Source organism: Vibrio chagasii (assembly GCA_041879415.1).
Lineage (GTDB): Bacteria > Pseudomonadota > Gammaproteobacteria > Enterobacterales > Vibrionaceae > Vibrio.
The window spans coordinates 57,672-115,342 of sequence record CP090852.1 but is presented as its reverse complement, the minus strand read 5'-3'; the positions used below and the strand labels follow the sequence as shown (position 1 = coordinate 115,342).

Genomic DNA, 57,671 nt, shown 5'->3' with positions numbered 1-57,671 from the left:
AATCTCGATTACCGATGGTCAGGTTTTCCTACAGACTCAACTATTCAACGCAGGCTTACGTCCAGCCGTTGACCCAGGTATTTCAGTATCTCGTGTGGGTGGTGCAGCGCAGTGCAAGATCATCAAGAAGCTATCTGGTGGTATCCGTACTTCACTGGCTCAATACCGTGAATTGGCGGCATTCGCTCAGTTCTCTTCTGACCTAGATGAGATGACGCGAAAGCAACTTGACCATGGTGAACGCGTGACTGAGCTGATGAAACAAAAGCAGTACTCCCCTATGTCGGTTGCAGAGCAAGCTACCGTGATTTACGCAGCTGAAAAAGGCTACCTAGTCGATGTTGAGCTAAACAACCTAGCCCGCTTCGAAGAAGAGCTGATCGCGTACGCCAAAGCTCAAAACCCAGCACTGATCGACAAGATTAACGCGACAGGTGATTACAACGACGAAATCGATAGCGCTCTTAAAGAGATTCTAGAAGGTTTTGTTGGGATGAAAGCTTGGTAAGTGCTCCGGTTTGTTAGCTGGAAACAAAAACAAATAGGAGCAGATTATGGCAAGTACTAAAGAAATTCGCACCAAGATAGCCAGTGTTAGTAACACTCAGAAAATCACAAGTGCAATGGAAATGGTCGCGGCAAGTAAGATGCGCAAGGTTCAAGACAACATGACGCAGACGCGACCATATGCCGAAAACATGCGTAAGGTTATCTCCCATGTTGCATCAGGGTCGCTGGAATACCAGCACCCTTACCTTCAACAGCGTGAACCTAAACGCGTGGCTTACATCATTATTTCGTCTGACCGCGGATTATGTGGTGGCTTGAACTCTAACTTGTTCAAGAAAGTGCTGGAAGAAATGGAGCAATGGCGTGCTAAAGGTGTTGAGGTAGAAACCACCTTAATTGGTTCAAAAGCTATCTCATTTTTCCAACGTGGCGGCAATGTTATCGCACAAACGTCAGGCCTAGGTGACGCACCTAAGTTAGAAGACATCTTAGGTACGGTTAACGCGATGCTTGGTCACTATGACGAAGGCAAAATCGACAGCTTGTATCTGGTCTACAACCAGTTCGTTAACACCATGGTTCAAGCTCCAACGACTTTACAGCTTCTCCCCCACCCTTCCGACTCGGAGGCAGACGGTGAAGCCAAGAAAGAACGTCGTTGGGACTACATCTATGAGCAAGCGCCAAGAGACATACTCTCTGAATTGCTACACCGATACATCGAATCTCAAGTGTATCAAGGCATCGTTGAGAGCATTGCCTGTGAGCAAGCTGCCCGAATGGTCGCCATGAAAGCCGCTACCGACAACGCAGGCCAGCTCATCGATGATTTGCAGTTGGTGTACAACAAGGCACGACAAGCTGCCATTACCCAAGAGCTGAGTGAAATCGTCTCAGGTGCTCAAGCTGTCTAAGGGCAGACAAGAGCGGGTCAGAATAGAATTTGAGGAATTACACATGAGTGTAGGAAAAATAGTAAAAGTGATCGGCGCGGTGGTCGACGTCGAGTTTAGCGGCAATAACAGCCCACGTGTTTATGATGCATTGAAAGTCACTAGCGACGAAGCAAGCTCGCTAGTATTAGAAGTTCAACAGCAACTTGGCGGCAACATTGTTCGCTGTATTGCGATGGGTACATCCGACGGCTTGCGTCGTGGCCTAACCGTTGAAAACACAGGCTCTCCAATCACGGTTCCGGTAGGTGAAGAAACACTAGGCCGTATCATGAATGTGCTTGGCCAACCTATCGATGAATGTGGCGAAATCGGCCAAAAAGAGAACTACGAGATCCACCGCGAAGCCCCTTCTTATGAAGAACAGGCGAACAGCACTGAATTGCTTGAGACAGGTGTTAAGGTTATCGACCTTATCTGTCCATTCGCTAAAGGCGGTAAAATTGGTCTGTTTGGTGGTGCCGGTGTAGGTAAAACCGTCAACATGATGGAGCTTATCAACAACATCGCCAAAGCTCACTCAGGTTTGTCTGTATTTACCGGTGTAGGTGAACGTACTCGTGAAGGTAATGACTTCTACTACGAGATGAAAGAAGCCGGCGTACTAGACAAAGTTGCCATGGTTTACGGCCAAATGAACGAGCCACCGGGTAACCGTCTACGTGTTGCGCTTACTGGCCTAACGATGGCTGAACGCTTCCGTGATGAAGGCCGCGACGTACTGTTATTCATCGATAACATCTACCGTTACACACTTGCAGGGACAGAAGTATCTGCGCTCTTAGGTCGTATGCCTTCAGCTGTTGGTTACCAGCCAACATTGGCGGAAGAGATGGGTGTACTTCAAGAGCGTATCACGTCAACAAAACAGGGCTCTATCACCTCTATCCAGGCGGTATACGTACCTGCGGATGACTTAACTGACCCATCGCCAGCAACGACCTTTGCTCACTTAGATGCGACTGTTGTACTGTCTCGTAACATCGCGGCACTGGGTCTATACCCTGCGATTGACCCGCTAGATTCAACGTCACGTCAATTGGACCCACTAATCGTAGGACAAGAACACTACGACATTGCACAAACGGTTCAAACCACGTTGCAACGTTACAAAGAGCTTAAAGACATCATCGCGATTCTTGGTATGGATGAGCTTTCTACACAAGATAAGCAGGTCGTATCTCGCGCTCGTAAGATTGAACGTTTCTTAACTCAGCCTTACCACGTAGCGGAAGTCTTCACTGGTCAGAAAGGTGTGTTTGTACCACTCAGCGAAACGCTAAGAGGCTTCAAAGGCCTATTAAATGGTGAATACGACGACATTCCAGAGCAAGCATTCTTGTACTGTGGCTCTATCGACGAAGTGCTTGAAAAAGCGAAATCACTCTAACAGGTAGGTGCATCATGGCTATTGGAATTACAGACAATACATTTCAACTTAATATCGTAAGTGCGGAAGGTACGCTGTTTTCAGGGCCGGCATATGCCCTAGCCGTTTCTGGAGCAGATGGTGAACTCGGGATACGTCCCGGTCACTCCCCGCTTCTCAGCAAAATAAAACCGGGCGTGACAGTATTTGTCACGGACCCAAAAGCAGAAGATGAAGTGCTTTATGTGTCTGGCGGGATGATTGAAGTTCAGCCCGATGTAGTGACGGTGTTGGCCGATACCGCTTTGCACGCCAAAGATATTGACCGTGCTCGTGCAGAGGAAGCGAAACACGCCGCTCTAGAGAACATCAATAAGGGCAACGTGGACGTTAACTTTGCGCAAGCTCAGCTTGAACTTGCCAAAGCGATTGCTCAACTACGAGCTGCTGATCTTACTTCGTCTCGAACCCGCCACTAAACATAGGCAATTGCTTATTTCTGTGTAGATAGTCTCCCCACTTAAAAACGATTTAAGTGGGGAGACTACATTTAAAGCTTAGAACTCCCCTTCCCCCATTTACCCACTATTCACTCACTTTACCCACCAGCACCTTCAACATTATTTATCTGCAAAACGCGCTTGGTGTGGGTCCAGTTCATGACCAAGAGGCTGTGTAAGTGAATGATATAACTCTGGCTTACGACCACGAATCCAGCGTCTCCCGGTACACATCTCTAGCTCTTGCGCTTTCAAATCCGCAATCACCATGTCGTTATCAACACAGTCTGTCTCAGTAATAATTTCACCATAAGGGCTTAGGATCATCGCATTGCCAGTTCTGACTTCATCCATATCCACACCCACACCATTGCTGAACACTATAAACATGCCGTTGTCGTGCGCTCTTGCCGGTAGCCAACGCATCAACCACTCGCGACCATTCTTGCCCTGCATTTCAGCTCGAATCGCTTCCAGGTTTACATCTCGGTTAAACCATAGTTCCGGGTTAATTCGCTTCATGGCATTTGGGCTACGTGATTGGCAACCGCCCGTCTGATGGGGTGCAATCAATATATCGGCTCCTTTCAATGCGGTAATTCGAACGTTCTCAACCAAGTTGTTATCCCAACAAATCAAGATACCCACTTTGCATCCGTGAGGCGTATCAAACACAGTGTATTGATCGCCGCTGCTCATATATGGGCTTACGAAAGTGTGCAATTTGCGATGTTTTTGTACCTCACCATTAGGCATCGCAAATACATAAGTGTTGTATAACTCGCCATCCTCGCCCTGCTCTATCAAGCCCGCACCAACGCTCATTCCAAATCGTGTTGCCAACGAAACGAGCTGTTGAGTGGATTCGCCGCTCGGTACTGGCTCAGCAAGAGCTTCAATTTCATCTCGTCCTAACGTAGATACATGCCAGTAGCCAGTAATACACATCTCTGGGAAGCTGATGATCTCCACGCCACTGCCCGCTGCTTGTTGAACGTATTGCTCAATCACCGACAGGTTGTAAGCTTTGTCGCCGGCATGATGGTTAAACTGCACCGATGCTACTTTGATGTCTCTTTTCACGAGTCGTCCTCTAATTTTCGCTTTATCCGATTTGCTATGGACCCAGTATAAAAAATCACTTCAATTCCATATAATGAAAGATATTCTCAATTCAATGAGCACTTGGAATGGAATTTGATTTACTGAAGGCATTTTGTCAGCTTGCTAAGTCGGGAAATTATCGTTTGGCTTCAGAGCAGCTCTACATTACTCAGTCGGCACTCACCAAAAAGATTCAACGGCTTGAGTCCAATATTGGGGCGAGCCTGTTCTCTCGCGGCAGAAATGGCGCCGAGTTAACGCACGCAGGCAAGACGTTACTAGCAGATGCCCAACGCTTGGTCGATTCAATGCAAGCCTTTGAGCAGCTTTCTGGCTCGGTGGTCAATGGGACAGAGGGGCATTTGAACATTGGCTTTGGTGTTTCTACTTATCATGAAGCACCCAAGCTGATTGCAGCGTACAAACAACAGCAGCCAAATGTTCACATCACCTTAAATGACACACCTTCTAAGCAACAGACGGATGAGTTATTGAGTCACGAACTCGATATCAGCTTCAATCGAATCCCCAGTTCATCCGCTCTAAACAGCCTAACGCTTTTCGATGACTACCTTGTGATTGCCATTCACAAAGATCTTCTCAAGCAAGCGCCAAACAAAGGTCAGCTTCTGTCTGAATTGCCTAAATGGCCTTATCTAAAGCTAGCTCAACACCGTGGCCCCGGATTAGACAGACAAATTCAACAATATTGCCTAGCGAACCACCTCGATCTATCAAAGACACAAGAAGCTGATGATATTCTTACCTTGCTTGCACTAGTCTCGGCCAATATCGGCTTCACCATAGTGCCGAACAGCGCACAGCATATAAGCAACACCGAAGTTGAATTCATTGCATTGCAAGGCGAACACGCCACTTGGCCAGTCGGATTAATATGGAATGAACAGAGTGAGAATCCACTCAGGGATAGGTTTGTAGAGTTTGTGGCGAAGCAGGTAGGAAGCGGCTTGTAAATCAACGATGGCTTTTAGTGCTTAGGTAAATGCAGTGCCAGTGTATTGGCAAACATGGTGACAAGTGCAATATAAAGCAAACTGCACTTTATATTGCATGTTCGACAGAAAAGTAACTTCTTCAGCTCACTATAAAGAGTCACAGCTGACTGGCTTCAAACCAGCTACGAATATGTTGTGCAACGATCTTTGGTTGCTCCATCGTCGATAAGTGTCCACAATTAGGAATGACATGAAGCGATATCTGCTTGATGTGTTTTGCCATTAGCAGGTGATTATCGATTGGACATAACAGGTCATCTTTGCCAGTGATGATCAACGTAGGAACCTGAATATCGGCCAATAGTGGTCTCGCGTCAGGACGAGTCGTCAATGCTTGAGCGTGAGCCTCAAACCGTTCAACGCCAATATTGTTCGCCATTTTCGTGATTCTTTGGGTCAGCTCTTGATTTGCTAACTGGTTCGGATGAATAAGCACTGGCATTAGAATATCAGGCGTTATTAACTCAAACTCCCCTGCTTTTGCTTTATCAACCAAGGCGTTTCTCTTCTCAGACACTTCTGGCTTTTCATCTGCAGAGTTGGTGTCCATTAAGATCAAGCCTTTCACGCGTTGTGGCGCTTGTCGAAAGACTTCAAACGCAAGAATACCGCCCATAGATAAACCGCCAAGCACGAAACTTTCCGGGGCGTTCTCTAGCACTTTGCTCGCTAAGGCTTGCATGGATGTGTCGGTTCCCAAGTCACAAGTAAAAGGAGCCACCCAATCGGGCAGCTCTTTATTGACGTCTTGAAACAACGCTTCATCACATAACAAACCAGGTAACCATAACAGTGGTACTTCTGGTTTCATCATTAGTTACCCTGCAGTGTTTGTGGTTGGTCAGAACCTAATACCACATAGGTGAAGCTCGTGCCTCGCAGGTTCTCAAGGCTGTACGATGCGCCTGCTGGTACACTAAACACGTCGCCAGTCGTCAACACCAATTGAGCTTGTTCGCCATCTTTCACCAGGTTAAGCAAAGTATCGCCTTCAAAGTTAATCAACACCTGCTTCTCATCACGTTGGTGAACAGGAATACTCGCCCCTTCCGTTAACTCGTACGCCATGATACTTACGTCATCCACGCTCTTAACTTGGAAGTCATAGCTCGCAGATGGGTGGCCTGTTAATGCAAACTGTTTAACGCCGGGCTTGTCAAAATCACCTGAGATTTCTCGGTAATCCTTTTTCAAAGCAACGAAAGGCATCATCTGCTCAGCTGTGTAGGTATCGAATTTGCTCAGCTCTTCGTCCGTTAGTAATGGCATTAATTCAGACTCACTAGGCACTGCATCACCATCAATGGTATCAACCAGCGTGCCGTCTGCTTTTAGGTATAAACCGTAGCCTTGGCTGTCTGTAATCACGCTTGGGTGCCAAACTACGCCACCGCCAGAGTTGTCACCACCTAACACAGAGTACATAAAGCCGTAATCACGCCCTACCACCTCAAAGCCTCGGAAAAGGTTCGTCGGAATCGAAATAACATCGCCGTGCGACAATACCGCTTCGTGTTCGCCTTCATTACCCCAGTAGAATCTAAACTGACCTTTGAAGACCACGAATAGCTCGGCTGTGTGATGAGAGTGCAGAGAGTTCTTGATGCCTGGAGGCTGACCCGCAGCACCAATGTTAAAGCCTGCTGTTTCACGAATATGAACATGCTGACGGCTGCTTTCAGCCACACCAGCACCAATGATACAGAAGTTGTCTTTTAGGTCGCTTCCCGGAGTACGTGCATCAATGAAAGCACTCGTGCCTGGGATAAGCTCCATGTAACGAACGAGATTGTTATTTATTGTATTTTGTAGGGTCATTCTAAATTCCTTCTTACCTAACCTAGCGGTCTTCCGCCATCGACAGCGATGGTGTTACCGGTTGAAAATGTCAGTAGCTCTGCAGCTGCATAAACAGCGTTGGCAACCTCTTCGTCACTCGCTAGTCGTTTAAGCGGTGTCGATTGCTCTTGGGCATTGCGCCATTCATCATCTAACCCTTTGACAAATTCGGTATCCACTAAGCCAGGAGCAACAGCGAGTACTCGGATATCTGGAGATAAAGCGCGGCCTAATGAACGTGTCATGTTTTCAACCGCTGATTTACTCGCACAATACGCCACGTTACTACCCATTGCCGTTTGTGCTGCAATCGAAGTGATGTTCACTACGCAACCCTTAGCGCTGCGAAGTAAAGGTTCAAACGCGCGAACCATCGCAAATGGAGCTCGAACATTGACACGGAAGATCTTGTCTATCAGCTCATCATTCAAAGACGCTAAATCATTGTGCGCGACAAACTTTGTCATACCTGCGCAGTTCACTAGCAAGTCTAATGAATCCGACGACTCTTTAACTTGGTCCGCTAATGCGCCAATCGCAGAGCTGTCTTCAACATTCAGTTGATACATGGCATGACCTGAACCTTGTAAGCTGTCCAAGATCTGTTGAGCTGCAACCTCATTGCTGTTGTAGGTAAACACAACGCGATAGCCAGATTGCGCTAATTTGTGACATATGGCGGCACCGATGCCGCCACTGCCGCCTGTAACTAAGGCGAGTTTTGTCATGTTATGCCTCTACCGATTTTTCTTTGTAGCGACGCACACGAATGTCTGCTTGCTCTTTGTGACCAGCGAAACCTTCTAGTGCACATAGACGTGAACAGTACTCACCTACTTTTAGTGAAGCCGCTTCAGTTACGCGCTGGTAAGTACATGTTTTAATGAATTTACCAACCCACAGACCACCGGTGTAACGTGCTGCTTTGTTTGTTGGGAGTGTATGGTTAGTACCGATACACTTATCGCCGTAAGAAACGTTTGTCTCACGACCTAAGAACAACGCGCCGTAGTTAGTCATGTTATCTAGGAAGTACTTAGGATCTTTTGTCATTACTTGTACGTGTTCAGAAGCAATGTCATCTGCTACTTCAACCATCTCTTCGTAGCTATCACAAACAATAACCTGACCGTAGTTTTCCCAAGCCTTACCAGCGACTTCAGCAGTAGGAAGAATCGTTAGCTGACGCTCAATCTCTTTGACTGTCTCTTCTGCAAAAGTTTCGCTATTGGTTAGCAGTACTGCTGGAGAGTTGTATCCGTGCTCAGCTTGACCAAGTAAGTCCGCTGCTGCTAATTCAGGGTCACATCCCTCTTCGTCTGCAATCACAAGCGTCTCTGTTGGGCCAGCGAACAAGTCAATACCAACACGACCAAACAGCTGACGTTTTGCCTCTGCAACAAATGCGTTACCAGGGCCAACGATCATATCTACTGGAGCAATCGTTTCTGTACCAAGTGCCATCGCACCTACCGCTTGTACGCCACCAAAACAGTAAATTTCATCCGCACCAGCCATCGCCATTGCTGCAACAATCGCCACATTTGGTTGACCGTTAAAAGGAGGAGCACAAGCAATCACACGCTTCACACCAGCCACTTTCGCAGTAAGAACACTCATGTGCGCTGATGCAACCAATGGGTACTTACCACCTGGGATGTAACAACCAACACTGTTTACTGGCACGTTTTTGTGGCCCAGTACGACACCCGGCATGGTCTCTACTTCTACATCATGCATTGAGTCACGTTGGATCTGAGCGAAGTTACGAACCTGTGTTTGTGCAAATTCAATGTCGTGCTTAGTAGATTCGTCCAATGCGTCTACACATGCCTGAATTTGCTCATCTGTTAAGCGAAACTGCTCCGGAGACCAGTTATCAAATTTTTCTGAAAGCTCACGTACTGCACTGTCACCTTTCTTTTCGATGTCAGAAAGAATGTTCTCAACCGTTTGACGTACTTGCGCGTTGTTTGATGCTGATGCTTCTTCAGTGATGCCGTGTTTTAGAATGCGAGCCATGCTTAGTTCTCCTTGTGGCGTATGCCTAGTGTTTGCTTATGTGTAGTTTTAACAGAGTTTATTTTTGTTTTTGTATACTTTTGGATACGAATGCAAAATAAACATAAACATTTTTTTAACACTTGGCAAATTCATTTCTCAACTTAGGAAATCAAATCCAAACCATTGTTTTAAATAACAAAACCACTTCACAACGGTTAGTTAGGATGCCTATCGGATTAAAATACAGTCAATTTATGTTGCATTGATCACATTGTTTTTACTCTTTTTTTACAACAACACATGTTAAGTTTTGCATACCTTTGCAAAAGCAAATGAAAAGTAATGGAGAATAGAAAGTAATGGATAACTTCAAGAACACACTAAGCAACACCGAACTACTTGGTACCTTTGTCAAAACCCCTCACCCACACATCATCGAAGTGCTTGCGTTGGCAGATCTTCCTTTCGTTGTGCTAGATGCGGAACACGCCCCTTTTGATAGAACGACACTGGATAGCTGCATTCTTGCTGCGCGCGCTAATCAGCTCCCTTGCGTGGTTCGAGTTCAAGATAGCCAGCCATCGACCATTTTGAATGCGTTAGATTGCGGAGCGACAGGAATCCAGATCCCACACGTATGCAGTGCAGAGCAAGCAGAAAAGTTAGTGAAGATGTCCCATTACGGTGAAGGTGGCCGAGGCTATGCAGGCTCAAGCCGCGCAGCAAAATACGCAACCAAACCGATGGCCAACCACCTGAAAGATAGCCAGAACAACACGGTTGTCATCGCACAAATTGAAGACCCAGAGGGTGTGGTAAACGCTGAATCGATAGCAAAAGTGGAAGGCATTGATGCACTGTTTATTGGACAAGTCGATTTGGCCGTGTCTTACGGTGCTGAAAGTGTGAATGATGAATGCGTGCGAGAAGCGAGTATCAAAATAATCAAAGCAGCTCAGCAAGTTAACAAACCTGTTGGTATGTTTGTCGCAAATGCTCAAGCGGCTCGTCACTGGAAAGAGCTCGGGGTTAACTTCTTTTGCGTCGGTTCTGAACACAAAATGATCATTGATGGCTTTCGAAATGAGCAAGCCGTCATGAATTCATAAATTTTCTTTGTGATTTCAAATGTTACACGTATTGTAATTATCAAACCTTGCTCATTAGGACCTGTTGACCTAATCAAGGTGGCGCTTGGATTTATCGCGATATAAGGAGATTCACCATAAAAGCGAAAGTTACCTCTATTGATGTTGCCAAAATGCTTGGCGTTTCTCAGTCTACCGTTTCTCGGGCATTCAGTCCGACAGCGAGCATTAGTGAGAAGAAGCGTAAAATGGTTATGGATGCAGCGACCAAGCTTGGCTACACGCCAAATGCGATCGCTCGTAGCCTTATTTCCAATCGTTCAGGGTTAGTGGCAATCGCACTTGATAGCGAATCAAACCCGATGTACGACTTGCAATCTCGTGCTCTCGCGATGGAAATCCAAAAGCGCGGTGGCCAGGTTGTCCTTTGCCCTATCGATAAAGACGACTTGGATCTTGCCATTTCACGCGCGATTGAATATCAGGTTGATGGCTTGATCATTGCCACCAGCCGTCTTACTTCCCGAGCATTCGCACAATGTGAAAAGTTTGGCGTTCACTTAAGCCTTATCAACCGTTATACAGAAAGCATTAATGCGAACAGCGCTGGCCTAGATAACCAACGAGCTGGCACGCAAGCGGCGGATTATTTGCTGGATAAGGGCTACCAACAACTGGCTTATGTCAGTGGTGATGCAGGCTCAATGACTAGTGACAAACGTTGGCTTGGCTTCTCTGAAACCGCAAAAACTCGTGAAGCCGCTTCACCTATCTTCATCAATGCAAAATACAGTTTTGAAGCGGGGTTAGAAGCCGCTAAAGAGTTAATGGAGCATACATCCAAGCCAGATGCTGTGTTCTGTGCCAATGATATCCTAGCTATGGGGGTTATGGACGGTCTTAGAAAGCTCGGATGCCATATTCCTCAAGACTTTGCAGTCATGGGAGTGGATGATATCCCAATGGCCTCTTGGCCAAGCTATGACCTCACCACGATTGCTCAGCCTACCGATAAAATCGTGCAAAGAGCTGTCGAAGACTTAATGCAGCGCATCAACGATAACGTGGACGCTAAAGGCGAATACCTGCTTGAATCTGGCACCATTATTGAGCGAGGGAGTACAGCCAAAGGCTCTTAGCCAGCTTTCTCCCCTTTAACAAGCTCACTGCAAACCAACCTACTCAACACCGATAAATTTAGACTAAAAGCCCTAATCTCAAGTTAGGGCTTTTTTCTGTGATCTCGTCTAAAAATTCGCCTATTCATATTAACTGCACTATCAAATCGCCCCATTTGTTATTGACTTGTTAGCTCCCTGTTTATATTTTGGATTCGTATGCAAAATTAGGATATGAAGTGCGGATAAATAACCCACTGAACAACATGGCTCAAATGAATGCACATAAAAGCCATGTGATGAAAAAGGAAGAACGATGAAACGCGCAATCTTTACCTCGATTACCGCCCTCGGCTTAACGCTGTCTAGCATGAATACCTTTGCAAGCAATGTGATCCGCCTTGCTCACGACAGCCAAGAAACATCACCAGTCCATAAAGCAATGCTTCACTTCGAAAAAGAGTTGGAATCTCGCTCTAACGGAGAACTTGAAGTTGAAATCTACCCTGCCCGTCAACTGGGCGATGTAAGAGAAACCACAGAGCTTGTTCAGCAAGGTAACTTACAGATGACGTTTGGTGCATCGGTACTGCTTTCACCTTACGTACCTGAGTTCAACGTACTTGATGTTTTCTACCTATTTGAAGACGAAGCGCAAGCACACAAAGCGTTGGACAGCGACAAGATCGGCAAACCACTTCTCAATTCAATGGAATCAAAAGGCTTTCATGGCTTAGGCTTTATGGAAGTTGGCTTCCGCAGCATCACCAATAACAAGCAACCGATTAACAGCATTGAAGACTTGAACAGCTTAAAGATTCGTTCAGCGTCTAACCCTACGCAAATCAGTGCTTGGAAATCGGTGGGTACAGCACCGACACCGCTTTCTTGGGGTGAGATCTTCACTTCGTTACAACAAGGCTTAATCAATTCACAAGAAAGCGCGGTTTACTCTATTTACGCTGAGCGTTTTTATGAAGCACAAGAGTACCTATCGCTAACCAACCATATTTACACTAACTACGTGCTATTCATGAATAAAGAGTTCTGGGATTCTCTACCGAGTGATCAACAGGCGCTTATCAATGAAGTAAGCCAAGAAACCATCGCGGTACAGCGTGATCTTGCAGCGAAACAGAACCAAGAAGTCATCAAAGAGCTTGAAGCGAAAGGCATGACAGTAAACGTAGTGCCAACCGACGTTCGTGCTCAAATGAAAGAAAAGATGAATGCAGCGGTTTACCAAGAACTTCGTAGCAAAACTGGTGAAGCGTTATTCGACAGTGTGATCACAGAAATAGAGCAACTCTAATTTACTGATCACGATTGCTAGCCCTTCATGGGTGCCCGTTATTGACTCAGGCTTTGAGGCTTCGTTTTAAAGCAGCTTTATTGCTTTACAGACAAACCGCTTTAAAGCCTGAGATGCAGTTCATTCATTGGCATTCAATGCCCTTTTCAACACTCTTTGGAGTTACGTATGAAATGGTTTCGCCTGTTCGACCGATACTTCGAACCAACACTGATCGTACTTTCTATCTCGTTGATGACCGCACTACTCTGTTTACAGATAGCATTGCGCCTATTCGACGCTTCAATTGCTTGGGCAGAAGAACTTGCCCGCTACCTTTTCGTTTGGGCGATGTACTTAAGCATCAGCTACTGTATTCGTGATGATCGACATATTCGCATTCGCCTATTCATCGACAAACTACCGGGTAATCTAACCCACTACAGTTTAATTCTTTCAGACCTTATCTATCTTGCCTTCAGCTGTACCGTTGCCTGGTTTGGTTTCAAAGTGATTGGTCGAAGCCTGAAACTGGGCCAAATCGCTCCAGCAATGGAAATCCCGATTGCATGCCTATATGCCTCTGTACTTGTTTGTGCCGTGTTCAGTGCCATTCGCCTTGTCGTTAGCATCAATAAGCGCATTTCAATTATTGCTTACTCGCCAAAGTCGGTTCGACTAACGCAACACCGTTACCGTCACTTGAAAGCAAAACACCGCACTTCTAACCGCTTGTTGGAGCTAAGCTTATGACCTCTGCTTTGTTATTTGGTAGTTTCGGATTACTGCTTCTTATTGGCGTTCCCGTAGGTATCGCACTCGCAGGTGCCAGCATGCTGGCAATCTTGAGCCTACCCTTCTTAAATATCGAATTTTTAGTTCAGGGCTTGGTTACAGGCCTAGACTCTTTCCCACTATTGGCCGTAGTACTCTTCACATTGGCCGGTAACCTAATGAGCCAAGGCGGTATATCAAAACGTCTTTTGCATGTTGCTGAAGTCTTCTTTGGTCACTTCACCGGTGGCTTGGGGATTGTAGCTATCGTTGCATGTATGTTCTTTGCTTCTATCTCTGGTACAGGTTCAGCAACCGTTGCGGCTATTGGCTTAACCATGATTCCATCTATGGTTAAAAAAGGCTACGACCGAAGCTTTGCTGGTGCGTTGATTGCCTCTTCCGGCGGTATCGGTGTAATTATTCCACCGTCTGTTGTAATGATCGTGTATGCCATTACTGCAGAAGTGTCCGTAACGAAAATGTTCATGGCCGGCATTATCCCTGGTGTTGTCGTCGGACTCGTCCTTATCGGTTACTGTTTGATCGTATCTAAAATCCGCGGCTACAAAGGTAACGACAAGAAAGCAACATGGCCTGAGAGAATGGCAGCGCTTAAAGAAGCGATTTGGGCAATGCTATTACCGGTAATCATTCTTGGCGGCATCTACTCTGGTGTCTTCACGCCAACTGAATCTGCGGCGATTGGTGTGTTATACGGCTTGTTTTTCGGCATGTTTGTTTACAAAGAGCTGGATTACAAAAAGGTCGTGAAGATCATTTTGGAGTCTTCGTTATTGGTAGGTGCAGTACTTGTGATTGTGGGCGCTTCAGTTACCTTTGGTCGAATCCTAACGCTTGAGCGTCTACCAACTGAAATCGCGCAGTTCATTCTCTCTATCACAGAAAACAAGCTGCTCATCTTGCTATGTATCACCGCATTGCTACTGATCGTCGGTACATTCATGGAGACATTAGCGGCGATTGTTATCTTAACTCCAATCCTGCTGCCTATCGTGACCGCATTGGGAATGGACCCAATTCATTTCGGTATCGTGATGATCGTGAACCTAGCCATCGGGTTTGTCACTCCCCCACTCGGCGCCAACTTATTTATGGCCAGCCAAGTAGGTAACGTGCCGATTGAATCCTTGTCTCGGGCGATTTTAGGCTGGATTGGTGCCATGCTCGTCGCTTTGATGATCATTACCTTTGTGCCAGCGATATCACTGTTCCTTCCAGAACTATTGTCTTAAGCGTATCCATCAAAAAAGCCACTCAATATTCATCTTTGAGTGGCTTTTTCAATCAAACCATTCCCAAACTTATCGTTGCATGCGAATCCATTTTTAATTAAACAAATCTAAACAAAAAATTAACAACCTGAGTAAAATCCCATCATATAAGAATAATTACTCTAAACTTCCTCTCGTCATCACTTCGATATAATAAATCGTCACAGAGCAATCTCTGGTATAACGCCCACCTCGCCGCAACCAAAACAATACCAATAAATACATACACCTACATAGGTTAACCCTACATTTCAACCTAATTGCTTTGTTCATATATACCCGATAAATATGGAATCACCACTCAATTATCTTACTGAGAACCGTATTTTGAGAGTTGTTAAAAAACAGATCCAACCCACAATAAAGAAACATATGCAAAACACCTCATCGACACAGTGATAACAAAAGGCAATATTGGATACGTAACCAAAAATAATCCAATAACTAATTTTATGACGCATCAGGAGGTGATTAATGGCTATGGTTGGCTTTGATTCTAAATGGCAAGATTTTCCGGATTACATATTAGGCATCACTAAAGAAATTTGGGAAGATCGAGGTCTGAGTACCCTACATAACTATTACTCACCTGACATTATCGTCCGTACACCACTCTCCATCACCAAGGGAAACGAAAAGGTCATCAGCGCGACCATGGGCACACTAGCCGAGTTCCCGAACCGTACCTTATTGGGTGAAGACGTTATTTGGTCAGGGACTCCTGAGCAAGGCATGCTCTCATCACATCGAATCATTTCAACAGCTACTCACACTAATGATGGTGTATTTGGTAAAGCCACAAACAAAACACTTAAGTTTCGAATTATCGCTGACTGCCATGCCATCAATAACCAAATCAATGACGAGTGGATGATCCGAGACATCGCTGCGATTGCAAACCAACTGGGTATGACGTCAGAAGAGTACGCTCGTCAGCAAATCGAAATAGAGGGTGGCGTTGAGCAATGCCCCTTCCCTTTCACTCCTCAAGCCGACATTCAAGGCCCTTACCTTGGTGTAGGGAATGACAATGAATACGGTCAGCGCTATGAAGACATACTGCGACGTGTAATGAGTGCTGAGTTCTCGGTAATACCAAAAGAATATGACCGAGCTTGTATTGGCGAATACACGGGCGGTCAAACTGCACTCTCTCATAACGAGATCGACCAGTTTTGGATGTCACTGCGCTCGTCATTTCCGAACGCGGAATTCAAAATTCACCACCGTATTGGCCGCAATGACGAAATGATGTCACCGCGTGCGGCTATTCGTTGGTCGCTACAAGGCAAACACGAAGGCTACGGTATGTTTGGAAAGCCTACAGGAAAAGACGTTTACATCATGGGTATCAGCCATGCAGAGTTTGGGCCTTGGGGCCTACGCAGAGAATTCACGCTACTTGATGAAAGTGCAGTCTGGAAACAGATTTTAATCCAAATCGGTTAACTATATAAGGACATAACATGTTGAACAGCTTGATTGAAAATTTCTACAACACGTATTTTAACGCTCACTCTTCAGAGCGTACTCAAGTAGCTCAAGAGATGCTAAATGCAGACGTTAAATGGTGCGTCGCTCACCCGATTAATGACGTCTCTGGTGTCGATGCGACCGAGCAAGCATTCTTATTGCCGCTAGTAACCTCGTTGCCTGATGTTGAACGACGTCCATCAATCGTTATGGAAGGTGAATACCAGGGTCGCACTTGGGTAAACTCTACTGGCTACTTTGTTGGCACATTTGCAAAACCGTTGTTTGGTATCCCAGCAACAGGAAAAACGCTCTACTTGCGCTACACCGAAATGGTTTGTATCCAAGAGGGTCAAATTGTCGAATCCTATCTAATCCCTGATTTTATTGATGCAATGAACCAAGCTGGTGTTAACCCGTTACGAGCAAGCCTAGGTCATGCTGGACTAGTCCCTGCCCCAGCAACTCAAGACGGCATACAGACAGGTAACATCGCTGCGGAAGAGAGCGAGAAAAGCCAAAAACTAGTGCTAGACATGCTGGCTTGCTTAGGTCGATTTGATGGTAAGCGCCTTGATTCAATGGATCTAGAAAACTACTGGCATGACGACTTTATGTGGTACGGACCGGCTAGTATTGGTACGACTCGTGGTATCCAAGGCTTCCGCGACCATCATCAAGGACCATTTGTCTTTGCCTTCCCTGACCGAAGTGTCGATATCGAGCTCAATATTTTGTCCCAAAATGACTACGTATCCACGGGTGGTTGGCCACACATGCACGGTACACATACTGGCAGCAGTGGTTGGTTAGGGTTAGCACCAACTGGCAAACACATCGAGCTTCGCGTGATGGATATCTGGCGACGCGAAGGCGAATTACTCAAAGAGAACTGGGTTGCTATCGATATCGCACACATCTTAAAGCAGCTCGGTTATGACTTATTCGCACAAATGGATGAACAACTAAAAGGACGAGCGCATGTATGAGTTTGGAGCTTTAAACTGGACAATTCTTGGTACCTATATCGTCCTGACTTTAGTGATGGGTGCACTAGTTGGTAGACGCGTGACTTCCGCCAACCAATTTGCATTAGGCGATAGAAATATTCCATGGTGGGCCATCGGTATTTCTGTTGTATGTACCTATGTTAGTGCGATGTCTTTCTTGGGTGGGCCTGCTTGGTCTTACAAAGAAGGCTTGTCGGTGATTGCTATCCACCTAAACTACCCTCTGGTGATTTTCTTTATCGTTGCTGTGTTTATGCCGTTTTTCTACAACAACGGCCTCACTTCGATTTATGAATATCAAGAACGACGCTTTGGTAAAGCTTCTCGTATCACTCTGTCTCTGATTTTCTTAATTAAACAGGCGATAAGCTCAGCTGCGGTCTTATATGCGACCTCGTTAATCCTCGAGTTCATCACAGGCATCGACGTGACTTACTGCATCATCATCGTCACTGTTATCGCGCTGATCTATACCGTCATGGGGGGAATTGCCGCCGTTATTTGGACAGATGTCATTCAAGCGGTCATTTTGTTCCTTGGCGCGTTCATCATCATCGAAGCCGTTTGGAATGGCATGCCACAACCAATGACTGAAGTGATGCAAAACCTTAAGTCAGACGGCATGACCGATGCGTTGCAGACCAATTTAGATTTAAGCCAAGTGACCACGGTATGGGCAGGCGTTATCGCAATGACAATGTTCCATACCACTGTGTATGGCGGTAACCAGATGATGGTTCAACGCTGTATGGCGGCTAAAAACATGGGTGATGCGAAAAAAGCGATGCTGATGATGGGCTACGTTGCCTTCTTCATCTACTTCGTATTCATTCTACTAGGTGTATTATTTAACGCTTACTACGATGGTAAAGAGTTTGAGAATGGCAATACCATTATCCTTCACTATGCCAGCGAATACGGTATGCCAGGGCTTATGGGAATCATCGCGGCAGCTATTCTTGCAGCAAGTATGTCGAGCCTAGACTCCGCTTTTAACTCTATGGCTACCGTCTCTGTTACTGACTTCTATAAACGCTTTTACAAGAAAAACGAGTCAGAGGAACATTACCTCAAAGCATCGCGTTTCTTCACGGTTATGTGGGCGCTATGTATCATCATTCCAGCCTTCATGTTTGCAACCAGCACAGGCTCAGTTTTAGAAATATTGAGTAAAGCGGGTTCTTATTTTGTAGGTGCAAACTTCTGTATGTTCGTGCTTGGTTTCTACTCCAAACACATTACAGAAAAAGGACTATTAATTGGTGTCGCAGCAAGCTTCTTAGCAATCTGGTATGTAGCAGTAGCGACTGATATCGCTTGGCCTTGGTACTGTGTTATCGGTGTTTTCGTTAATGCGATTGTCGCGTACGCTGCAAGTTTGTTGCTAACAGGCAAACAAAAAGAAATGCACCTTTATACAGTCAAAGGACAGCAAGCTGAGTATGCGCGCTTGAACAAGCCGATCAAAGAAGATGGTTGGTATGTTGTTCCGGGTAAAATCGATGCACCTTGTTGGGGACTACTCGTTATGTTTGTATTCTCACTCGTTCTACTTTGGGGAATTAACGAGTTCATTGAGAACGCACCAATGTTGATTAACTTTATCCGAGTCTGCTCTGTTATTGTTGCTGCAAGCGTCATCGGTTACATAATTTACTCAATCAAACGCTCTAAGCCATCAAATGAAGTAGAACAAGTCAGCTAAGGTTCTCCTCAAACTCAACCTAGCGACAACAAAAAAGGCTCACTATCACAGTGAGCCTTTTAGTATCTGGCGAACGCTAAAAACACATTTAGCGCTGCTAACAAGCTATAAAAGAGTGTCAGACCAGCCGTTTAGAGCTGTTAATTAGAAGAACTCAATCGAATTACGGCCGCTTTTCTCATCGCGTTGAGGCTTTGGCGCGTCCGCTTTCTTTTTCGCTTTGTTTTCTTTCTTTTTCTCTTTCTTTGGTTCTGCTTTAGCACTCAACATTTCAGCAGTGCTTTTCTTAGATTCTTTCTTCTTAGAATCCTTTTTAGACTGGCCTTTCTTCGACTTGTTGTCTTTCTTAGCTGCTTCTTTTTTCTTTGGCTTGTCTTCTACTTCTTGTACTGGCTGGTCACAGCACACTACATAGTATTCTTGGTTGAATTCAAAGAAGTCACCATCGTACATTTTACGACGCTTACGTGTTTCCAACTCACCGTTTACCGCAACGTAGCCTTCAGAGATGACGTGCTTAGCTTCGCCACCGCCACTCACTAGGTTCGCGATCTTGAACACTTTGTAGAGCTCAATTGGCTGAGATGAAACATCGACGCCAATCGCCTCGATTTCAATCTCTTCGCCTTCTTCGCCGTGCTCGTAACCTTCGTAGTCAGCGTCTTCGTAATGTTCTTGGTCCATGGTGACCTCTACCTAAATATGTACTTCTGAAATATTGGGCGCAGTGTAATCGTAAAACAAGTAAATGACCATGTTGAATTCAACCTGATCGCCCTTGTTATAAAGAATAGTGCCTCTATTGGCGACTTACACGCCACCCACGTTCGAGAGACTCACCAACTGCTTGGTGTATTCTTGTTGAGGAGCGCTAAACAGCGTCTCGGTGTCGCCCTTCTCTATCACCTCACCCGCTTTCATCACTATGGTGTAATGACACAAGGATTTGACGACATTCAGATCGTGGCTAATGAACAGATAAGTCAGATCGTACTTTTCTTGCAGTGACTTGAGTAAGTCTAAAACCTGAGCTTGCACCGTTCTGTCTAATGAAGAGGTCGGCTCATCGAGTAGGATAAACTCTGGCTTCAGAATCAGTGCTCGTGCAATCGCAATGCGCTGCCTTTGACCACCCGAAAATTCATTTGGGTAACGATGGCGAGTTTCAGGGTCAAGATCGACCTCTTTCATCACATCACAGATACGTTGGTCCAGTTCAGCCTCATCAAGCTGCTGATGGACCCGTAAGCCTTCACCAATCACTTGTGCCACCGACATTCTTGGGTTCAACGCTGAGAATGGGTCTTGAAAGACGACTTGCATACGGCTTCGAAATGGCAGCATTTGCTGACGGTTTAGCCCTTGAAGCTGCTCGCTTTCATAAGTAATCGAACCTTCACTCTCCACCAGCTTTAATATCGCCATGCCTGTGGTCGACTTACCTGAACCACTCTCGCCCACTAAGCCAATGGAGTGCCCTTTCTTCAAAGTGAACTCCATGTCCGTGACCGCCTTAACATGCGAAATGGTACGCTTAAATAAGCCGCCCGTGATTGGGAACCAAACACGAAGTTGATTTACGTCGAGTAGCGGTTGGCTATCGGGTGACACAGGGACAGGCAAACCTTTAGGGTCAGAATTGATTAGTTTTTGCGTGTAAGGGTGAGCTGGCGCATTAAACAATGTCTGGCAGTCGTTGCTTTCCACAAGGCGACCATCTTTCATCACCGCAACTCTATCGGCAATCTTACGAACGATACTCAAGTCATGGGTGATAAACAGCATCGCCATGCCAAGCTCTTGTTGCAGATCTTTCAATAAATCGAGGATCTGAGCTTGTACCGACACATCCAATGCAGTCGTTGGCTCATCAGCAATAAGCAGCTCTGGCTCATTAATAAGTGCCATCGCAATCATCACACGCTGACGCTCACCGCCTGATAACTCATGCGGATAAGCTGAAATTTTTTGCTCTGGATGACGGATGCCTACTTTAGATAGCCACTCTATCGCCAAGGCTTGTGCTTTGTTGGTGCGCATACCGCGATGTATCGCGAGGGTTTCAACCAACTGCTTGCCGATTCGATGAAGCGGATTCAGTGATACCATAGGTTCTTGGAAGATCATCCCAATACGACCACCACGAATACCCCGCAGTTGCCTCTCGGAACAACTCAAGATATCGCTACCAGAGAAGTTAATCGTCCCGTTCAAGTAATGTGACGAGCCTTTAGGCAGTAGCTTTAAGATAGAGTTAGCCGTCACCGATTTACCCGAGCCACTCTCGCCCACCAGTGCCAGTGTTTCACCTTTGTATATTTCGAGCGAAACATCGTGTGTTACCTGCTCTATCGCCTTCTTTCTTCCAAAACCCACAGACAGTTTATCTATGGTTAGTACTGGAGAAGCAGGAGCTGTATTTGAAGTCATAACCTATCCTTACTTCTGTTGGTGTGGGTCGAAGGCATCACGTACCGCTTCACCGACGAAGACAAGTAACGTAAGCATCAAAGAAAGCACAACGAATGCGGAAATGCCAAGCCAAGGCGCTTGTAAGTTGGCTTTACCTTGCGCCAGAAGCTCGCCTAACGAAGGCGAACCCGCAGGAAGACCAAAGCCCAAGAAATCTAACGACGTTAGTGTGGTCACCGAGCCAGACAAGATAAACGGCATCATGGTTAGCGATGCAACCATAGCGTTCGGCAACATGTGACGAAGCATAATGCGTTTGTCATCGACGCCCATCGCTTGTGCCGCACGTACATAGTCGAAGTTACGACAACGTAAGAACTCGGCGCGAACAATACCCACCAGACTCATCCAACTGAACAGCACCATAATCCCCAGCAACCACCAGAAATTCGGCTCAATAAAACTCGACAAGATAATTAGCAAGAACAAGGTCGGCATTCCTGACCACACCTCGATGAAACGTTGTCCAAACAGGTCAACCCAACCGCCGTAATATCCTTGCGTAGCCCCAACGACCACGCCAATAACACTTGAAACAATCGTCAGAACAAAACCAAAGAGTACAGAGATACGAAAGCCGTAAATAATCCTCGCCAACACATCTCGCCCTTTATCATCCGTACCTAACCAGTTCACTGAATCAGGCTCCGATGGTACCGCGCCTGCGATATCAAAGTTGATAGTGTCGTAACTGAAAGGGATGATCGGCCAAACGATATAGCCACTCTCTTCAATGAGGTCTATTACATACGGGTCTTTATAGTCAGCCTCGGTTTCAAACTCCCCACCGAACTCTGTCTCTGCGTATTCATTAATGACAGGCACAAACCATTGATTATCATAAGAAACCAATAATGGCTTATCGTTCGCGATGATCTCTGCAAACAGGCTCAAGCCAAACAACAAGGTGAATATCCACAAGGAGATAAAACCACGCCTGTTTGCTTTAAAACGTAACCAACGAGCTTCAGCTAAAGGGTTGCTAAACATTTTTAATCAATACCTTTGTTATTCATTCGCCATTAACGCGCTTCAAAATCAATTCGAGGATCAACCCAGGTATAAGTCAGGTCGGAGATAATGCTCAACACCAAACCCAGTAAGGTCATAATATAAAGAGAGCTAAATACCACTGGGTAATCACGTTGAATCGTCGACTCAAAGCCAAGTAAACCAATGCCTTCGAGTGAAAACATCACTTCAATCAACATAGAGCCAGTAAAGAAAATACTAATAAATGCGCTTGGGAAACCGGCAATAATGATCAACATTGCGTTACGGAAAACGTGCTTGTAGAGAATGCTGTTCTCATCCAAACCTTTCGCTCGTGCCGTTACCACATATTGCTTGTTAATTTCATCAAGGAAGGAGTTTTTGGTCAGCATGCTAAGCGTGGCAAAACCACCGATCACCATAGCGAAAATAGGCAAAGCTAAATGCCAGAAGTAATCGCCAATTTGCTGATACCAATTGAGTTGGTCAAAGTTACTCGACACCAGGCCTCGTAAAGGGAACCAACTGAAGTAGTTACCACTCGCGAATAAGATGATCAGAATGATAGCAAACAAGAAGCCAGGGACCGCATATCCGACGATCACCACCGCGCTCGACCAAATATCAAAACGAGAGCCGTGGTGTATCGCCTTCATAATGCCCAGAGGTATCGAAATCACGTAAATGATTAACGTACTCCAAAGCCCCAGAGAAATAGAAACAGGCAAGCGCTCGATGATTAGGTCGATAACATTACCGCCCTTAAACAGGCTTTCACCAAAGTTAAAGGTCGCGTAATTTTTCAACATTTCAAAGTAGCGAACGTGGATCGGCTTATCAAAACCAAACTGCTTTTTGATCTCTTCAACCACTTCTGGATCTAGCCCGCGTGAGCCTTTATAGCCACTGGCAGACGCCTGATCACTCTCGCTTAAATCAACCTCTTGTCCACCACCAGAAAAGCGCTCCATAATACCGGAGTTGTGCCCTTCTAACTGCGCCACAGCCTGTTCTACTGGACCACCCGGCGCAATCTGAATGATGAAAAAGTTAATCGTGATGATCGCCCAAAGCGTGGGGATCACCAACAACAAACGTCGAAATATATACGCAGCCATGCTAACTAACTCCTAGCGACGTTTCTCAGGAAGCAATGCCGCCTTCTCTTCTGAAATCCACCATGTATCGATACCTAAATCGTATTTAGGCAGTACATCCGGACGCTCAAACTTGTCCCACATTGCCACTCGGTATTCACCCACGTGCCATTGAGGAATGTTGTAGAAGTTCCACTGCAACACACGGTCAAGAGAGCGACCTAGCGTAAGGAGCTTTTCTGGGTTCTGTTGGTTACGCGCGATTTCTTCAGTTAACGCATCCACCACAGGATCCATTACGCCAGCTGTATTGTAAGTGGAATCAATGTAGTTAGAGTTCCAAACAATCATTAAGTTCGGGCTTGGATAAGGATTTGGCGAAAACGACGAAGAGACCATATCGAAATCTCGGTCACGAAGACGCTTGATGTATTGCGTGGTATCGACCGTGCGGATCTTCATCTCGATACCCATTCGCTTGAGGTTCTTTTGAACAGGTGTAGCAATACGCTCCGTCGTTGGGCTGTAAATCAACAACTCAAATGACATTGGCTTGCCAGTCTTTTCGTTGGTCATTACTTTGTCTTTTAACACCCAGCCCGCTTCTTTCAACAGTTTGAATGCCGTGCGCATTTGGCTACGAATACGACCACTGCCATCGGTGACTGGCGGTTGGTACTCTTCTGTAAACACTCGCGGTGGGATCTGGTCTTTGTACTGAGACAGCAACGCCACTTCGTCTTCACTTGGCAAGCCTTTCGCTTCATAGTCAGTGTTTTGGAAGTAACTACGAGTTCGCTTGTACTGGCCATAGAACATGTTCTTATTCATCCACTCAAAGTCCATCGCGTACGTTAACGCTTCACGAACTTTAGGATCTGAGAACACTGGAGATTGAATATTGTAGACAAAGCCTTGGGTCGACTCTGGCTTCTCGTGATTGATCTCTTCTTTGACGATATAGCCTTTGTCGAAGTTCGCGCCCGTGTAAGAGTTAGCCCAGAACTTGGCTGAGTTCTCTGTTCGAAGATCAAACTCCCCTGCTTTAAAGGCTTCTAACATCACGGTGTCATCACGATAGTAGTCGTACTGGACTTCCTTGAAGTTATTGCGACCCACGTTAACAGGTAGGTCGGCTGCCCAGTAATTTTCATCAAGGCCGTAAGTAACGCTTTGACCCGACTTATAGCTGATGATCTTGTAAGGACCGCTGCCTACTGGCGGTTCGCTTAGCGGCTCAGAGAGTTTTCTGTCTTTCCAGAAATGCTTAGGTAACACGCGAGTGCTTTGAGCAAAGCTAAACAACTTCTCACGGTTCTGATTATTCATCTCGATACGAACCACCAAATCAGAAACCGCGGTAACGGATTCTATGTCTTTGTAATACACACGGTATTGAGGCACACCTTCTGTCGAAAACTTCATGAAGGTAAACGCCACATCATGGGCCGTAATAGGTTGCCCATCATGGAATTTAGCATTCGGGTTGATATCGATTTCCATCCAAGAAAAATCACTCGCATAACGAACCTTAGAAGCAATCAATGGATAGTAAGCATCAATTTCATCGCTCGGTGAAAACATCAAAGTATCGTAAATTTCACCTGAATAGCTGGCTGCAACGCCGCGGGAACCGAATCGATTAAAACTATCGTAGGTACCAATGCTACCGTAGGTCACTTTGCCGAATTTAGGGGCATTCGGGTTAACATAATCGAAGTGGGTAAAATCGGCTGGGTATTTTGCTTCACCAAAACCAACCAGTTGTGTGGTTTCAATAACGGTGACGGCGGGAGTAGATTCGGTATCGGATGCGTAAGTAACGGAGGGTTGTAGAGCAATAAGCGGCAGCATGACTGCACATGAGGCTAACTTAAACCTGAAAAACTGAGTGCGCTGCGAGGCTTTGCGTCGAAGATCTGTTCCCATTTGACTCTCCCTTCAAATGTCATGAATTCAATATTCAGCTTGATTTGTCGGCTTTGAATGCATGCCGTTAAAACAAGTATAGAATCAAATCTAACATCATGTAATAACTAATAAAACCATCAGCACTCTATCTCTTGCGGTTTATTTACAAATTACTCGGGACTGTTCTAAAGAAATGTCACGCGCTAACACCATAACTGAACCTGTGGCTAGCGCGTGATTGTGTCGGATTAACTGTTGTTTGCTACTTCACCTGATAAGCGTCAAAGATAAGTTGACCTACTTCGTTGATCACCTTGTCACGCTCTTGGAGAGTGAATTCGGTTTCTGTAAGAGAGACGCTGATGATCAATGGGTCTCGATGTTCACTCCACACAATAGCAGTAATTGCGCGAGAACCATAAGCCCCAGCCCCCGACCTGTCAGCAATACTCCAACCACTAGGCAAAATAGAACGGAACATTCCGTCAGACACTTTATTGCCCATCATCCACCCTTTTAACGTCGCTTTGGACGTTTGTGACAACGTATCGCCATACATCAATTCATTCAAGGTCATCACAATGCTATTCGGTGTCGTGGTATCGCGAGCATCACCCGGTCGGGCATGATTCAATTCTGGCTCTAAATGGTCAAGACGAGTATTGCTGTCTCCAATAGAACGCAGGAACTGAGTTAAGCCGTTGGGGCCTTCGATTCCACCAAGCACAATATTTGCGGCAGTATTGTCACTCATCGTCATGGTTGCGCTACATGCATCTCTCAGTGAAATACCTTTGCCGACCAGCTCTTTAGTCACCGGAGACCAAACAATAAGATCATCAGACTTAATGCTGACCTTTGAATCTAAATCTAGCCCATTGTTTTCAGCGTCATAGAGAAGGTTTGCACAAGCCAGAGTTTTAAAAGTGCTCATCATTGGAAATCGCTCATCACCCTTGTAACTCCATGTTTGCTTGGTCGCAGAATCATAGACAGCCACACCGATACGTGCCGAAACACGAGATTCAATTTGTTCAATCGATTTAGGCTTAAGAGATTGACTCAATGACGATGTAGAGACAAAGGCGCTCAACAACACAAGAGCGAGAGAAGTATATTTTTTCATAGTGAAACCATAAGAACACGACCGACTGATCATGGAGAAAATTAAACTCGACACCTTAACCGCGTCGAATGGAGAGAATCTAAGCAGAAAGCAACGACCTTCGCTAGATCAAATGAAAATAACTGACTAAATCCGAACAATACCTCGATATTTTAGATATCCTTAAAGGAGCGATTTCAATAGGATTCAACCTTGAACAAACCAAACCAAGTAACCTTCTCAACGTTCAACCTTTTGAACTACCTTGAGCCACCGAACGCATATTATGATTTCGAGAATATCTACAGCTTCGACGAATGGCAGAAGAAACAACATTGGATTGCGGAAGCGATTCGTTCAACAGATTGCGATGTGATCGGCTTTCAAGAGATCTTCAGCCCAGAATCTTTAGAGCAACTCATGAATGAATTGGGCTATCCGCACTTTGCCGTCGTCGATAGCGCGCACGTTGAAGATGATTACCTATACACCTCCCCTGTTGTTGGAATTGCTTCCCGTTACCCGATTGAAAGTGTTCAGCCAGTCACACCGGATTCGAGCTTACTTGCCGCCTTTAACCTTGGTGACAATTTTTCATTCAACCGAACACCTGTTCACGCCACCATTGAATTACCTCACTTAGGCTCAACCGATTGTTATGTCGTGCACTTTAAGTCACAACGCCCAACAGAGCCCAAAGTTGAAACGGTAGAACCCCATGACAGTTCAGCAGAGCAAAAGCCACAAAGCGATACACTGATTAAACTTCATCAGGAACAACTAGGCTCTTGGTTATCGAGTGTTCAACGCGGGCTAGAAGCCCAACTGCTACACCAATACATTACCAATCAACGCTATCTAACCGACCAACCCGTTGTGTTGATGGGTGACTTTAACAAGCCCCTATTCAACGATGAATTCAAAGGGCTGTTGAGTTACTCGTTGAATCGAGATGAAACCAGCCAACATTGGCTTTCACACTTTAGATTGAGAGACAGTTGGGATCTCTACCATCAATTACACGAAGAAGACTTACTTGAACAACGTAAACCGACTCACTATTACGGCGCATCAGGCTCTGTCTTGGATTACATATTGATGTCGAACGAATTTGACTGCCAGAACTCCTCAAGTTTGATGGAAATATCAAACTACACCGTGCTCGATCATCATCTGATTAACCCAAGCTTCGAACACGACCAATTCAGTACTGATCACGCTGTCGTTTCCGTCACCGCTCATATCCGCGAAGCCTAAAGTTAGACGTAAAAAAGCCGCAGTCAAACACTGCGGCTCTCTAAACCTAGCCAAGTGGGTTTAGCCAACCGACGCCCCATTTAGAAATAGACTTGCTTTAGGCAAAACTGAATAGTTTAAAAGGTGTACATCGCGCCTAAGTAGAAAGAGTCCAAAGTTACTGTCTTTTTATATGTTTTACTCTTTTCTGCGACCGAGCCCTTCCACCTTGTCTCCTTAATTTCGGCATCAAACACATCGGCTTCGTATCCTAAACGCATACTGAAAGCCGGTGCTTTTGGTGGTGTGTACTCTAAGCCAAAGCCTACACGAGCCCCGATACCGGCATCAGACTTGATCTGAGAAGCGCTGTATCTTCCGTCCTTAGAATCTAAGTCGATGCTAGACAAACCAACCACACCAAAAGGACGTAATCCGTTATCAAACGTGTAACCAAGGTTTGCGCTCAAAGAAATAACCTTTGGTGCCCAGCTGAAATTGTAAGAGCGAGCAAAGTTTACTTTTGCGTTGTGTGCAACTACATCACCGTAATCCGTGTATTGAGCCTCAATAGAAGCAATACGATTAAACTTATAGCCAGCCATAATGCGATAAGCGTTATCTTTCGCTTCAAATGTCGCTGTTTTGGCTGAATTACTTTTCGATACTAAGCCGTCATCGTCAATGTCTGACGAACCAATTGCACCACCTAGATAGAAGCCGCTATCCAATACCGAAGCTGATGCCGTATGAATTGTAAATGACGACAGAAGCAATACTGCACTTAATATAGATTTATTCATCTTCATGTTACCTTGAGTCTTTAAGCCAACAGCTTTAATTTCGCGTTGGTCAATGTATAAAAAAGCTGCCGACTATTGCGGCAGCTTTCCACTTTAGCCAAACGGGTTGAGCCAACCGACGCCCCATTTAGAAATCGATTTACCGTTTAACAAAGTGTGAAACTTAGAAGTTGTATGTTGCGCCTAGGTAGAACGACTCTAGTACAATGTCTTTTTCTACTTTTCTGCGATTCCAAAAACTACCTTCGTAAGTCTCGATAGTGAATGCATCCGCTTCATAACCAAGACGTAGGCTTAATGCTGATAATTTAGGCGGGGTATACTCCACACCAACACCGAAACGTACACCAGTGCCGGTATCATCGAAGTCAGAACCAGAAGGACGAGAACCGTCTGCGTTTTTCATATCTAGATCGATAGAAGATAAACCGATAATACCGAACGGACGCATACCGTTATCAAATGTGTATCCTAGGTTTGCAGCTACTGATAATGTTTGAGGAGTCCAAGTAAAACCGTCGTTTTTATCAGCGTGGTTTTTTGCAACTAGATCGCCATAGTCTGTGTATTGAAACTCAAGCGATACAATGCGGTTAAACTTGTAACCTGCAATTAGACGGTAAGAGTTGTCTTCGGCTTCAAAAGTCACAGGCTCTGTTTTTGATGAAACTAAGTCATCATCTTCAAAATCAACGGTACCAATTGCACCACCTAGGTAGAAACCACTCTCTGCCGCCATTACATTGTTTGTCGCTAAAGCTGACATCAATGCCACGCCTAAAATTAGTTTGTTATTCATTACTGCTCGACCTTACTTATTTCAAATCAAGATTGCTGAGTGTTCCCAAACCGCACAATCTTTTTAGAGTTATCCGACACCCCGTCGAATTGGCGAGCAGATTACGCTCACAGAAAACAAAAAAATAAATAAAAATATAATCACTTAGTAACTTCGAACAACACAATCAGTAAAAATAAATAACCAACTGAATAACAAAGAAATAAAGCACCTTCACTTTTAGCAAAAATTCTCACATCCATTTTCAAACCATCGGTTTTTTAGATTTTTTCTCGTGCAGCTTACGTGCGCTTACTTTCAAGAGAGGTCTGATTTTGCATAATCCGCGCGCTTTAATTGCTCGCTTTCGATGCACAACAAGCCATAAACCAATCTTTACTATTCAGAACAAATGAACATAAATACGATGAACCACACCATAGACTTCAGCGGCTTACTCATTGATACCAACTCTCGAACGATTACCAACCAGCAAGGTAACCGTATTGCATTACGCCCTCAGTTATTGTCTGTGCTCTGTCTATTAGTAGAGAACGTAGGAACGCCGATAACTAAAGGACATATTATTGATGTGTGTTGGGACGGAGAGCTCTCATCACCTCACGCCCTAGCTAATGTTATTTATAACCTGCGTAACGTATTCGCTCGCTTAAGAACACCTCACATCCAGATTCTCACGGTCACTAAGTTTGGTTACGTCCTATCAATAGAAGAAGGTGTACTCGTTTAGGTTTTGCCCTATCCGAGCCAACGTTCTAGCACTACCAATACGAATCTAGTCCCCCCACTTCCCTCGAATTTATGCAATCAATCACGGTGATTGAGATCACCAAAAAACGCCTCATCGAAACGTTTCGATGATCGTTATCACACTCTAAGAAGTTGAAAGGTGCAAATGATAAATCACACACTATTATCACTATCGAAACGTTTCGATGGCTTTTCTTGAGTTGTTTCTCATCCCATCAAACGTGTTTTTTCGATAGGTCGTGATATGAAAAAAAGTACTCTAATAAACTCTGAACTCTCCTACTTAGTGGCGACTCTTGGCCACACAGACGAAATTACGATTTGTGATGCAGGGCTGCCGATTCCAGATCATGTTTCTCGCATAGACCTAGCTTTAACTCACGGTGTTCCAAGCTTTGCTCAGACCGTAAAAACCATGCTTGATGAATCTCAAATTGAAGGTGTGGTTATCGCTGAAGAATTTGCAAAAGTAAGCCCAGAACATCATGCAGCGCTGATTGATCAAATCAAAACAGAAGAAGCGCGTTGTGGTAAAGAAATTGCGATTACTTACATCACTCACGAAGAATTTAAACAGCGCACTCACGAAAGCCGCGCTGTGATTCGTACCGGTGAATGCACACCGTACGCGAATGTCATTTTCCAAGCTGGCGTAACGTTTTAGCCCAAGCGAAACATAGCGACAGCCCAGCGTGATAGCTGAAAGACAGAATAACCAAATACAACTGGCCCCGAGTAAAGGAACCGACATGACTCAAGCCATTTTAGAACTTAGCTCAATTGAGAAGGCCTTCCCTGGTGTGAAAGCACTAGACAAGGCAAGCCTCAACGTTTACCCAGGACGCGTGATGGCGTTAATGGGCGAAAACGGTGCAGGTAAATCAACCCTCATGAAAGTGCTAACAGGTATCTATCAATTGGATGGCGGTACTATCGCCTACCAAGGTAAGCCTGCTGCATTCAAAGGGCCTCGTGACTCTCAACAAGCTGGTATCAGTATCATTCACCAAGAACTAAACCTGATCCCAGAGCTGACCATCGCCGAGAACATCTTCTTAGGTCGTGAAATCACCGGCACCATGGGTCGCATCTTGTGGAACGAGATGTACCAAGAAGCCGACAAGCTACTGAAACGCCTGAACGTAAAGCACAGCTCAAAGACACCACTTGGCGAACTGAGCCTAGGCGAGCAACAAATGGTAGAGATTGCGAAAGCCCTATCGTTTGAATCTAAGGTCATCATCATGGATGAACCAACAGATGCCCTAACCGATACTGAAACCGAATCTCTGTTCAAAGTCATCAACGAGCTACGTGATGAAGGCTGCGGCATCGTTTACATCTCTCACCGCTTGAAAGAGATCTTCGAGATCTGTGACGACATCACCGTACTTCGTGACGGTAAGTTCATTGGCCAGTGCGAAGTAAAAGATACTGACGAAGACGGCCTAATCGAAATGATGGTTGGCCGTAAGCTCGACGAACAATACCCTCGCATCGCCCCAAGCCATGGTGAGACTTGCTTAGAAGTGATTGGTCTTACTGGCTCGGGTGTGCATGACGTTAGCTTTACCCTAAAGCGCGGCGAAATCCTTGGCGTATCAGGGCTAATGGGTGCTGGCCGTACTGAATTGATGAAGGTAATTTACGGTGCTCTTCCAAGTGAGCGCGGCGTTATCAACTTAGAAAACAAAACCATCAACCCTGTGAGCCCTAAAGATGGCCTTGCTAATGGCATCGCTTACATCTCTGAAGATCGTAAAGGTGACGGCTTAGTGCTTGGCCTTTCAGTGAAAGAGAACATGTCTCTTTGCTCACTGGATCTACTGACTAAAAGTGGTCAAATCCAACACAAAGACGAAGTGATCGCAGTGGATGACTTCATCAAGCTATTCAACATCAAGACTCCAACTCGCGAGCAAATCATCGGCAATCTTTCAGGTGGTAACCAACAGAAAGTGGCTATCGCTAAGGGCTTGATGACCAAACCTAAAGTACTGATTCTCGACGAACCAACTCGTGGTGTCGATGTCGGTGCGAAAAAAGAGATTTACCAACTCATTAATAAGTTTAAAGCCGACGGCATGAGCATCATTTTGGTGTCCTCTGAAATGCCAGAAGTATTAGGAATGAGTGACCGCATCATGGTGATGCATGAAGGCCGCATCAGCGGTGAATTTGACGCTAAAGAAGCAAACCAAGAATTATTACTGGCGTGTGCGGTCGGTAAAAAGATTAACGAGGACGCAGCATGAGTACCAAAACCATGAGCAAAACAACTGAAACTGAAGCGCCGAAGAAAAAGCCGTTAATCAGCAAAGAGTGGCTGATTGATCAAAAATCATTAATCGCTTTGATCTTCCTGATTGTTATCGTTTCTTTCTTAAACCCGAACTTCTTTACTGTCGATAACATTCTAAACATTCTGCGCCAAACCTCGGTTAACGCAATCATTGCTGTAGGTATGACGCTGGTTATCCTAACCGCAGGTATCGACTTGAGCGTTGGCTCAGTACTGGCACTTTGTGGTGCATTCGCTGCCAGCATGATTGGTATGGAAGTCCCTGTGATGGTCGCTGTACCAACCGCTTTATTAGCAGGTGCTGCGCTGGGTGCTATCAGTGGTGTGATCATCGCGAAAGGTAAGGTTCAAGCCTTCATCGCAACACTAGTAACCATGACACTACTTCGTGGTGTAACCATGGTTTACACCGACGGTCGTCCTATCTCAACAGGCTTTACCGACACAGCAGACGCGTTCGCTTGGTTCGGTACAGGCTACGCAATGGGTGTACCAGTTCCAGTTTGGATCATGGTCGTGGTATTCGCATCAGTTTGGTACCTACTTAACCACACACGCTTTGGCCGTTACGTTTACGCACTTGGTGGCAACGAATCAGCAACTCGCCTATCAGGCATCGACGTAGACAAAGTAAAAATCGGCGTTTACGCAATCTGTGGTCTGTTAGCAGCGGTAGCGGGCATCATCGTAGCTTCTCGTTTGTCATCAGCTCAACCAACCGCAGGTATGGGTTATGAGCTAGACGCTATCGCAGCCGTAGTTCTTGGCGGCACAAGCTTAGCTGGCGGTCGTGGTCGCATCATGGGCACATTGATTGGTGCACTAATCATCGGCTTCCTAAACAACGCCCTAAACCTACTAGACGTATCTTCTTACTACCAGATGATTGCAAAAGCAGTGGTTATTCTTCTGGCAGTATTGGTCGACAACAAAAACAAATAAGACTCTAGTTTGAGTCAATGCAACACCCTGCTTTTTCTACAGAAAAGCATCAATAAATAACAAACATTAAATCTATAAATAATGTAACAACGAGCTAGGACTCACCTCCTAGCTCACCCTACACAAAGGACTTACACCATGAAAAAATTAGCGACTCTTATTTCTGCTGCTCTGCTTTCTACATCAGTATCTGTGTCTGCACAGGCGCAAGATACAATGGCAATCGTTCTGTCTACATTGAACAACCCATTCTTTGTAACCATGAAAGATGGCGCAGAAGCGAAAGCTGAAGAGCTAGGCTACAAGCTTATCGTTCTTGATTCTCAAAACGACCCAAGCAAAGAGCTGTCGAACATTGAAGATCTAACCATTCGTGGTGTTAAGGCAATCCTGATCAACCCAACAGATTCAGATGCTGTGTCTAACGCAATTCGCATGGCTAACCGCTCTAACATCCCAGTACTAACGCTAGACCGTGGTGCAAGCCGTGGTGACGTAGTAAGCCACATCGCTTCTGATAACGTAATTGGCGGTGAAATGGCGGGTCACTTCATCATGGAAAAAGTGGGTGAAAAAGCGAAAGTAATCCAACTTGAAGGTATCGCTGGTACTTCTGCAGCTCGTGAACGTGGTGAAGGCTTCATGAACGCAGTAAACGGCAGCGGCCTTGAGCTTCTTGCAAGCCAACCTGCTGACTTCGACCGTACTAAAGGTCTGAACGTAATGGAAAACCTACTTGCAGCTAACCCAGACGTTGAAGCGGTATTCGCTCAAAATGATGAAATGGCTCTAGGTGCACTACGCGCAGTTCAAGCTTCTGGTAAAGACGTAATGATCGTTGGCTTCGACGGCACAGACGACGGCATCGCGGCTGTTAACCGTGGCCTGCTTGGCGCAACCGTTGCACAACAACCAGACCTAATCGGTTCTTTAGGCATCGAGATTGCTGACAAAGTACTGAAAGGCGAAAAAGTAGACGAGTACGTACCTGTACCTCTAAAAATCATCGCTAAATAATCGATGCTAAACGAGTAATACAAAGCAGGGAGTCCCCTATCTCCCTGCTTTCATAACTCAACCTCGAATCGACTCACTCAAAACAACAAGCAAAACCGACAGTGCATAGCTGTTTCTCATTCCTCTATCGCGACTTGATGGCTCTCTCGCGACTGAATAGTTAACCATGAGAAAGACCCATGCATTTTCAAATACGATATATCATAAGGCTCGTATCATGACTCAACTGATTGTTTTAGGTAGCGTTAACGCTGACCACGTACTGCAAGTTCCTTCGTTCCCTCGTCCGGGTGAAACCTTGATTGGCGGTAACTATCAGGTCATCCCTGGCGGTAAAGGCGCAAACCAAGCGGTAGCCGCAGCACGATTAAATGCGGACATCGGCTTCATCGCCTGTGTTGGTGACGACCCGTTTGGTATCAATATTCGTCAAGATTTCGCTAACGATGGAATCAACATCGATGGTGTCATCGTGGCAGAGAACACGCCTACGGGCATCGCTATGATCCAAGTATCAGCAGCAGGTGAAAACAGCATTTGTCTTTCTCCTGAAGCAAACAACAAGCTGACTTGCGAACAAATCGAACCACACCTTGAGAAGATCCGCGGCGCAAAATACCTTCTAACTCAATTGGAAACTCCAATCGAAGGCATTGAATACGCAGCGAAAACCGCTAAAGAGAGCGGAACCCGCGTGATTCTAAACCCTGCCCCTGCTCGCCCACTATCGGATAACTTATTAGCCTGTGTGGACGTAATTACACCAAACGAAACCGAAGCAGAAGTGCTAACAGGCGTGACCGTAACCGACAGCGCATCTGCGCACCAAGCGTCTTTGGCCCTGCATGCGAAAGGCATCGAGACGGTAATGATCACGCTTGGCGCTAAAGGTGTATGGGTAAGCCATCAAGCACAAGGCAACGAAACAGGTAAAGGTGAACTTATCGCAGGCTTCCGCGTTGAAGCGACAGATACTACCGCTGCTGGTGACACCTTCAACGGTGCATTAGTGACGGGCTTACTTGAAGACATGCCAATGGAGCGCGCGATTAAGTTTGCTCATGCTGCGGCGGCAATTTCAGTGACTCGCTTTGGCGCTCAAACCTCAATTCCAAGCCGTGCCGAAACCGATGCGTTTTTAGCAGAGCAACTGTCTGCTTAGCTTGATGCCTATTAAGAAGGCTTAACTCCTTAGCTAAGCCTCAGTAAGCGGATGTTAGCCTTCTAAATAACAAGCATAAGCCCCTGTTTTCAGGCAGAATATCGCTCAACGTGGATAAGTGACTCCCACAAGGATTTTTTATGGCAACAATGAAAGACATCGCTAAGCTCGCAAAGGTATCTACCTCTACGGTAAGCCATGTGATTAACAAGTCGCGTTTTGTCAGTGAAGAGATAGCTGAGCGTGTCAACAATGCCGCGAGAGAGCTTAACTATGCGCCTTCTGCATTAGCTCGTAGCTTAAAGATGAAGCAGACCAAAACCCTTGGCATGCTAGTGACAACCTCGACTAACCCATTCTTTGGCGAAGTAGTAAAAGGCGTTGAACGTCGTTGTTATGAAAAAGGCTACAACCTCATCTTGTGTAACACCGAAGGCGATAGTGAACGTATGAAGTCTTCTATCGATACACTACTGCAAAAGCGTGTCGATGGCTTAATGCTGATGTGCTCTACCCTTGAAGGCGAACATATCGACGTATTCGAACGTTACCCAGAACTGCCTGTCGTGGTGATGGATTGGGGCCCGATGCTGTTTGCGAGCGACAAGATTCAAGACAACTCGCATCAAGGTGGCTACATGGCGACCAAGCACCTGATTGATAACGGTCACTCTCAAATTGGCTGTATCACAGGTCCGCTACATCGCAACCAGGCATCATCGCGTTACCAAGGCTTCAAACAAGCGATGGAAGAAGCGGGATTAGAAATCAACGCTGATTGGATTGTCGAATCGAACTTCGAGTGTGATGGCGGCTTTGATTCGTACCAGACACTAAAATCTCGTGGCAAAATGCCGAGTGCACTGTTTGTAAGTAACGACATGATGGCAATGGGCGTGATTCACGCAGCAGCGCAAGATGGCACATCAATACCCAATGATCTCTCAATCATTGGCTACGATGACATCCACTTGTCTAAATACATGACACCGGCTTTAAGCACCGTCCACCAGCCAAAACACCGCTTAGGTAAAGCAGCCGTTGATACACTGTTGAGTCGCTTACAAACACCAGACGCCTACCCACAGGTCGTCGAGTTAGAGCCGACTCTAGTAGAACGAAGCAGTGTAAAAGCCGTTTAACCCACAGCAATCCCTACTCCAGTACAAAGAGCCAGCTTATCCAGTTGGCTTTTTAGCTTTAACCCTAGCTTTCAGCTCGTTAGCCATTAATAAGTATCGTCCATCAAACCTGCAACCCGTCCTTCTAGCACGCAAAATGCACCACTTTTTACACTCAAAACATGTATTTATGTAATTAAATAGAGGTATTTTTGCATCGACATATGCACTTACACGCTAAGCAACAGATTATCTTCTACAATATCAATAAAATGACATCGACATGGAGAGCGTTGTTTTATGATCGCGGGTTGGTTTGACAATATCCCCCTTCAAAGAAAGCTACTATTGAGCTTTTTTATTCCTATCGCGTTAATGCTTATCGTTGCTTTCACTGTTCATGAGAACACAAGAACGATCGTTAAGGACAACAGTTGGGTAATACACACACAGAAAGCGATAGCGCGTGCTCAAGAGCTTCTCAGCCTCACCGTCGACATGGAAACAGCACAACGTGGCTATCTCATCACTGGTGACCCAGTCTTTCTAGAGCCTTACCACTTAGCAATGGACGTGTGGCCTCAAAAAGTACAAATCCTCGCCGATCAAGTGAGCGACAACCCACCTCAAGTTGAACGTCTCCATCGAATTGACGATATACATGAAAGATGGCTAAAAGAGTCCGGACAAAAGGAGATCATGCAAAGAGACCTCGTCAGCAGTGGTGAAGCTAAAATGCAAAGCGTCGTGTCCCTAACTCAACAGCAAACCGGCAAGCAACTGATCGACAAAATTCGTAGCGAGATCGGTGATTTCATCGAAGTAGAAAAACAGCTTATCAATATCAGAGCCGAAAGGTCCGAACAATCAGCCAACCAAACCAGTTACGTTCTGATCGTCGGAACACTCTTGTCCGTGTTCATCTCACTGTTTGTCGCTACGTGGTCCTCAAAGCGCATCAACAAAAGGCTACATACCCTCCTAGAAGCCGCAAACCAAGTTGCGGCAGGTCACTTGAAACAAGGCGCATCAACGCTCAAGATTGACTCCACGAGAGACACTGAAGACGAGGTGGCTCAGCTCGCACGAAGTTTCCAAAAGATGGCGACTAACCTAGTACAAAGTGACCTTACAATGAGGGAAAAAAACCATGCCTTGGTCGCTGAAAGAACAAAGGCAGAAGCTGCGGTAAAAGCGAAAGGCGAGTTTCTTTCGACCATGAGCCACGAGATTCGTACCCCGATGAACGGAGTTCTCGGCATCTCTCAGATCATCGCTAGCCAAACTCAAGAGCCAGAGACCAAGAAAAACATCAATCTTATTCTCGATTCTGGCCATCACTTGATGACAATACTCAACGACATCTTGGATTTCTCCAAAGTCGAAGAGAATAAACTCGAATTAGACTGCGCTCCCTTCCATTTTGTCCAGGTGATGCAGCCAGTTTGCAGTGCATTACAGCCTTTAACGGACGAAAAAGGCATCCGCTTGCTTATCGAAAACAACATTCCTAACAACATCCAGCTCGTTGGAGATTGTGCGCGACTGCGTCAGATTATGTTCAACTTAGGTGGCAATGCTGCCAAATTCACAAAAGAAGGTCACGTCGCGATTCAAGCGGACATTAACCGCTCGGATAATCAATTGACTCTCACCGTCACAGACACCGGAATTGGTATTCCAAAGGACAAGCACGAACAAGTTTTCAACTCATTCGAACAAGCAGACACATCGACAACCAGAAAATTCGGGGGTACAGGGCTAGGCCTCGCTATCGTCAAAAACCTCGTTGATCTTATGAATGGAGAAATCACATTAACCAGCGCCGTTGGGCTCGGAACCAAATTCCAAATAACAATTCCTATGAAGTGGCAAGAAGGTCAAACAAGTGACGTCATCATTCCAATCACTAACAAAGAAACACTGAATTGTGGCTCATTAAGCATTCTTCTTGTCGAAGATAACCGTATTAACGCGATTGTTGCTCAAGGTTTCTGTGAAAAACTGGGGCATCATGTAGACCACTCGGAAAATGGTAAATTGGCAATTGAACGCCTCAAAACCAAACGCTACGACCTTATCTTAATGGATAACCACATGCCTGAAATGAACGGGGTCGAAACAACGCACTACATTCGTGAACAACTAAAACTCGACACCTTAATCTTCGCCTACACAGCGGATGTATTTAAAGAAGCACACGACAACTTTATTAATGCCGGTGTCGACCACGTCCTAACCAAGCCTCTGCAACAAGAAAGCTTCTTTGATGCTCTGCAGCAATTTTCGACTCGGTTACCTAAGAAGACAAAAAGTGAGGGAACGAATACTAATGAAAACATCGTTGAACTTCGCCGTAAGCCTATTGAAGCATTAAGGCTAACAGAAGAAGAAATCAGCCACTCTGAGGTCATTAATATACTGAAAGATGATGCGGAAGGTTTTGAGCTCCTAATCGACTCGACCATTATAGAGTTCGAACAGTCGGTGGATCGGGTAATTGAACACTATTTAGCGAAGGAGTTAACACCGTTATGCCGCACTCTTCACTCCATCAAGGGTATGTCGCTGAACCTTGGCCTTAATATGCTTGCGAAACAGGCGCTCGAGCTTGAAACCCAAGCCAAGAACCAACAACTGCCAGACATTGAACCACTGCAGAAACTTCTTAACCGACTTATGGTGAACATTCACCAAGCGCAACGCATGAAAGCCAAGCACTCGGCGAGTTCTTTAAACAAAATGAATGGCAATACCTAAAACTGTCTGGCTCATTGCCACACTCCGAAAAATAAAGGGCAAGGTGAAATACCTTGCCCTCTTAAATTCCATATTACAGTGCGTGATTCTAACGGTTTAATACAGAGGTGATCTGCTGCATTTCATCCAACAGTTCTACGCCATTGTACTGAGGCGCCAAAGACAAATCTTGAATGTTCACGGTTTCAACCGACTGTTTATCCGAACATTGAAGCATCAAGTCTCCCTTTGGCGAATAAACTCGACTTCCACCACAATACGTTGCAGTAAACGCATCAACCACATCTTGCCCCACACGATTACACGTTACGATGTGGCAACCTTCTTCTAGCGCCCTCGCCTGCCCAATAGCAAAACTGTGGTGACCACCAAAATTGGCAGGGTGCAGAACAACATCAACCGAGTGATACTCTCTCATGATCTCAGGGAACCAAATATCGAAACAGATCGCCACACCAAACGTTAACCCTTTATGCTCGAAAGTTAAAAGCTCAGAGCCCCGTGAGAAATACTGCTTATCGAATTTGGTTTGACTGACTTTGCGATACTTATGGCGCAGCCCGGTTCCATCAATCACAGCAACGCTGTTGTAATATTCGCCATCGTCTTCCTCTGCAATGCCAGCAACAATCAAGGTTTCATGCTTTGCTGCCAGTTGGGACAAAGAATCAATGGTCTCGCTATTGGCGAAATTTTCGCTCAACTCATGCACTTCTGACGCTTGGTTAAAGATGTAACCCGTAGAGAACAATTCTGGTAGCAGAGTAATGTCACCGACAGAGGCTTGCGCATCTAAAAGCTCCGAAACCAGAGCGAGGTTTTTCTGTTTGTTTTTGTATTCAACTTCAAGCTGAACAAGGGTGATACTGACATTATTCAAAATTGAATCCTTACTGGGTAACACAAATCAGACGCAGAGTAAGGGAATGCCCCTTCACTTTCCTACTTCAAGCCAAACCGTTGAAGCAAGCGCACACTCTCATGCTCATTTTCGCCTATCTAATCCATCAACTTAGGTTCTGGCAACACAGGCGGCGTACTGTCCATGTAAGTTAAGAAGTTTTCCCACACTACATGTGTGCGTTGCTTGGTTGACTTAGTCTTACAAGAGAGCGCCATCAGCCCACGAATTGAACCGTCGCGCCATTGGGTATACACAGAGTCACAATGCGCTGTCATATAAGCTTGCCAGCTCTCCTGAGCGCCCTTAATGGCATCCACCAACTCTGCATCGTCAGCATTGTGTTCAAAGCTGGCTGCTAAGTACTTCTCAAGCTCTACCTGTGCAGATTTAAGCTCAAGTGCAGCACAGTGGTTTATCTCTAGCGTGTTCATCGCATTGTCGCAATCGACCACATCGTCAAAAGCAGGTGCCAACCAAGGTACACACGCTAATAAAACGACCGATAAAACCTTTTTCATTGTCCTCTCCTTGCATTAAACATGCTGATTAGAAAGCAGCTTACTACATCTTTTTATGATGTATAACATTCTGATTTTTAAAGTAAGACCAGAAAATACGCTATTTCAATACACAACACATGCGTACATTCACAATAATTATTATTTCTCTTGCTACCTAATCGTTAAATTTATAAATTAAATCGAATGCTCATACACTCGGTAACGCTTCTCCAATTATGGATATCAAGTACCAACATTTTGCCAAGACCACATTCTACTTTGCCGTCTCTTTCGTTTTGTCGATGGCATTGCTCATCCCTTTTACACCGTCTCATTATCATGCGCTAACCGAAGAGTCTTCACAGTTAGTTGAAACCAGGCTTCAAGAGATCCAAGCTCGATTTGGCAGCTTTCTCTCAGAGATCACGCCCGACCTTACTTGTGATGCCATCGTGACCGAGCTTCGTCAGAATGTATTCAATGCCGATTGGGTAAAAGAAGCGGCCGTATTCAATAAACAAAACCGTTTTTATTGCTCCACCACCGACGGCGAGGTGTCGTTTCGCTTATACAGCACTATCCGAGAAAGGCTCAATGAAGATCCAAATTTAACCACCCTGTCTTACTCGAGTGCAGCGATCACTAAAGTGCAGTCCATCATGCTTATCTTCTCGAACAAAGATGATGCGGGTGTAAGCCTGATGATACCACCACACTTCATCTACGACCTTGTCGAGTCAAACCTGAGCAGCCACGGCATAAGCTCTAAAGTTGAAGTGATCAAAAGAGATATTCACCCGACCGATCCCGGTTCTTACCTTTCGGAAGTACTCATACAGTCAGACGCCTACCCGCTGGCCATTACTTCCTACATCGGGCACCAGTACTACATACACTTCCTCATGAGCTTCTCGTGGTTTGGGTTTCTTATGGCGGGAATCACCACCATTTGTTTGCTCTCCGCAAAACATAAAAAGCAGAGCCAACGCAGTTTAGAATATTCCCTATCTAGCGCTCTGAAAAACAAACACCTGCAAGTTCACATGCAGCCTATTGTCGACCAAAAAACCACTCAGATTGTAGGCTGTGAATCGCTCCTCAGATGGAATGACCCAATTGAAGGCAATGTGTCGCCTGCCATCTTCATTCCACTAGCAGAAAGCTTAGGCTTGATAGAAGAGCTGACCTACTTTGTGCTACGCGAAGTATTGAAAACCATCAAAGGCAATCAAGACCTTTTCGAAGACAAATACATCAGCGTCAACATCAGCCGAAACGTCGTGTCTAACAGTAACTTCGCCCACAAAGTATCAAGTATCTTCAAAAGAAACCCAGAGATTCTAAAGCAGGTGGTATTTGAAGTAACCGAAGATGGCGAGTGCTCAGACGCGGATATGGCAAAGATAAAAGAGAACCTCACCAAGCTGGCGAACATGGGCGTGAAAGTCGCGATTGATGACTTTGGTACTGGCTACTCAGGCTTAGATTTCGTAAGGCAATTTCCGTTCAGCATCCTAAAGATTGATCGCGTCTTTGTACAGAACGTTTCAGACGAATCCAGCTTTGGTGTCCCTTTGCTAGAGTCCATGCTGCAACTGTCCCGCACTTTAGGCATGCAGGTTATCGTGGAAGGCGTAGAGTATGAATCGCAAGTAAAAGTGTTGTCTAAGCTGGGCGTCGACTATATCCAAGGCTTCTATTTCTATAAGCCGATGCCAATCAACCTAACCCTTAGCCTGCTCAGGCAGCAACAGCACATCGCAGCAACTCATGAGTATCACATCTCGCCAACCTAACCGATAAATTCAAACCATTCCGGGGAAGCGCTAAAGAGACAACCAGCGCTTTCCCGATTTTACCCCACAACAGAAAAATTCCTTCTAGTCCCTACCTCCTATTCACTGCGCAAGCAACAAACCTAGCCAGACATTCCTTGTTACATAAGGCACTGAAAAACCGCGAAAGAAAATACAATAGCTATGGGTCTCCTTTGATGAACATTTAACGTCATCGCATCTTGAATGCATAAAAGGAATATCATGGAAAAGACACTTCAAACCAAACTGGCCACTAGCCTACTGCTTCTGAGAGTCGCATTTTTATCGTCTTCTTTTTCTGGGGATTGGATAAGATTTTTGTGCCCGAGCACGCTGTTAAGGTTCTGTCCGGCTTTTATGGTTTGGACATATCAACCAATGCGATGATGGCCTTAGGCGTCGCGCAGCTCGGGTTTTTAGGCGCGTTCGTCGTAGGTATGTGGAAGAAGTACACCTACGGCGTAATTCTAGTTCTACATGCAGCTTCCACCTTCTCCTCTTTCGCTAAGTATATGGACCCGTTCAATAACCTACTGTTCTTCGCCTCTTGGCCAATGCTCGCAGCTTGTGTTGCACTCTTCTTGCTACGCGACTACGACGCTTACAGCGTTGCTAACTAACACAAAGGGCGCCTATTGGTGCCCTTTTATAGTGTGAGCAACACAATACAGAAGCTCCCGCATACTACCTTAAACACTAAACGCAACGCATAGCAAAAGTGCTAAGCGTTGCGAGTCACTCTTAAACAGATTGTTAGGACACTTCTTCCTTATTAGATTCTTGCCAAATATAATCACTACGCAGTTTACAATCTATTGAAATAGATTGTGCAAGTCCATCTAGTCCAGGAAACAAGGTTGCTGGAGTTATATTCATTAAACGAAGCTCCAATAGAGCATCTTGTCTAACGCTTTTATCTAATACAATTTTAATAAAGTGCTGATGTAAATCTTGCTCTTCAAGAGATGCTAAATTTCCTTCAAAGGAGTACTCTCTATTTGACCCGAATAAGAATAAACCCTGTTGTATAATTTGACGTTCATTTAGTGTCTTTGGAACAAGAGGAACAACGAGCTTTACCTTATCATTATATACAAAATCCAAAAAATTCAATTGGCTGCACCATGCGTCACCATGGTGAAAACCTTCGAGCTTTGAGACTTGATTTTGTGTAATAGCGACCTGAGCTTGCGACTGAAGCCAGGTGTAATCTAGCGCCCAAACAGCACTATCAGAACTTGCGTTAATCAAAGAGAAGTAAGCCGCAACATATGGTGAATAAGTCCAGTCCATTAACCTTGTCGGTGCACCATGATGCTGCATAAGAGCCATCCATTCCAGCTCATCTTTGGGCATTAGTTCGCTTTTGATGTAGTGAGGTGCTCTTTGTTTAAATTTTTCAACCAAATCCATTTCAAACAAACTTGGATTCATACCTCCAAGAGCCCGCTCTAGTGAAGTTTGTAGTTTCCAGTTAGCGTCTTCTTGCCCACGAAATATCCACTGGCTATCTAATTGATCGATCGTGTCCTTAAACATCTTCCAATCAGAAATTTTAATTTCTCGGTACATTACTTTTCCCATTGATACATATTTAAAATGTTGTGTCCTAACGCCGCATTAAGGTGTGAGCGGCGCTTGCCTATACTTTGAGCGAAGCGAAAACGGCAAGCGTAGAGAATCACTCTTAAATTGCTTTGTTAACTGACGGTACTTTCGGTTTCACGAATACTTATAGGTGTCATCAAATGCTCTTCAACAAGTCGAGTAACTACACGACATGCAAGTGAAAGTTGATCCAATGGGATCGACTTAGCCTCATGGATAGTTAAATGAGCTACACCTTTATTTCCATTTATAACAGCTAGTTTTAGGGCTTCGGTTTCTTCAGTTGAAAGATAATCAGATGCTTTTATATGCAAGGGCAGACGTGTCAGATGAAAACTACTCATTACAATATCCCCATCTTTGGGGTCATAAGCATAAAAGTTACCATTTCTATCAACACTCATACCTAACAATTGAACCATAACTCGTATCATAGCAATCCCACTGTCTAGTATTGGATCCGTTAATTCACGAGAATGCTCGCCGGCATACAGCTCCTTGCCACTCAATTTTAAGCTCACATCCGAAAAGCTCTTAACACCATCTCCGCAGTTCTCATCAAACATGAGTTGACTTACTTTTTCGCAAAGCTTGATCTCACGCAAGCGAGGCTTGATACGTTCGTCGATGACTTGTACTTGTTGTGCCGGAGAGAGAACTGCAACTAAACCACTCATAAACTATACCTCTAAACTCAAATTGTTATTGTCAGTTAACGTCCTGTTAAGGGGTGAGCAACGCAATACCAAAGCTGCTGCAAACCACCTTAATCACTAAAACCACGCATAGTAAAAATGCCACGCGTTGCGAATCAATCTTAAACAATTTGTTTTATTTCAGTTACGATGTTAGTTTTGATTTCGTCTGTTAAATCGGCGTGGTCTAAAAGATCGTTTTTGTCTTGAAACTCTCTCCAAAGTAGAAAAGAACGATCTACTATCTTGACGCGTGTTGTATTCGAGTCATATTCAAAAACTATTGGCTGTATTCGGCTCTTAACCTGAAGATCGACAGATTTCCTTAGTGCTTGTAAGAGCTTCTTATGACTTAACTCACTGCGTTTTGGGTGTTTCTTTTCAATAATTCGTCGAATTGCCGCTGCTGGCAAACCTTTTTCTAGAGCTTGAGTTTCAGTTTCAATTAGCGCAAATAATATCCACTTATATAAATCCAACTTTGTCTGGTCAAACCCGGCACTAAAATCTGTGAGGAATCGTAGATAACGCGAGTTTTGACTTTCTAGTAGCTCTCGGATTTTTGCTTTAACATCAAAATCATCGCCAACTAAAGTGGTTACTAATTGAGTTTTTGTAATATCCTTAGCTTTACAGGACTCATGGCATAACCGTTGAACTAAGAAAATACTACCATTGCAGTATTTCTTGACGTCCTGCACGAATTGTTCTGCGAAAGAAATATTGAGTAGAGATTCACTAATGGTAAATAATTCATCCAAGTCTTCCTCTTTCCACAAATCTGCGTTGATTGAGGTAACTCGACCGGTTAAATCTCCGTTATGAACAGTTAGCCTATCTTCTTCTAGCCAAACACCGACAATAATAAAGCACAATTTTGAGGCTTCATGAAATGCTTTTAACGCGATAGAAAAATCAATTTGCGTATCTTCAGGTAGATAGTGAAAATCTTCAACGACGATGTAACGCTCGAAGTTGATTTCAGACAAAGCTCGAATGACATCATTCACATCACCAGGATCAAGTTCTAGATTTTGTTTGTTGACTTGTTTGGCTTGCTCATATCCAACATCTCCCGTTACCGAAGGACCCTTTACGAAAGGTAATTCAAACTTGAGTCGAATTTTACTTTTACCTTTTATAGTTTTCGATTCTGATGTCGTGACCGTATATCCAGCTTCCTTTAATATTGCAACATGGAGGTCATCCAAATCCCAATTATTAGAACATGTTATGTCTATATAGTCTTTTTCCATCAAGTTATTCTTTCGAAGAGACGTTTTCCCTTGCTTTGAACTTCCATGAATAACTAAATGAGAGTCTTCTGTTAAAGCATCAAGAAAACACTGATCTGCATGTTTTCTTGATACATAATTTAATGGTAACTCACGAGATGTTTTAAATACATCACTCGTAAGAACTTCATTTTCCATCACTTTACCTTTTTATTATCTAACCAACTTTGATTGAAATATAACGCCCTGTTAAGGAGGAGCAACGCAATACCGAAGCCGCTGCATTCCACCTTAATCACTTAAACCAACGCATTGCGAATCCCTCTTAAACAGTTTGTTATGTGCCGCTTATACGTTCAGATGCTTTTTACAACGAAGCCAAGCCGGTATGGCATCAAAGTTTACTATCTTCAAGTACTCAGAATGACAAGAACTTAAGTCTAAATGATTTAAAACCTTTAACGTCAGTAATCCGGGGTTAAATGCAAAGGCAATTAGATCTGGAATTAGATCTTTGTTTCTTTTTAGCAGTAGTTCTATTTTCTCTTTGCCGCATCGTTCATCAAAGAAGAACTTGCTGTCACTGATAGCAGGCATCATATGCAGAACACCCTGTGCTGCTGGATGAGTTAGTTGGCATAATTCACCATACAACTCATAAAACTTTTGCCCAGTTTTTCTATCGAGATTTTTAATGTATTCATAAGGCTGCTTTGCTTTGTGAGTTGTAGGAGCTTTTTCACCTTTTCCAATTCTCCTCGCGTGCGAGTAATGAATCAAAACATCTTCAAGCTCAGTTAGTGTTACAAAGTTTCCTCCGCCCTTTTTCAACTTTTTATTCAAAACTCTGTTGTGCTCGGACAACGTAATACCTACGTGTAACAAGGCATCAAAACTATCTGCGGTAGATTCAATAAGGGAGCGCATTGATGATGAAAAAGGCAAATATAAGCCATTTTCATATGAGAACTTCATACCTTTAAGCCATTCAAGGTTCTTTGCGATTGAAGACATTGATGCAAAATGTGACCGAAATATAATCTCTTTAATATATTGGGCATTTGCTTCATCCACATCACTTTCTTGTAGAGCTTTGAAGTCTGAATGCGACATGAATTGATAGATAGTGTGATTTCTATTATTTAACACACTCTCGACTAACGGAATGTAACAACTAGCTACATCCTTACCCAAAATCTCTTGGAACGAATCCATATACGCAACCTATTAATATTTGATGCCTAGCTTTAGGCACATAGCAGCTATATTAGACAGAATAGTTCTGCATTTTGTCCCTGAAACAATTCTGTCTAGTAATCTAAACCGCTCAGGCTCTGTCTAACAACCCATTTAATAACAGCACCTTACCAGCTTACTTCTTTATCAAACATGATGAAAAGCAGAAAAATTCCATATAGTTTCGGCAAAAAAGCAGAAAGTGAGTCAATATGTGAGTTAGTCATCGTCCTGCTCGTTAATTTCTTCGCCACAGCCTAGGCACCTTGGTTCTAGAACTGTGGGTAGCATGATGATTAAGCCGCAGTATCAGCGAGTCTCTTACTGATGAATTTACAGAACAACGTTCAATTTCGTAAGATGATATGTGAAATTAGTCGTCCATTCAATCAGTATTTCATACTTAAAATAAAACACACTCTATTGATAGTTCTAACACTTTAATGCCGAGCATAACGATTCACTTTCGAGCCGCTTGATGCGTGATGAGCTCTACTAAGCACAGTGCCAAACGTTTTGAAGCGCTAGCTTGGCTACAAACATTACTGGCAACAAAAGCACCACGTCTTATGAATCAATTGTGGAAGATGAGTTATCGCGAATCTCACTCTCTTTAAGCGTGACTGAGCGGGAACGTAGGCACTAAAAAGTTTCACAACCGAGAAAAGGATTAGTTGGGAGCGAACAGCCCAAGAAAACCGGAGGCTTGCACCGTTTTACGCATGGTACGACACAATAAAAACAACAAAAAATTATTGTTATTCGATAATTTTTTGTTGATCTACAGATATTGCAATGTATATTAGCACCTCGACACCAACCCTAGACTCTTACGAGGTATACAATGAAAAAGGCTTTACTGTTTCTTGCTCTTGGTTTTCTTGCTCTTGGTTCTCTTTCTGTTTTCGCTCACGCTAAAGCAACACAAAATTCCGACCAGATGCTTGCCCAAATCGATAACGTTATTGTTTACGCAGGTGAAAATGTAGACAGCTCAGAAGAGGTCTATGAAACGATCAATTCAACTAACTCTGCTGGGTTCGAGAACTGCGCGGTTTATTTACCGGAAGGGGAATTAGAGGCCAGCACGACGATCACTTTACGCCGCACTGAAGATGGCTTTATGTTGGAGTGTGGCTCTAATTAGAACTAACGCATAAAAATACCGACCTCTGGGGTCGGTATTTATTCATTTATTGTTTTAGATGCCTATGTTGCGGCATTTAAAGCCAGTGACTGAGCAAACTCTCGCATGTGCCTTGCGTTGTCTGCATTTTCTGCATCACCACATACTTTTCCGTAGTATTGAATGTTTGGCGAAGAATACACGGGCAATACTTTTTCAGCGTAGGTCATCACGGTGCCTGCTTCTCGGCACAAAGCGCCGAAAGAGTAAGGTTTTATGTAATCATGGTTTTCTTGTAGCAACATACCTTTAAGCCAGTAGTCAGGAGTGTCGTTGTGCCACGCCCAAGCCAAATGGCCCAGTTCATGCTCAAGTACCTCTACCTCTGCAGCAGATGACAGCACTAAAAAGCTGCGGCTTAAATTCAGATCAACCGAACCCACGATTCCTTCGTCTGAGAACTCGTGGTCTTCAGGAAGAACTAATGCATAGTAGCTCCCCTCTCGCTGCATGGGTTCCAACACTTCGTCGCCAACCAGCTTGACTAATTGTGTGTGCAGCTTGCTACTTTCCGCATCTTGGAAACTGGAGAGATCGATTCTAGTGATACCTGATAATGTTCGCTCCATCGGTACGCATGAATTTTGAAGAACAAGATTAGAGTAGCCTATCATCTTCTGAATTTTTGACTCGCTCATCGATGCATCGGTAAAGAAGTGGACGGGAGTTTCGACTTTTTCGCCTATGTCACAAGGAGCAAGGGCCAGTTCTTCGCCACAGCGTTGTCCAACAAAAAAGAGTGTCACAACACCCAACAAGGCGCTGCCAACCACGAGGTTTTTCTTCATCATATTCCTTTATTGCCATATATCTTTACTAAGTTATTGCTTCGGTGCTTAGTGTTTTGGCAAACCATGTTTCTACTAGAGGAACGGAACAACCTATTTAAAAGTCGCATAATATGAAAGAGATAACATACTGAATTGGGAAGGATAGCGACAAAACCCAACGCCGATGTGTTGAAATCCACTCGTTGGGTTTGAAGAGATAGTGCTTTATAAGCCGGATTAAGCGTACGCTTTGAGGTACTTTTTAACTTTTTTCATCGCCATTTGACGCTTTAGTGGCGATAGGTAATCGATAAATAGGTTACCCGATAAATGGTCAATTTCATGCTGCATTACGATAGCGAGAAAGTCATCGCTTTCAATGGTGATTGGTTTCCCTTCTCTGTCGAGAGCAGACACAACCACAGACGTAAAACGCTCTACATCCGCATAGTAATCAGGTACTGATAAGCAGCCTTCTTGGCCCAAAGCTTTGTTGGAGCCACTTGCGACTACCGGATTCACCAAGATTAACGGTTGGTCTCGGCTGTCTGAAATATCGATAACCACCACGGCCTCTTTACGACCGACCTGAGTGGATGCCAATCCGATACCATTATCAGTGGCATAGAGTGTTTCTAACATATCGTCGATGAGTGTTTGTATCATCGATACATCTTTCACCTCCTCCGCTTTCACTTTAAGCCTCGGATCTGGTGCGGTAAGAATGTCTAGAACTGCCATGCTTTCCTTTGAGTTTTCAATTGAATCATTACGTTGTAAAAGAGTGAACAAGATAACCCAATGTACTTTCAGTACCAAGTATGGGCGTTCTGACTAGTCAAAATTCTTGAAGTTTACCGGCTCCTTCAACAAGTTCACCAAAGGTAAGAACAGAGGTTCTGGCAGTTCATCTAAGTCGAACCATTGCCACTGCTTACACTGATGAGGTTCCATGACTCGGGGCTCACCACTAGAACTGGTCGCGACAACATACAAGGTGACGTAGTGCTTGCCTTCGTTTTCGAATATATCGTTGGTAAAGCCGAGCTTCTTAAAAGCGCCGACCTCTAACCCTGTCTCTTCAAGGGTTTCTCGCTGCGCGCACTCTTCAATGCTTTCACCCAACTCAAGGTGCCCACCAGGCGTCGCCCACGTATTCGCGCCATGAGAGCCTATGCGCTCGCCAAGTAGAATGCGTCCTTCCCGAAAAATGACCGCAGCCACACCGACACGTACTTGATTATTCATTCCTTACTCCTTTGAAACACATTACTCGCTACTTGGTGATGTATACCCTGTCGTTGTCGCAACCACTTCAAAACCACGTTTGGATACAATGGGTTTACTCATATCAGAAGCATCGATAGTAAGATATTTAACCCCTCTCGACTTGGCTTCCTCAATACGTTTGTTCAGTAGCAAACTGTAATAGCCATTATCTCGAAATGCTTCGATGGTGCTGCCGCCCCAAATACCTGCAAAGGGGCTACTTCCATTAAATACGATCCACGCTGAGGTCACAGGCTGGTCGTCGACATACACGACATAGATAGACACCGAATCTGGCGCGTGCTGTTTAAGGCTGACTAAGTGGTTGTAATGCCATTCGAAATCGCCACCCCAAACTTGTTGTTGGACTTTGATTGCATCGCGAATGCCTTTGCTATCCGTCACCTCGGTGATTTTGCCTTCATCAAAGGGCTCGCAGGTGGCCTTAGATAAGTCCAACACCATGAATGACTCGTGCTCATCCTGCTCAAAACCATTCTCGAGCAATACTGCACTGATGTTCGTTGGTGTGTCGGTACTGTACGTCTTCCACTCAAAACATAGGTTACGCTGCTTAAAATACGCCAGTTGCTCTTTGACGATAGAGTCTGTGAGGCTTTCATCGAAGTCGAAAAAGGAGATATAGCTACCATGACGATCGTTAGATACGAACTTAGTCAGGCTGTTCTCTGTTACCTTCATACCATTGAATGAGTTAAAACGTTTTCTCTCGAACTCGTTGTACTTTTGCATTACATCCGTTGTATTCATAATTTTCTCTTGGTAAATAGCCCTATATCTCGTCTTTGCACCATACACTTCGTACGCCAACAGAGCGAAAGCCGTTCGGTCGACAATTAAATCATTTAATAACAATATCTTAGCAAGAAATCCGCATCATACATGACAAGAAACAGAAGTATTCCTAATAGCTCTAATTAAATGTAGAAATAATATGAATATGTGTATTACTTATCATTTTATCCATACACATCCTTGTTCAGGCGGGATAGTTGATTTTAAGTCTGTGTATGCCGGAAAGCCGTAAGATTCTCTGTCGAGAATGATGGTCACTTTGGAATAAGCACCTGATATCTATGGCTAAAAATACTTATCCATTTGAAATTAAAACATCCATATGCAACCATGCGCAATTACACATGAATATATGCACCATGTACAATAAAAATTAAACAAGGGATATTTAATGAAAAAGTCAGTGCTAATGTTGTCTATGGCTATTATGGCGAATGCCAGTGCATCGGATCTGGTTGTTAGTGATCCAAAAACTCTTCTTCCAAATGAAAACGTACAAAGCTTCTCAATGGCCGATCTGAATGGCGATGGTGTTCAAGAGTTAGTCTTCGTGACTGCAAACGGTGAGCTAAAGTACTCTCAGTTAATTAGCCTTGGGAATGGCTTCTTAGACTCTAGCGATTACGACCAAATGCGAAGAGAGCAAGGGAAATCTTATAAAATGAACATCTCATTAAATGGAGATAACTACAAAAACACGGTAGTAATTGCAAATAGTGGCTATCTAAGCCTACAAGACGGTATAAATACACGATGCAAAGCTAGAATGGCGCTACAAAATGGCACTATCGTTGCCGATTCTAGTAGCGGAAAGATTACATTGACCTATGTATCTAGAAACCATATTGCAGGTAAAGTTAAGTGCAATTCGGGTAAATTTAAGCAACTAGACGAAGTGAGCTTTAGCGCCACTTGGTAATTGCCTTGAACCAACCAGATATTCGTGGCACCCGCCCTACTATATTCTCTGTTTTATCATCGACTGACATAGTGGCTGGAGTATTCGCGAGTAAATAAAAACGCCGACAGAGTAGTCGGCGTTTTACATGAGGCATGAATAGGTTAGAGGCAGTCAGCTACTTCGCCAATGTACTCAAAAACTCGGCTTCGAATTCTTCATCAGCTTCTCGGGTGAGACATCCCACCAGCCAATCGATACTTTCATGATCGAGCTTACTGTTCACTACAAAGGCTTGCTTTACACCAAACTGATCCAGCTTGGCTGAACCGTAGTTCTTGAACGATTTGTTGCCGTGGTAATGGAGTGATTTGATGGCATCAGCGTTTGGCTCTGGTAAGGCATCAAGGGTGTTAGCCAACTGAATCACCAACTCCATTGGGTTCTTAGATGAAGAGATACGATATAGAAAACCGCCCTCCACTCTTTGGCGAACCCAGTAATCAAACCCGCTACAATCCATTACCTTGTCACTGACCAAAGCGGCTTCACTGCGATAGCCACACGGCTCTACCACGACAGGTGTGTGTTTAAATTCAGGTTGGCCTGAAGCTGCATCGGTATGAGGCAAGATCAGGTCACACGGCTTGCTGTCTTTGGCGGTCGGCGCATTCCAGTGAATTGGCATAAACACCTGTTCACGACGCATCTCTTTGGTTACGACTAAGCGGGCTTGGCATTCACCTTGTGCGCTGCGCACTTTCACAACCGGATTAATAGTGGCGTGGTTGAAGGCATCTAGCCCAAATTCATCTAAGCCAAGCTCTGCAACGGTATCTGGGTGCATGGCAACAAAAGGCTCTGGTGTGTGTTCGCCTAAGCCCGCCGCCAAGCCAGTGCGGCTCATGGTGTGCCATTGGTCTCGGATTCGGCCTGTGTTCATAATAAGTGGGAATTCGACACTGCTATCGGCAATCGGCTTATCATGTTCAACCGCAATAAACTGGGCCTTACCCGATTCAGTAAAGAACTCACCATTGGTGAACATGCGCTGCTCGATGATCTCTGGTTGATATTCCATTACTGGCCATTGCTGTGGAGTCAGCTCGCCATAACCTTTTTCGTCTAGTTTTGTTAATCCAATTAAGCACAGGTCACGCGCTTTGCCCGTTTCATTACCGAGCGCTGTCATCTCGCAATACTCTTTGAATATCTGACCTTCGTGGCGGTAATCAAACTGGTCTTTGAATCCCATTTTTTGTGCGACTTCTTTTAAAATCCACCAATCTGGCTTGGCTTCTCCGGGGCTTGGTAATACGCGGCGTTGGCGTGAGATTCGACGCTCAGAGTTGGTTACAGTACCCGACTTTTCACTCCACCCCTGCGCAGGCAGCACGACATCTGCCAAACGTGTGGTTTCCGTATCGGCAATGCAGTCCGACACCACAACAAACGGGCACTTCTCTAATGCAGTTTTGATTTTTTCGCTATCAGGCAGGCTCACGACAGGGTTCGTCGCCATGATCCACACCGCTTTTATCTTGCCTTCATTCATAGCATCAAACAGGTCGATGGCTTTTAGACCCGCATAGGTTGCTAGGTTATCCGTCTGCCAAAATTCGCTCACGGTTCGATGTGATTGTGGATCACCAAATTCAAAGTGCGCTGCTAAGGTATTGGCTAAACCACCCACTTCACGCCCACCCATCGCGTTTGGTTGACCTGTGACAGAGAATGGTCCCATACCCGGTTTACCGATTTTGCCAGTCGCTAAATGGCTGTTGATAATGGCGTTTACCTTATCGCACCCTTGTGTGGATTGGTTTACGCCTTGGGAGTAAATGGTGAGCACTTTCTCGTTAGATGCGAACAAATGATAGAACTGTTCGAGTTGTTGCTCGCTAAGCCCTGTCAGTTCAGGAACGCTTTTTTTGCCCCAACCTGATTCGGTATAGCGGTAATCTGTAGCGGTTCGAATCGCTTCCGTAAACCCTTGGGTGTGATGTTCAATGTAATCAGAGTCAAGCTTGTCGTTATCATCTAAGTAAGCCAACAAGCCATTGAATAGTGCTACATCAGAGCCAGATTCCAATGCCAAGTGCATATCGGCAATTTCACAGGTGTCAGTGTAGCGCGGGTCAATGACGATCACTTTCATGTCTGGATTGGCTTGCTTGGCTGCTCGTAGGCGCTGGAAAAGAACCGGGTGACACCAAGCGAGGTTTGAACCAGTGATAACGACGACTTCGGCTTGCTCTAGATCTTCATAACAAACCGGAACGGTATCAGTACCGAACGCACGCTTATGCCCAACGACACTAGATGCCATACAAAGGCGAGAGTTACTGTCGATATTGGCGCTACCGATAAAGCCCTTCATCAACTTGTTAGCGACATAGTAGTCTTCTGTCAGTAGTTGGCCTGACACATAAAAGGCGACAGAGTCCGGACCATGCTCTTCTATCGCTTGTTTGAATTTATCAGCCACCAGCTGAGATGCGCTACTCCAAGGCAGAAGTTGTTGTCCGCTTGCGACTCTTTGCATTGGCTGAGTTAAACGACCGATTGGCGTTACGGTGTCTCCCAGTGCTGCGCCCTTTGTACACAACTTGCCATAATTCGATGGGTGGTCTTTGTCGCCACGCACTTCTAATTTCCCCGAAGCAGTTGGCCTTACTTCAATGCCACAACCTACGCCACAGTAAGCACACGTTGATTTGATCCAATCCTTGTTTGAACTCATCACTCTTCCCTCGTGCAATGTTCTTTTTATTGTTTCCACCGTTCTAACAGAGCGCCTTTTATTCCCCACTCTTCGCGATGAAAATTTCTCTTTTTTAATAAAGCAATTTACGCACCACTATTCACCCCAATAATGCACATTAAAATTTCTATTAAAATACAAGCACTTAAACACAATTCAATTACAAGAAATAAGGTTATCTCAATCTAATCAAATAAATATTGAGATATTTGCACCATGTTGATCAATTTTGCACCACAAAGGCTCATTTTCATAAATATCCCACTCTGAACAACTACCACTTTAGGGGTAGGTAGCCATTTAGTGATTCACACAATCAATTGATTTTATTCGATTTAATTATTTTTATTGATCGCCTTTTTTATCTGGCACCCTACTTGCTCCCATAAATACCAACAACCCAAAATTTACAGTTTTTAGTTCATTGGAAGAACAGCACATTATCCACCAGAGAGTGGGAAGTTTTAGAAACGCTAGGAAGCCAGCAAAAAAGGAATTTACTATGAGCAAACAAAAGATTGTCGTCGTTGGTAATGGCATGGTTGGCCACAAATTTATCGACAACATTATTCAAGCTGACTCAGACCAATATGAAGTCATCACTTTTAGTGAAGAATCACGACTTGCTTATGACCGTGTTCAGCTCACGGCCTACTTCAACGGTAAATCAGCCGACGACTTGTCTTTGACGAGTGAAGCTTACTATCAAGAAAATGGCGTCAAATACCTAATCAATGCCAAAGTCACTGAGCTGGATACCGAAAATAAAGCGGTCGTAACTGACAATGGTCACCGTGAAAGCTACGACAAACTGATTCTGGCAACAGGCTCATTCCCGTTCGTACCGCCAATTCCAGGGAACGACCAAGAACACTGTCACGTCTACCGCACTATTGAAGACCTTGATGCCATTGAACTATCGAGCAAGCAGAGTAAATCTGGCGTGGTTATCGGTGGTGGCCTACTGGGCTTAGAAGCCGCAAACGCAGTTAAAAACCTTGGCTTAGAAACACATGTCGTAGAATTTGCGCCTCGCTTAATGGCTGTTCAACTCGATGAAGGCGGTGGCGCCCTGCTGAGACGCAAAATTGAAGACCTAGGCGTACAAGTTCACACCGAGAAAGCGACCTCTGAGATTGTAGAGGGTGAAAATGCTCGCTACCGCATGAACTTTGCCGATGGCACTCACCTTGAAACCGATATGATCGTGTTTTCGGCCGGTATTCGCCCTCAAGACGCATTGGCTCGTAGTTCTGACATCGCGATTGGCGAACGTGGCGGTATCGTGATTGATGATAACTGCCAAACCAACATCGATGATGTTTACGCGATTGGTGAATGTGCGCTGTGGGACAACAAAATCTTTGGCTTGGTAGCTCCGGGCTACTCAATGGCGAAAGTCGCAGCAAGCCATATTCTTTCCAATGGCGAAGATGAGAGCAGTTTTACGGGTGCCGATATGAGCACCAAGCTTAAGTTGCTAGGCGTAGATGTAGCGAGTATTGGTGAAGTACACGGTCAAACAGAAGGTGCGCAGTCTTACACCTACAACGATGAAATTGAACAAGTTTATAAGCGCTTAATTATTTCTGCTGATGGCAAGAAGATCGTCGGTGCTGTGTTAGTCGGTGATGCTGAAGCCTATGGTTCACTGCTGCAAATCAAGCAAAACGATATGCCTTTGCCAGAGAACCCATCGGTACTGATTCTACCAAACCTTGCTGACGATTCTGGCAGCGCCATGGGTGTTGAAGCGCTTCCAGACAGCGCTGTAATTTGTTCATGTTTCGACGTCACCAAAGGCGACATCAAAGAAGCCGTTTCTGCTGGCTGCACTACAATGGCGGCGCTGAAAGAATCGACCAACGCTTCGACCGGTTGTGGTGGCTGTTCTGCCCTTGCTAAACAAGTATTAGATAGCGAATTGAGCAACCTGGGTGTCGAAGTTTCTAACGACATCTGTGAGCACTTTGCTTACTCGCGCCAAGAACTGACCGACATTATTCGCGTTAACAAAATCAAAACCTTTGATGAGCTGCTTGAATCTCATGGTCAAGGCTTAGGCTGTACCGTGTGTAAGCCGGCGGTGGGTTCTATTCTCGCCTCTTACTGGAACGACTACATCCTGAAAGATGAACACATCGAACTGCAAGACACTAACGATATCTACCTTGGCAACATGCAAAAAGACGGTACCTACTCTGTGGTTCCACGTATTGCTGGCGGTGAAATCACGCCAGACAAACTGATCGTACTGGGGGAAGTGGCAAAAGAGTACGACCTCTACACCAAGATCACTGGTGGACAACGTGTCGACCTATTTGGTGCACAACTTAATGAGCTGCCTGCCATCTGGAAAAAGCTGATTGATGCAGGCTTTGAAACTGGCCACGCTTACGGTAAATCGGTTCGTACAGTGAAGTCTTGTGTGGGTAGCACTTGGTGTCGCTATGG

The 57,671-nt window shown here is 44.9% G+C and carries 50 protein-coding genes and 3 pseudogenes (2 of these 53 cut by a window edge); 27 read left to right on the top strand and 26 right to left on the bottom strand.

Annotated elements, in window-relative coordinates; translation table 11 throughout:
- The 4 genes in view from atpA to atpC are tightly spaced (at most 46 nt apart) and all read left to right on the top strand, a layout consistent with a single transcriptional unit that may run on beyond the window.
- A protein-coding gene (atpA, locus tag L0991_14640) for a F0F1 ATP synthase subunit alpha (protein ID XGB64794.1) crosses the window boundary here: on the top strand, window positions 1-508 show its end. The gene continues 1,034 nt to the left of window position 1, outside the view; 508 of the gene's 1,542 nt are visible here — the last part of the coding sequence; the start codon falls outside the window, past its left edge; it ends in the stop codon at window positions 506-508.
- A 46-nt stretch (window positions 509-554) separates the two neighbouring features.
- The gene (gene atpG, locus L0991_14635; GenBank protein XGB64793.1) at window positions 555-1,424 is read left to right on the top strand and encodes a F0F1 ATP synthase subunit gamma; all 870 of its coding nucleotides are present in this window, start codon (window positions 555-557) and stop codon (window positions 1,422-1,424) included.
- Window positions 1,425-1,467: 43 nt separating this feature from the next.
- A complete protein-coding gene (gene atpD, locus L0991_14630) occupies window positions 1,468-2,853 on the top strand; it encodes a F0F1 ATP synthase subunit beta (GenBank protein ID XGB64792.1) in 1,386 nt (461 codons plus the stop codon).
- A 14-nt stretch (window positions 2,854-2,867) separates the two neighbouring features.
- On the top strand, window positions 2,868-3,311 hold the full coding sequence (atpC, locus tag L0991_14625) for a F0F1 ATP synthase subunit epsilon (GenBank protein XGB64791.1): 444 nt from the start codon (window positions 2,868-2,870) through the stop codon (window positions 3,309-3,311).
- Window positions 3,312-3,452: 141 nt separating this feature from the next.
- Here the strand turns inward: atpC and L0991_14620 are convergent, their stop codons facing one another.
- Window positions 3,453-4,415, bottom strand: a complete 963-nt coding sequence (locus L0991_14620) for a nitrilase family protein (protein ID XGB64790.1) — start codon at window positions 4,413-4,415, stop codon at window positions 3,453-3,455.
- Window positions 4,416-4,522: 107 nt separating this feature from the next.
- Between L0991_14620 and L0991_14615 the strand changes: the two genes are divergently transcribed.
- Window positions 4,523-5,410: a LysR substrate-binding domain-containing protein gene (locus tag L0991_14615; GenBank protein ID XGB64789.1), complete on the top strand. Its 888-nt coding sequence runs from the start codon at window positions 4,523-4,525 to the stop codon at window positions 5,408-5,410.
- 139 nt (window positions 5,411-5,549) lie between these two features.
- On the opposite strand, the gene L0991_14610 is transcribed toward L0991_14615, so the two are convergent.
- Genes L0991_14610 through hisD form a run of 4 tightly spaced genes read right to left on the bottom strand, consistent with a single transcriptional unit; the run spans window position 5,550 to window position 9,313 of the window.
- Complete coding sequence (locus L0991_14610; protein XGB64788.1) at window positions 5,550-6,266, bottom strand: alpha/beta hydrolase; 717 nt, start codon at window positions 6,264-6,266, stop codon at window positions 5,550-5,552.
- Complete coding sequence (locus L0991_14605) at window positions 6,266-7,270, bottom strand: cupin domain-containing protein (protein ID XGB64787.1); 1,005 nt, start codon at window positions 7,268-7,270, stop codon at window positions 6,266-6,268. Before L0991_14605 ends, L0991_14610 begins: the two co-directional genes overlap by 1 nt.
- Before the next feature lie 17 nt (window positions 7,271-7,287).
- A complete protein-coding gene (locus tag L0991_14600) occupies window positions 7,288-8,019 on the bottom strand; it encodes an SDR family oxidoreductase (protein ID XGB64786.1) in 732 nt (243 codons plus the stop codon).
- Between the two features lies 1 nt (window position 8,020).
- The gene (hisD, locus tag L0991_14595; GenBank protein ID XGB64785.1) at window positions 8,021-9,313 is read right to left on the bottom strand and encodes a histidinol dehydrogenase; all 1,293 of its coding nucleotides are present in this window, start codon (window positions 9,311-9,313) and stop codon (window positions 8,021-8,023) included.
- A 341-nt stretch (window positions 9,314-9,654) separates the two neighbouring features.
- On the opposite strand from hisD, the gene L0991_14590 reads away from it, so the two are divergent.
- The 8 genes from L0991_14590 to L0991_14555 all read left to right on the top strand — a co-directional run bounded on the left by L0991_14590 (window position 9,655) and on the right by L0991_14555 (window position 19,049).
- Window positions 9,655-10,404 (top strand): aldolase/citrate lyase family protein, encoded by a 750-nt coding sequence (locus L0991_14590; protein ID XGB64784.1) that lies wholly within the window; start codon window positions 9,655-9,657, stop codon window positions 10,402-10,404.
- A gap of 152 nt (window positions 10,405-10,556) precedes the next feature.
- Window positions 10,557-11,522 carry a substrate-binding domain-containing protein gene (locus L0991_14585; GenBank protein ID XGB64783.1) on the top strand — a complete coding sequence of 322 codons (966 nt, stop codon included), beginning with the start codon at window positions 10,557-10,559 and terminating at the stop codon, window positions 11,520-11,522.
- A gap of 295 nt (window positions 11,523-11,817) precedes the next feature.
- Window positions 11,818-12,813: a TRAP transporter substrate-binding protein gene (locus L0991_14580; protein XGB64782.1), complete on the top strand. Its 996-nt coding sequence runs from the start codon at window positions 11,818-11,820 to the stop codon at window positions 12,811-12,813.
- Between the two features lie 168 nt (window positions 12,814-12,981).
- Complete coding sequence (locus L0991_14575) at window positions 12,982-13,545, top strand: TRAP transporter small permease (protein ID XGB64781.1); 564 nt, start codon at window positions 12,982-12,984, stop codon at window positions 13,543-13,545.
- Window positions 13,542-14,822, top strand: a complete 1,281-nt coding sequence (locus tag L0991_14570; GenBank protein ID XGB64780.1) for a TRAP transporter large permease — start codon at window positions 13,542-13,544, stop codon at window positions 14,820-14,822. Before L0991_14575 ends, L0991_14570 begins: the two co-directional genes overlap by 4 nt.
- Window positions 14,823-15,335: 513 nt before the next feature.
- Window positions 15,336-16,310 carry an ester cyclase gene (locus L0991_14565; GenBank protein ID XGB64779.1) on the top strand — a complete coding sequence of 325 codons (975 nt, stop codon included), beginning with the start codon at window positions 15,336-15,338 and terminating at the stop codon, window positions 16,308-16,310.
- Window positions 16,311-16,327: 17 nt separating this feature from the next.
- Window positions 16,328-17,323 (top strand): ester cyclase, encoded by a 996-nt coding sequence (locus L0991_14560; GenBank protein ID XGB64778.1) that lies wholly within the window; start codon window positions 16,328-16,330, stop codon window positions 17,321-17,323.
- A complete protein-coding gene (locus tag L0991_14555; GenBank protein XGB64777.1) occupies window positions 17,316-19,049 on the top strand; it encodes a sodium/solute symporter in 1,734 nt (577 codons plus the stop codon). Before L0991_14560 ends, L0991_14555 begins: the two co-directional genes overlap by 8 nt.
- 144 nt (window positions 19,050-19,193) lie before the next feature.
- Here the strand turns inward: L0991_14555 and L0991_14550 are convergent, their stop codons facing one another.
- From L0991_14550 to bla, 6 genes are all read right to left on the bottom strand, one after another.
- The gene (locus L0991_14550) at window positions 19,194-19,733 is read right to left on the bottom strand and encodes an RNA-binding S4 domain-containing protein (GenBank protein ID XGB64776.1); all 540 of its coding nucleotides are present in this window, start codon (window positions 19,731-19,733) and stop codon (window positions 19,194-19,196) included.
- Window positions 19,734-19,859: 126 nt separating this feature from the next.
- The gene (gene yejF, locus L0991_14545; protein XGB64775.1) at window positions 19,860-21,479 is read right to left on the bottom strand and encodes a microcin C ABC transporter ATP-binding protein YejF; all 1,620 of its coding nucleotides are present in this window, start codon (window positions 21,477-21,479) and stop codon (window positions 19,860-19,862) included.
- A gap of 9 nt (window positions 21,480-21,488) precedes the next feature.
- Window positions 21,489-22,511 (bottom strand): ABC transporter permease, encoded by a 1,023-nt coding sequence (locus tag L0991_14540; GenBank protein XGB64774.1) that lies wholly within the window; start codon window positions 22,509-22,511, stop codon window positions 21,489-21,491.
- A 32-nt stretch (window positions 22,512-22,543) separates the two neighbouring features.
- Window positions 22,544-23,632: a microcin C ABC transporter permease YejB gene (locus L0991_14535; GenBank protein ID XGB64773.1), complete on the bottom strand. Its 1,089-nt coding sequence runs from the start codon at window positions 23,630-23,632 to the stop codon at window positions 22,544-22,546.
- Between the two features lie 12 nt (window positions 23,633-23,644).
- Entirely contained in the window at window positions 23,645-25,540 is a 1,896-nt protein-coding gene (locus L0991_14530; GenBank protein XGB64772.1) for an extracellular solute-binding protein, read from the bottom strand.
- Window positions 25,541-25,784: 244 nt separating this feature from the next.
- Window positions 25,785-26,648, bottom strand: a complete 864-nt coding sequence (gene bla, locus L0991_14525) for a class A beta-lactamase (GenBank protein ID XGB64771.1) — start codon at window positions 26,646-26,648, stop codon at window positions 25,785-25,787.
- Between the two features lie 192 nt (window positions 26,649-26,840).
- Here bla and L0991_14520 point away from each other — a divergent pair, with 192 nt between their 5' ends.
- On the top strand, window positions 26,841-27,884 hold the full coding sequence (locus L0991_14520) for an endonuclease/exonuclease/phosphatase family protein (protein XGB64770.1): 1,044 nt from the start codon (window positions 26,841-26,843) through the stop codon (window positions 27,882-27,884).
- A 116-nt stretch (window positions 27,885-28,000) separates the two neighbouring features.
- On the opposite strand, the gene L0991_14515 is transcribed toward L0991_14520, so the two are convergent.
- Window positions 28,001-28,666 (bottom strand): porin family protein, encoded by a 666-nt coding sequence (locus L0991_14515; GenBank protein XGB64769.1) that lies wholly within the window; start codon window positions 28,664-28,666, stop codon window positions 28,001-28,003.
- A 163-nt stretch (window positions 28,667-28,829) separates the two neighbouring features.
- Window positions 28,830-29,465 (bottom strand): porin family protein, encoded by a 636-nt coding sequence (locus L0991_14510; GenBank protein ID XGB64768.1) that lies wholly within the window; start codon window positions 29,463-29,465, stop codon window positions 28,830-28,832.
- Between the two features lie 406 nt (window positions 29,466-29,871).
- Here L0991_14510 and L0991_14505 point away from each other — a divergent pair, with 406 nt between their 5' ends.
- From L0991_14505 to L0991_14470, 8 genes are all read left to right on the top strand, one after another.
- Window positions 29,872-30,195 carry a winged helix-turn-helix domain-containing protein gene (locus L0991_14505; protein ID XGB64767.1) on the top strand — a complete coding sequence of 108 codons (324 nt, stop codon included), beginning with the start codon at window positions 29,872-29,874 and terminating at the stop codon, window positions 30,193-30,195.
- A 264-nt stretch (window positions 30,196-30,459) separates the two neighbouring features.
- A complete protein-coding gene (gene rbsD / locus L0991_14500; GenBank protein ID XGB64766.1) occupies window positions 30,460-30,879 on the top strand; it encodes a D-ribose pyranase in 420 nt (139 codons plus the stop codon).
- Between the two features lie 85 nt (window positions 30,880-30,964).
- Complete coding sequence (gene rbsA / locus L0991_14495; protein XGB64765.1) at window positions 30,965-32,470, top strand: ribose ABC transporter ATP-binding protein RbsA; 1,506 nt, start codon at window positions 30,965-30,967, stop codon at window positions 32,468-32,470.
- Window positions 32,467-33,459, top strand: coding sequence for a ribose ABC transporter permease (gene rbsC / locus L0991_14490; GenBank protein XGB64764.1), 993 nt, complete (start codon window positions 32,467-32,469; stop codon window positions 33,457-33,459). Before rbsA ends, rbsC begins: the two co-directional genes overlap by 4 nt.
- Window positions 33,460-33,597: 138 nt before the next feature.
- The gene (gene rbsB, locus L0991_14485; protein ID XGB64763.1) at window positions 33,598-34,476 is read left to right on the top strand and encodes a ribose ABC transporter substrate-binding protein RbsB; all 879 of its coding nucleotides are present in this window, start codon (window positions 33,598-33,600) and stop codon (window positions 34,474-34,476) included.
- A 217-nt stretch (window positions 34,477-34,693) separates the two neighbouring features.
- Window positions 34,694-35,638, top strand: coding sequence for a ribokinase (gene rbsK, locus L0991_14480; protein ID XGB64762.1), 945 nt, complete (start codon window positions 34,694-34,696; stop codon window positions 35,636-35,638).
- 140 nt (window positions 35,639-35,778) lie between these two features.
- Window positions 35,779-36,780, top strand: a complete 1,002-nt coding sequence (locus tag L0991_14475; protein ID XGB64761.1) for a substrate-binding domain-containing protein — start codon at window positions 35,779-35,781, stop codon at window positions 36,778-36,780.
- Between the two features lie 279 nt (window positions 36,781-37,059).
- On the top strand, window positions 37,060-39,519 hold the full coding sequence (locus tag L0991_14470; protein ID XGB64760.1) for a CHASE3 domain-containing protein: 2,460 nt from the start codon (window positions 37,060-37,062) through the stop codon (window positions 39,517-39,519).
- Between the two features lie 88 nt (window positions 39,520-39,607).
- Here L0991_14470 and L0991_14465 read toward each other — a convergent pair whose 3' ends face one another.
- On the bottom strand, window positions 39,608-40,399 hold the full coding sequence (locus L0991_14465; GenBank protein ID XGB64759.1) for a carbon-nitrogen hydrolase family protein: 792 nt from the start codon (window positions 40,397-40,399) through the stop codon (window positions 39,608-39,610).
- Window positions 40,400-40,518: 119 nt separating this feature from the next.
- A complete protein-coding gene (locus tag L0991_14460) occupies window positions 40,519-40,941 on the bottom strand; it encodes a DUF1311 domain-containing protein (GenBank protein XGB64758.1) in 423 nt (140 codons plus the stop codon).
- 218 nt (window positions 40,942-41,159) lie between these two features.
- Here L0991_14460 and L0991_14455 point away from each other — a divergent pair, with 218 nt between their 5' ends.
- Window positions 41,160-42,719 carry a cyclic diguanylate phosphodiesterase gene (locus tag L0991_14455; GenBank protein ID XGB64757.1) on the top strand — a complete coding sequence of 520 codons (1,560 nt, stop codon included), beginning with the start codon at window positions 41,160-41,162 and terminating at the stop codon, window positions 42,717-42,719.
- A gap of 243 nt (window positions 42,720-42,962) precedes the next feature.
- Window positions 42,963-43,360 (top strand): annotated as a pseudogene (locus L0991_14450) (hypothetical protein).
- 26 nt (window positions 43,361-43,386) lie between these two features.
- Here the strand turns inward: L0991_14450 and L0991_14445 are convergent.
- From L0991_14445 to L0991_14420, 6 genes and pseudogenes are all read right to left on the bottom strand, one after another.
- A pseudogene (locus tag L0991_14445) lies at window positions 43,387-43,479 on the bottom strand (DUF3265 domain-containing protein).
- Between the two features lie 14 nt (window positions 43,480-43,493).
- A complete protein-coding gene (locus L0991_14440; GenBank protein ID XGB64756.1) occupies window positions 43,494-44,312 on the bottom strand; it encodes an FRG domain-containing protein in 819 nt (272 codons plus the stop codon).
- A 128-nt stretch (window positions 44,313-44,440) separates the two neighbouring features.
- On the bottom strand, window positions 44,441-45,025 hold the full coding sequence (locus L0991_14435) for a hypothetical protein (protein ID XGB64755.1): 585 nt from the start codon (window positions 45,023-45,025) through the stop codon (window positions 44,441-44,443).
- A gap of 46 nt (window positions 45,026-45,071) precedes the next feature.
- Window positions 45,072-45,163: pseudogene (locus L0991_14430) on the bottom strand (DUF3265 domain-containing protein).
- A gap of 2 nt (window positions 45,164-45,165) precedes the next feature.
- A complete protein-coding gene (locus tag L0991_14425; GenBank protein XGB64754.1) occupies window positions 45,166-46,476 on the bottom strand; it encodes a hypothetical protein in 1,311 nt (436 codons plus the stop codon).
- Window positions 46,477-46,626: 150 nt separating this feature from the next.
- Window positions 46,627-47,493 (bottom strand): hypothetical protein, encoded by an 867-nt coding sequence (locus L0991_14420; GenBank protein XGB64753.1) that lies wholly within the window; start codon window positions 47,491-47,493, stop codon window positions 46,627-46,629.
- A gap of 865 nt (window positions 47,494-48,358) precedes the next feature.
- On the opposite strand from L0991_14420, the gene L0991_14415 reads away from it, so the two are divergent.
- A complete protein-coding gene (locus tag L0991_14415; GenBank protein ID XGB64752.1) occupies window positions 48,359-48,661 on the top strand; it encodes a hypothetical protein in 303 nt (100 codons plus the stop codon).
- Between the two features lie 62 nt (window positions 48,662-48,723).
- Here the strand turns inward: L0991_14415 and L0991_14410 are convergent, their stop codons facing one another.
- The 4 genes from L0991_14410 to L0991_14395 all read right to left on the bottom strand — a co-directional run bounded on the left by L0991_14410 (window position 48,724) and on the right by L0991_14395 (window position 51,510).
- Complete coding sequence (locus tag L0991_14410) at window positions 48,724-49,491, bottom strand: hypothetical protein (protein XGB64751.1); 768 nt, start codon at window positions 49,489-49,491, stop codon at window positions 48,724-48,726.
- 216 nt (window positions 49,492-49,707) lie between these two features.
- Complete coding sequence (gene def / locus L0991_14405) at window positions 49,708-50,211, bottom strand: peptide deformylase (GenBank protein ID XGB64750.1); 504 nt, start codon at window positions 50,209-50,211, stop codon at window positions 49,708-49,710.
- Between the two features lie 93 nt (window positions 50,212-50,304).
- Window positions 50,305-50,718: an NUDIX hydrolase gene (locus tag L0991_14400; protein ID XGB64749.1), complete on the bottom strand. Its 414-nt coding sequence runs from the start codon at window positions 50,716-50,718 to the stop codon at window positions 50,305-50,307.
- Window positions 50,719-50,739: 21 nt separating this feature from the next.
- Window positions 50,740-51,510, bottom strand: coding sequence for a GNAT family N-acetyltransferase (locus tag L0991_14395; GenBank protein ID XGB64748.1), 771 nt, complete (start codon window positions 51,508-51,510; stop codon window positions 50,740-50,742).
- A gap of 436 nt (window positions 51,511-51,946) precedes the next feature.
- Between L0991_14395 and L0991_14390 the strand changes: the two genes are divergently transcribed.
- Window positions 51,947-52,474 carry a hypothetical protein gene (locus L0991_14390; GenBank protein XGB64747.1) on the top strand — a complete coding sequence of 176 codons (528 nt, stop codon included), beginning with the start codon at window positions 51,947-51,949 and terminating at the stop codon, window positions 52,472-52,474.
- A gap of 157 nt (window positions 52,475-52,631) precedes the next feature.
- Here L0991_14390 and L0991_14385 read toward each other — a convergent pair whose 3' ends face one another.
- Window positions 52,632-55,214, bottom strand: a complete 2,583-nt coding sequence (locus L0991_14385; protein ID XGB65445.1) for a nitrate reductase — start codon at window positions 55,212-55,214, stop codon at window positions 52,632-52,634.
- A gap of 505 nt (window positions 55,215-55,719) precedes the next feature.
- Here L0991_14385 and nirB point away from each other — a divergent pair.
- Window positions 55,720-57,671, top strand: the 5' portion of a protein-coding gene (nirB, locus tag L0991_14380) for a nitrite reductase large subunit NirB (protein XGB64746.1). The gene runs 631 nt beyond the window's last position; 1,952 of the gene's 2,583 nt are visible here — the first part of the coding sequence; the start codon lies at window positions 55,720-55,722; its stop codon lies beyond the right edge, outside the window.

Bases quoted from the DNA above. Each gene is read 5' to 3' on its own strand.
- L0991_14585 (XGB64783.1), top strand. From the start codon at position 10,557: ATGCTTGGCGTTTCTCAGTCTACCGTTTCTCGGGCATTCAGTCCGACA.
- atpC (XGB64791.1), top strand. From the start codon at position 2,868: ATGGCTATTGGAATTACAGACAATACATTTCAACTTAATATCGTAAGT.
- L0991_14570 (XGB64780.1), top strand. From the start codon at position 13,542: ATGACCTCTGCTTTGTTATTTGGTAGTTTCGGATTACTGCTTCTTATT.
- L0991_14510 (XGB64768.1), bottom strand. From the start codon at position 29,465: ATGAATAACAAACTAATTTTAGGCGTGGCATTGATGTCAGCTTTAGCG.
- L0991_14455 (XGB64757.1), top strand. From the start codon at position 41,160: ATGGATATCAAGTACCAACATTTTGCCAAGACCACATTCTACTTTGCC.
- atpD (XGB64792.1), top strand. From the start codon at position 1,468: ATGAGTGTAGGAAAAATAGTAAAAGTGATCGGCGCGGTGGTCGACGTC.
- atpG (XGB64793.1), top strand. From the start codon at position 555: ATGGCAAGTACTAAAGAAATTCGCACCAAGATAGCCAGTGTTAGTAAC.
- L0991_14560 (XGB64778.1), top strand. From the start codon at position 16,328: ATGTTGAACAGCTTGATTGAAAATTTCTACAACACGTATTTTAACGCT.
- L0991_14590 (XGB64784.1), top strand. From the start codon at position 9,655: ATGGATAACTTCAAGAACACACTAAGCAACACCGAACTACTTGGTACC.
- L0991_14615 (XGB64789.1), top strand. From the start codon at position 4,523: ATGGAATTTGATTTACTGAAGGCATTTTGTCAGCTTGCTAAGTCGGGA.
- L0991_14610 (XGB64788.1), bottom strand. From the start codon at position 6,266: ATGATGAAACCAGAAGTACCACTGTTATGGTTACCTGGTTTGTTATGT.
- L0991_14555 (XGB64777.1), top strand. From the start codon at position 17,316: ATGTATGAGTTTGGAGCTTTAAACTGGACAATTCTTGGTACCTATATC.
- L0991_14515 (XGB64769.1), bottom strand. From the start codon at position 28,666: ATGAATAAATCTATATTAAGTGCAGTATTGCTTCTGTCGTCATTTACA.
- def (XGB64750.1), bottom strand. From the start codon at position 50,211: ATGGCAGTTCTAGACATTCTTACCGCACCAGATCCGAGGCTTAAAGTG.
- rbsK (XGB64762.1), top strand. From the start codon at position 34,694: ATGACTCAACTGATTGTTTTAGGTAGCGTTAACGCTGACCACGTACTG.
- L0991_14425 (XGB64754.1), bottom strand. From the start codon at position 46,476: ATGGAAAATGAAGTTCTTACGAGTGATGTATTTAAAACATCTCGTGAG.
- L0991_14435 (XGB64755.1), bottom strand. From the start codon at position 45,025: ATGAGTGGTTTAGTTGCAGTTCTCTCTCCGGCACAACAAGTACAAGTC.
- L0991_14530 (XGB64772.1), bottom strand. From the start codon at position 25,540: ATGGGAACAGATCTTCGACGCAAAGCCTCGCAGCGCACTCAGTTTTTC.
- L0991_14605 (XGB64787.1), bottom strand. From the start codon at position 7,270: ATGACCCTACAAAATACAATAAATAACAATCTCGTTCGTTACATGGAG.
- L0991_14475 (XGB64761.1), top strand. From the start codon at position 35,779: ATGGCAACAATGAAAGACATCGCTAAGCTCGCAAAGGTATCTACCTCT.
- L0991_14505 (XGB64767.1), top strand. From the start codon at position 29,872: ATGAACCACACCATAGACTTCAGCGGCTTACTCATTGATACCAACTCT.
- L0991_14535 (XGB64773.1), bottom strand. From the start codon at position 23,632: ATGGCTGCGTATATATTTCGACGTTTGTTGTTGGTGATCCCCACGCTT.
- L0991_14460 (XGB64758.1), bottom strand. From the start codon at position 40,941: ATGAAAAAGGTTTTATCGGTCGTTTTATTAGCGTGTGTACCTTGGTTG.
- yejF (XGB64775.1), bottom strand. From the start codon at position 21,479: ATGACTTCAAATACAGCTCCTGCTTCTCCAGTACTAACCATAGATAAA.
- L0991_14580 (XGB64782.1), top strand. From the start codon at position 11,818: ATGAAACGCGCAATCTTTACCTCGATTACCGCCCTCGGCTTAACGCTG.
- L0991_14540 (XGB64774.1), bottom strand. From the start codon at position 22,511: ATGTTTAGCAACCCTTTAGCTGAAGCTCGTTGGTTACGTTTTAAAGCA.
- L0991_14390 (XGB64747.1), top strand. From the start codon at position 51,947: ATGAAAAAGTCAGTGCTAATGTTGTCTATGGCTATTATGGCGAATGCC.
- rbsB (XGB64763.1), top strand. From the start codon at position 33,598: ATGAAAAAATTAGCGACTCTTATTTCTGCTGCTCTGCTTTCTACATCA.
- L0991_14565 (XGB64779.1), top strand. From the start codon at position 15,336: ATGGCTATGGTTGGCTTTGATTCTAAATGGCAAGATTTTCCGGATTAC.
- L0991_14550 (XGB64776.1), bottom strand. From the start codon at position 19,733: ATGGACCAAGAACATTACGAAGACGCTGACTACGAAGGTTACGAGCAC.
- L0991_14415 (XGB64752.1), top strand. From the start codon at position 48,359: ATGAAAAAGGCTTTACTGTTTCTTGCTCTTGGTTTTCTTGCTCTTGGT.
- L0991_14575 (XGB64781.1), top strand. From the start codon at position 12,982: ATGAAATGGTTTCGCCTGTTCGACCGATACTTCGAACCAACACTGATC.
- L0991_14395 (XGB64748.1), bottom strand. From the start codon at position 51,510: ATGAATACAACGGATGTAATGCAAAAGTACAACGAGTTCGAGAGAAAA.
- rbsD (XGB64766.1), top strand. From the start codon at position 30,460: ATGAAAAAAAGTACTCTAATAAACTCTGAACTCTCCTACTTAGTGGCG.
- rbsA (XGB64765.1), top strand. From the start codon at position 30,965: ATGACTCAAGCCATTTTAGAACTTAGCTCAATTGAGAAGGCCTTCCCT.
- bla (XGB64771.1), bottom strand. From the start codon at position 26,648: ATGAAAAAATATACTTCTCTCGCTCTTGTGTTGTTGAGCGCCTTTGTC.
- L0991_14400 (XGB64749.1), bottom strand. From the start codon at position 50,718: ATGAATAATCAAGTACGTGTCGGTGTGGCTGCGGTCATTTTTCGGGAA.
- hisD (XGB64785.1), bottom strand. From the start codon at position 9,313: ATGGCTCGCATTCTAAAACACGGCATCACTGAAGAAGCATCAGCATCA.
- L0991_14420 (XGB64753.1), bottom strand. From the start codon at position 47,493: ATGGATTCGTTCCAAGAGATTTTGGGTAAGGATGTAGCTAGTTGTTAC.
- L0991_14470 (XGB64760.1), top strand. From the start codon at position 37,060: ATGATCGCGGGTTGGTTTGACAATATCCCCCTTCAAAGAAAGCTACTA.
- L0991_14600 (XGB64786.1), bottom strand. From the start codon at position 8,019: ATGACAAAACTCGCCTTAGTTACAGGCGGCAGTGGCGGCATCGGTGCC.
- L0991_14410 (XGB64751.1), bottom strand. From the start codon at position 49,491: ATGATGAAGAAAAACCTCGTGGTTGGCAGCGCCTTGTTGGGTGTTGTG.
- L0991_14440 (XGB64756.1), bottom strand. From the start codon at position 44,312: ATGTACCGAGAAATTAAAATTTCTGATTGGAAGATGTTTAAGGACACG.
- rbsC (XGB64764.1), top strand. From the start codon at position 32,467: ATGAGTACCAAAACCATGAGCAAAACAACTGAAACTGAAGCGCCGAAG.